This window comes from Mesorhizobium oxytropidicola, assembly GCF_056174625.1.
Window position 1 is genome coordinate 1,798,608 of record NZ_CM149692.1, and the last position, 54,872, is coordinate 1,853,479.

At 63.5% G+C, this 54,872-nt stretch carries 53 protein-coding genes, 1 tRNA gene and 6 pseudogenes (2 of these 60 cut by a window edge); 28 read left to right on the forward strand and 32 right to left on the reverse strand.

Annotated features, from left to right (window positions below; genetic code table 11):
• On the reverse strand, nucleotides 1–890 hold the 5' portion of the coding sequence (locus AC0V8S_RS09015) for a threonine/serine dehydratase (protein ID WP_475437460.1). Its footprint begins 52 nt before the window's first position; the window shows 890 of its 942 coding nt (coding positions 1–890); the start codon lies at nucleotides 888–890; the stop codon falls past the left edge of the window.
• A 50-nt stretch (nucleotides 891–940) separates the two neighbouring features.
• Between AC0V8S_RS09015 and AC0V8S_RS09020 the strand changes: the two genes are divergently transcribed.
• Nucleotides 941–1,243 carry an ArsR/SmtB family transcription factor gene (locus AC0V8S_RS09020; RefSeq protein WP_096450709.1) on the forward strand — a complete coding sequence of 101 codons (303 nt, stop codon included), beginning with the start codon at nucleotides 941–943 and terminating at the stop codon, nucleotides 1,241–1,243.
• An 18-nt stretch (nucleotides 1,244–1,261) separates the two neighbouring features.
• Here the strand turns inward: AC0V8S_RS09020 and lysA are convergent.
• From lysA to argH, 3 genes and pseudogenes are all read right to left on the reverse strand, one after another.
• Nucleotides 1,262–2,531: pseudogene (gene lysA, locus AC0V8S_RS09025) on the reverse strand (diaminopimelate decarboxylase).
• Between the two features lie 69 nt (nucleotides 2,532–2,600).
• Nucleotides 2,601–2,807, reverse strand: coding sequence for a hypothetical protein (locus AC0V8S_RS09030; protein WP_095199694.1), 207 nt, complete (start codon nucleotides 2,805–2,807; stop codon nucleotides 2,601–2,603).
• A 118-nt stretch (nucleotides 2,808–2,925) separates the two neighbouring features.
• Complete coding sequence (argH, locus tag AC0V8S_RS09035) at nucleotides 2,926–4,326, reverse strand: argininosuccinate lyase (RefSeq protein ID WP_475437461.1); 1,401 nt, start codon at nucleotides 4,324–4,326, stop codon at nucleotides 2,926–2,928.
• A gap of 37 nt (nucleotides 4,327–4,363) precedes the next feature.
• Here argH and tlpA point away from each other — a divergent pair, with 37 nt between their 5' ends.
• Nucleotides 4,364–5,044: a thiol:disulfide interchange protein TlpA gene (tlpA, locus tag AC0V8S_RS09040; RefSeq protein ID WP_475437462.1), complete on the forward strand. Its 681-nt coding sequence runs from the start codon at nucleotides 4,364–4,366 to the stop codon at nucleotides 5,042–5,044.
• 62 nt (nucleotides 5,045–5,106) lie between these two features.
• Here the strand turns inward: tlpA and AC0V8S_RS09045 are convergent, their stop codons facing one another.
• Together AC0V8S_RS09045 and AC0V8S_RS09050 are read right to left on the reverse strand one after the other, a co-directional pair.
• Entirely contained in the window at nucleotides 5,107–7,557 is a 2,451-nt protein-coding gene (locus AC0V8S_RS09045) for a putative bifunctional diguanylate cyclase/phosphodiesterase (RefSeq protein WP_475437463.1), read from the reverse strand.
• Between the two features lie 152 nt (nucleotides 7,558–7,709).
• Nucleotides 7,710–8,336, reverse strand: a complete 627-nt coding sequence (locus AC0V8S_RS09050) for an endonuclease/exonuclease/phosphatase family protein (RefSeq protein ID WP_475437464.1) — start codon at nucleotides 8,334–8,336, stop codon at nucleotides 7,710–7,712.
• A 79-nt stretch (nucleotides 8,337–8,415) separates the two neighbouring features.
• Between AC0V8S_RS09050 and AC0V8S_RS09055 the strand changes: the two genes are divergently transcribed.
• The 5 genes from AC0V8S_RS09055 (at nucleotide 8,416) to AC0V8S_RS09075 (ending at nucleotide 13,369) form a co-directional block, all read left to right on the forward strand.
• Entirely contained in the window at nucleotides 8,416–8,769 is a 354-nt protein-coding gene (locus AC0V8S_RS09055) for a hypothetical protein (protein WP_475437465.1), read from the forward strand.
• A 218-nt stretch (nucleotides 8,770–8,987) separates the two neighbouring features.
• Nucleotides 8,988–10,340 (forward strand): extracellular solute-binding protein, encoded by a 1,353-nt coding sequence (locus tag AC0V8S_RS09060; RefSeq protein ID WP_475437466.1) that lies wholly within the window; start codon nucleotides 8,988–8,990, stop codon nucleotides 10,338–10,340.
• A gap of 108 nt (nucleotides 10,341–10,448) precedes the next feature.
• Nucleotides 10,449–11,333: a carbohydrate ABC transporter permease gene (locus tag AC0V8S_RS09065; RefSeq protein ID WP_183463478.1), complete on the forward strand. Its 885-nt coding sequence runs from the start codon at nucleotides 10,449–10,451 to the stop codon at nucleotides 11,331–11,333.
• A 7-nt stretch (nucleotides 11,334–11,340) separates the two neighbouring features.
• Nucleotides 11,341–12,255 carry an ABC transporter permease subunit gene (locus AC0V8S_RS09070; protein WP_475437467.1) on the forward strand — a complete coding sequence of 305 codons (915 nt, stop codon included), beginning with the start codon at nucleotides 11,341–11,343 and terminating at the stop codon, nucleotides 12,253–12,255.
• A gap of 13 nt (nucleotides 12,256–12,268) precedes the next feature.
• Nucleotides 12,269–13,369, forward strand: coding sequence for a sn-glycerol-3-phosphate import ATP-binding protein UgpC (locus tag AC0V8S_RS09075; protein WP_183463473.1), 1,101 nt, complete (start codon nucleotides 12,269–12,271; stop codon nucleotides 13,367–13,369).
• A gap of 104 nt (nucleotides 13,370–13,473) precedes the next feature.
• On the opposite strand, the gene AC0V8S_RS09080 is transcribed toward AC0V8S_RS09075, so the two are convergent.
• The 5 genes and pseudogenes from AC0V8S_RS09080 to AC0V8S_RS09100 form a co-directional block, all read right to left on the reverse strand.
• Nucleotides 13,474–14,127: an ATP-binding cassette domain-containing protein gene (locus tag AC0V8S_RS09080; protein ID WP_475438773.1), complete on the reverse strand. Its 654-nt coding sequence runs from the start codon at nucleotides 14,125–14,127 to the stop codon at nucleotides 13,474–13,476.
• Nucleotides 14,128–14,259 (reverse strand): annotated as a pseudogene (locus AC0V8S_RS09085) (ABC transporter ATP-binding protein); the annotation flags it as partial.
• A gap of 1 nt (nucleotide 14,260) precedes the next feature.
• Nucleotides 14,261–14,557: pseudogene (locus tag AC0V8S_RS09090) on the reverse strand (ATP-binding cassette domain-containing protein); the annotation flags it as partial.
• Nucleotides 14,554–16,134: an ABC transporter permease gene (locus AC0V8S_RS09095; protein ID WP_475438593.1), complete on the reverse strand. Its 1,581-nt coding sequence runs from the start codon at nucleotides 16,132–16,134 to the stop codon at nucleotides 14,554–14,556. The gene AC0V8S_RS09095 and the pseudogene AC0V8S_RS09090, both read right to left, overlap by 4 nt.
• 167 nt (nucleotides 16,135–16,301) lie before the next feature.
• Nucleotides 16,302–17,309, reverse strand: coding sequence for an iron ABC transporter substrate-binding protein (locus AC0V8S_RS09100; protein ID WP_475437468.1), 1,008 nt, complete (start codon nucleotides 17,307–17,309; stop codon nucleotides 16,302–16,304).
• Between the two features lie 320 nt (nucleotides 17,310–17,629).
• Between AC0V8S_RS09100 and AC0V8S_RS09105 the strand changes: the two genes are divergently transcribed.
• From AC0V8S_RS09105 to AC0V8S_RS09120, 4 genes are all read left to right on the forward strand, one after another.
• Nucleotides 17,630–18,181: a sigma-70 family RNA polymerase sigma factor gene (locus AC0V8S_RS09105; RefSeq protein ID WP_095199684.1), complete on the forward strand. Its 552-nt coding sequence runs from the start codon at nucleotides 17,630–17,632 to the stop codon at nucleotides 18,179–18,181.
• Between the two features lies 1 nt (nucleotide 18,182).
• Nucleotides 18,183–18,821 carry an NrsF family protein gene (locus tag AC0V8S_RS09110; protein ID WP_183463465.1) on the forward strand — a complete coding sequence of 213 codons (639 nt, stop codon included), beginning with the start codon at nucleotides 18,183–18,185 and terminating at the stop codon, nucleotides 18,819–18,821.
• Nucleotides 18,822–19,038: 217 nt separating this feature from the next.
• Nucleotides 19,039–20,172 carry a PAS domain S-box protein gene (locus tag AC0V8S_RS09115; RefSeq protein ID WP_475437469.1) on the forward strand — a complete coding sequence of 378 codons (1,134 nt, stop codon included), beginning with the start codon at nucleotides 19,039–19,041 and terminating at the stop codon, nucleotides 20,170–20,172.
• Complete coding sequence (locus tag AC0V8S_RS09120; RefSeq protein WP_475437470.1) at nucleotides 20,153–20,959, forward strand: diguanylate cyclase domain-containing protein; 807 nt, start codon at nucleotides 20,153–20,155, stop codon at nucleotides 20,957–20,959. Before AC0V8S_RS09115 ends, AC0V8S_RS09120 begins: the two co-directional genes overlap by 20 nt.
• Nucleotides 20,960–20,985: 26 nt before the next feature.
• On the opposite strand, the gene AC0V8S_RS09125 is transcribed toward AC0V8S_RS09120, so the two are convergent.
• The 7 genes from AC0V8S_RS09125 to AC0V8S_RS09155 all read right to left on the reverse strand — a co-directional run bounded on the left by AC0V8S_RS09125 (nucleotide 20,986) and on the right by AC0V8S_RS09155 (nucleotide 26,440).
• A complete protein-coding gene (locus tag AC0V8S_RS09125; protein WP_013892834.1) occupies nucleotides 20,986–21,864 on the reverse strand; it encodes a 3-hydroxybutyryl-CoA dehydrogenase in 879 nt (292 codons plus the stop codon).
• Between the two features lie 116 nt (nucleotides 21,865–21,980).
• Nucleotides 21,981–22,910 (reverse strand): electron transfer flavoprotein subunit alpha/FixB family protein, encoded by a 930-nt coding sequence (locus AC0V8S_RS09130; RefSeq protein WP_258589155.1) that lies wholly within the window; start codon nucleotides 22,908–22,910, stop codon nucleotides 21,981–21,983.
• A gap of 20 nt (nucleotides 22,911–22,930) precedes the next feature.
• The gene (locus AC0V8S_RS09135; protein ID WP_183459547.1) at nucleotides 22,931–23,680 is read right to left on the reverse strand and encodes an electron transfer flavoprotein subunit beta/FixA family protein; all 750 of its coding nucleotides are present in this window, start codon (nucleotides 23,678–23,680) and stop codon (nucleotides 22,931–22,933) included.
• A gap of 235 nt (nucleotides 23,681–23,915) precedes the next feature.
• Nucleotides 23,916–24,716, reverse strand: a complete 801-nt coding sequence (locus AC0V8S_RS09140) for a rhomboid family intramembrane serine protease (protein ID WP_475437471.1) — start codon at nucleotides 24,714–24,716, stop codon at nucleotides 23,916–23,918.
• Between the two features lie 33 nt (nucleotides 24,717–24,749).
• The gene (locus AC0V8S_RS09145) at nucleotides 24,750–25,331 is read right to left on the reverse strand and encodes a cob(I)yrinic acid a,c-diamide adenosyltransferase (RefSeq protein ID WP_183463459.1); all 582 of its coding nucleotides are present in this window, start codon (nucleotides 25,329–25,331) and stop codon (nucleotides 24,750–24,752) included.
• A 25-nt stretch (nucleotides 25,332–25,356) separates the two neighbouring features.
• Complete coding sequence (locus AC0V8S_RS09150; protein WP_027031242.1) at nucleotides 25,357–25,548, reverse strand: twin transmembrane helix small protein; 192 nt, start codon at nucleotides 25,546–25,548, stop codon at nucleotides 25,357–25,359.
• 25 nt (nucleotides 25,549–25,573) lie between these two features.
• Nucleotides 25,574–26,440: an SDR family oxidoreductase gene (locus AC0V8S_RS09155; protein ID WP_475437472.1), complete on the reverse strand. Its 867-nt coding sequence runs from the start codon at nucleotides 26,438–26,440 to the stop codon at nucleotides 25,574–25,576.
• 58 nt (nucleotides 26,441–26,498) lie between these two features.
• Between AC0V8S_RS09155 and AC0V8S_RS09160 the strand changes: the two genes are divergently transcribed.
• Complete coding sequence (locus AC0V8S_RS09160; protein ID WP_095199676.1) at nucleotides 26,499–27,350, forward strand: YihY/virulence factor BrkB family protein; 852 nt, start codon at nucleotides 26,499–26,501, stop codon at nucleotides 27,348–27,350.
• A 221-nt stretch (nucleotides 27,351–27,571) separates the two neighbouring features.
• Here the strand turns inward: AC0V8S_RS09160 and AC0V8S_RS09165 are convergent, their stop codons facing one another.
• Nucleotides 27,572–28,486: a DMT family transporter gene (locus AC0V8S_RS09165; RefSeq protein WP_475437473.1), complete on the reverse strand. Its 915-nt coding sequence runs from the start codon at nucleotides 28,484–28,486 to the stop codon at nucleotides 27,572–27,574.
• A 150-nt stretch (nucleotides 28,487–28,636) separates the two neighbouring features.
• Nucleotides 28,637–29,512 carry a tRNA glutamyl-Q(34) synthetase GluQRS gene (gluQRS, locus tag AC0V8S_RS09170; RefSeq protein ID WP_183463453.1) on the reverse strand — a complete coding sequence of 292 codons (876 nt, stop codon included), beginning with the start codon at nucleotides 29,510–29,512 and terminating at the stop codon, nucleotides 28,637–28,639.
• A gap of 75 nt (nucleotides 29,513–29,587) precedes the next feature.
• Between gluQRS and AC0V8S_RS09175 the strand changes: the two genes are divergently transcribed.
• Together AC0V8S_RS09175 and AC0V8S_RS09180 are read left to right on the forward strand one after the other, a co-directional pair.
• Nucleotides 29,588–30,229, forward strand: coding sequence for a DNA-3-methyladenine glycosylase family protein (locus AC0V8S_RS09175; protein ID WP_475437474.1), 642 nt, complete (start codon nucleotides 29,588–29,590; stop codon nucleotides 30,227–30,229).
• 129 nt (nucleotides 30,230–30,358) lie between these two features.
• Nucleotides 30,359–30,916 (forward strand): HNH endonuclease, encoded by a 558-nt coding sequence (locus AC0V8S_RS09180; RefSeq protein ID WP_010911702.1) that lies wholly within the window; start codon nucleotides 30,359–30,361, stop codon nucleotides 30,914–30,916.
• Between the two features lie 186 nt (nucleotides 30,917–31,102).
• Here AC0V8S_RS09180 and AC0V8S_RS09185 read toward each other — a convergent pair whose 3' ends face one another.
• Together AC0V8S_RS09185 and AC0V8S_RS09190 are read right to left on the reverse strand one after the other, a co-directional pair.
• Nucleotides 31,103–31,621, reverse strand: a complete 519-nt coding sequence (locus AC0V8S_RS09185; RefSeq protein WP_475437475.1) for a disulfide bond formation protein B — start codon at nucleotides 31,619–31,621, stop codon at nucleotides 31,103–31,105.
• 80 nt (nucleotides 31,622–31,701) lie between these two features.
• Nucleotides 31,702–32,286: a YqaA family protein gene (locus AC0V8S_RS09190; RefSeq protein ID WP_095199671.1), complete on the reverse strand. Its 585-nt coding sequence runs from the start codon at nucleotides 32,284–32,286 to the stop codon at nucleotides 31,702–31,704.
• A gap of 271 nt (nucleotides 32,287–32,557) precedes the next feature.
• Here AC0V8S_RS09190 and AC0V8S_RS09195 point away from each other — a divergent pair.
• Nucleotides 32,558–32,642, forward strand: a tRNA-Leu gene (locus tag AC0V8S_RS09195).
• A gap of 26 nt (nucleotides 32,643–32,668) precedes the next feature.
• Here AC0V8S_RS09195 and AC0V8S_RS09200 read toward each other — a convergent pair.
• Nucleotides 32,669–32,827 carry a hypothetical protein gene (locus AC0V8S_RS09200; RefSeq protein ID WP_475437476.1) on the reverse strand — a complete coding sequence of 53 codons (159 nt, stop codon included), beginning with the start codon at nucleotides 32,825–32,827 and terminating at the stop codon, nucleotides 32,669–32,671.
• Between the two features lie 77 nt (nucleotides 32,828–32,904).
• Between AC0V8S_RS09200 and AC0V8S_RS09205 the strand changes: the two genes are divergently transcribed.
• The gene (locus tag AC0V8S_RS09205) at nucleotides 32,905–33,105 is read left to right on the forward strand and encodes a hypothetical protein (protein ID WP_096450659.1); all 201 of its coding nucleotides are present in this window, start codon (nucleotides 32,905–32,907) and stop codon (nucleotides 33,103–33,105) included.
• A 472-nt stretch (nucleotides 33,106–33,577) separates the two neighbouring features.
• Here AC0V8S_RS09205 and AC0V8S_RS09210 read toward each other — a convergent pair whose 3' ends face one another.
• The 5 genes from AC0V8S_RS09210 to AC0V8S_RS09230 all read right to left on the reverse strand — a co-directional run bounded on the left by AC0V8S_RS09210 (nucleotide 33,578) and on the right by AC0V8S_RS09230 (nucleotide 39,323).
• A complete protein-coding gene (locus AC0V8S_RS09210; protein WP_475437477.1) occupies nucleotides 33,578–34,213 on the reverse strand; it encodes a hypothetical protein in 636 nt (211 codons plus the stop codon).
• 315 nt (nucleotides 34,214–34,528) lie between these two features.
• Complete coding sequence (locus AC0V8S_RS09215) at nucleotides 34,529–35,692, reverse strand: YVTN family beta-propeller repeat protein (protein WP_475437478.1); 1,164 nt, start codon at nucleotides 35,690–35,692, stop codon at nucleotides 34,529–34,531.
• Nucleotides 35,689–36,525 carry a creatininase family protein gene (locus AC0V8S_RS09220; protein ID WP_475437479.1) on the reverse strand — a complete coding sequence of 279 codons (837 nt, stop codon included), beginning with the start codon at nucleotides 36,523–36,525 and terminating at the stop codon, nucleotides 35,689–35,691. Before AC0V8S_RS09220 ends, AC0V8S_RS09215 begins: the two co-directional genes overlap by 4 nt.
• A 117-nt stretch (nucleotides 36,526–36,642) precedes the next feature.
• Nucleotides 36,643–37,923: a GNAT family N-acetyltransferase gene (locus AC0V8S_RS09225; protein WP_475437480.1), complete on the reverse strand. Its 1,281-nt coding sequence runs from the start codon at nucleotides 37,921–37,923 to the stop codon at nucleotides 36,643–36,645.
• Nucleotides 37,923–39,323, reverse strand: a complete 1,401-nt coding sequence (locus AC0V8S_RS09230) for an oligosaccharide flippase family protein (protein WP_475437481.1) — start codon at nucleotides 39,321–39,323, stop codon at nucleotides 37,923–37,925. Before AC0V8S_RS09230 ends, AC0V8S_RS09225 begins: the two co-directional genes overlap by 1 nt.
• 1,035 nt (nucleotides 39,324–40,358) lie before the next feature.
• On the opposite strand from AC0V8S_RS09230, the gene AC0V8S_RS09235 reads away from it, so the two are divergent.
• Nucleotides 40,359–40,850 (forward strand): hypothetical protein, encoded by a 492-nt coding sequence (locus AC0V8S_RS09235; RefSeq protein WP_475437482.1) that lies wholly within the window; start codon nucleotides 40,359–40,361, stop codon nucleotides 40,848–40,850.
• 14 nt (nucleotides 40,851–40,864) lie between these two features.
• Here AC0V8S_RS09235 and secA read toward each other — a convergent pair whose 3' ends face one another.
• The gene (secA, locus tag AC0V8S_RS09240; RefSeq protein WP_475437483.1) at nucleotides 40,865–43,597 is read right to left on the reverse strand and encodes a preprotein translocase subunit SecA; all 2,733 of its coding nucleotides are present in this window, start codon (nucleotides 43,595–43,597) and stop codon (nucleotides 40,865–40,867) included.
• 262 nt (nucleotides 43,598–43,859) lie between these two features.
• Between secA and AC0V8S_RS09245 the strand changes: the two genes are divergently transcribed.
• Nucleotides 43,860–44,783, forward strand: coding sequence for a peptidylprolyl isomerase (locus AC0V8S_RS09245; RefSeq protein ID WP_475437484.1), 924 nt, complete (start codon nucleotides 43,860–43,862; stop codon nucleotides 44,781–44,783).
• A 65-nt stretch (nucleotides 44,784–44,848) separates the two neighbouring features.
• On the opposite strand, the gene AC0V8S_RS09250 is transcribed toward AC0V8S_RS09245, so the two are convergent.
• Nucleotides 44,849–45,448 carry a TetR/AcrR family transcriptional regulator gene (locus AC0V8S_RS09250; protein ID WP_183463423.1) on the reverse strand — a complete coding sequence of 200 codons (600 nt, stop codon included), beginning with the start codon at nucleotides 45,446–45,448 and terminating at the stop codon, nucleotides 44,849–44,851.
• A gap of 262 nt (nucleotides 45,449–45,710) precedes the next feature.
• Here AC0V8S_RS09250 and AC0V8S_RS09255 point away from each other — a divergent pair, with 262 nt between their 5' ends.
• Entirely contained in the window at nucleotides 45,711–46,928 is a 1,218-nt protein-coding gene (locus AC0V8S_RS09255) for an MFS transporter (protein ID WP_475437485.1), read from the forward strand.
• Between the two features lie 21 nt (nucleotides 46,929–46,949).
• On the opposite strand, the gene AC0V8S_RS09260 is transcribed toward AC0V8S_RS09255, so the two are convergent.
• The gene (locus tag AC0V8S_RS09260; protein ID WP_475437486.1) at nucleotides 46,950–48,179 is read right to left on the reverse strand and encodes a caspase family protein; all 1,230 of its coding nucleotides are present in this window, start codon (nucleotides 48,177–48,179) and stop codon (nucleotides 46,950–46,952) included.
• Between the two features lie 166 nt (nucleotides 48,180–48,345).
• On the opposite strand from AC0V8S_RS09260, the pseudogene argJ reads away from it, so the two are divergent.
• The 5 genes and pseudogenes from argJ to AC0V8S_RS09285 all read left to right on the forward strand — a co-directional run bounded on the left by argJ (nucleotide 48,346) and on the right by AC0V8S_RS09285 (nucleotide 51,533).
• Nucleotides 48,346–49,586, forward strand: a pseudogene (gene argJ / locus AC0V8S_RS09265) (bifunctional glutamate N-acetyltransferase/amino-acid acetyltransferase ArgJ).
• A gap of 29 nt (nucleotides 49,587–49,615) precedes the next feature.
• Nucleotides 49,616–50,367: pseudogene (locus AC0V8S_RS09270) on the forward strand (GNAT family N-acetyltransferase).
• Nucleotides 50,368–50,375: 8 nt separating this feature from the next.
• Nucleotides 50,376–50,798, forward strand: a complete 423-nt coding sequence (locus tag AC0V8S_RS09275; RefSeq protein ID WP_475437487.1) for a (deoxy)nucleoside triphosphate pyrophosphohydrolase — start codon at nucleotides 50,376–50,378, stop codon at nucleotides 50,796–50,798.
• A 127-nt stretch (nucleotides 50,799–50,925) separates the two neighbouring features.
• Complete coding sequence (locus AC0V8S_RS09280) at nucleotides 50,926–51,240, forward strand: hypothetical protein (protein ID WP_475437488.1); 315 nt, start codon at nucleotides 50,926–50,928, stop codon at nucleotides 51,238–51,240.
• A 110-nt stretch (nucleotides 51,241–51,350) separates the two neighbouring features.
• A complete protein-coding gene (locus AC0V8S_RS09285) occupies nucleotides 51,351–51,533 on the forward strand; it encodes a Flp family type IVb pilin (protein WP_183463408.1) in 183 nt (60 codons plus the stop codon).
• 20 nt (nucleotides 51,534–51,553) lie between these two features.
• On the opposite strand, the gene AC0V8S_RS09290 is transcribed toward AC0V8S_RS09285, so the two are convergent.
• On the reverse strand, nucleotides 51,554–52,426 hold the full coding sequence (locus AC0V8S_RS09290; protein ID WP_475437489.1) for a methyltransferase domain-containing protein: 873 nt from the start codon (nucleotides 52,424–52,426) through the stop codon (nucleotides 51,554–51,556).
• A gap of 77 nt (nucleotides 52,427–52,503) precedes the next feature.
• On the opposite strand from AC0V8S_RS09290, the pseudogene AC0V8S_RS09295 reads away from it, so the two are divergent.
• The 4 genes and pseudogenes from AC0V8S_RS09295 to AC0V8S_RS09310 all read left to right on the forward strand — a co-directional run.
• Nucleotides 52,504–53,291 (forward strand): annotated as a pseudogene (locus AC0V8S_RS09295) (ComF family protein).
• A gap of 25 nt (nucleotides 53,292–53,316) precedes the next feature.
• On the forward strand, nucleotides 53,317–53,586 hold the full coding sequence (grxC, locus tag AC0V8S_RS09300) for a glutaredoxin 3 (protein WP_348524698.1): 270 nt from the start codon (nucleotides 53,317–53,319) through the stop codon (nucleotides 53,584–53,586).
• 10 nt (nucleotides 53,587–53,596) lie between these two features.
• Nucleotides 53,597–54,463 carry a carbon-nitrogen hydrolase family protein gene (locus AC0V8S_RS09305; RefSeq protein WP_475437490.1) on the forward strand — a complete coding sequence of 289 codons (867 nt, stop codon included), beginning with the start codon at nucleotides 53,597–53,599 and terminating at the stop codon, nucleotides 54,461–54,463.
• Nucleotides 54,460–54,872: the 5' portion of a DUF1178 family protein gene (locus AC0V8S_RS09310; RefSeq protein ID WP_183463400.1), read on the forward strand. The gene runs 13 nt beyond the window's last position; 413 of the gene's 426 nt are visible here — the first part of the coding sequence; the start codon lies at nucleotides 54,460–54,462; its stop codon lies off the right edge, out of view. The genes AC0V8S_RS09305 and AC0V8S_RS09310 overlap by 4 nt, the downstream gene beginning before the upstream one ends.

Here is a 54,872-nt window from a genome sequence, read left to right on the forward strand (position 1 = left end):
TCACCCGGTGCCGGCGTGTAGCGGCCGGACAGGATCGCGGCGAAGGCCGCCGCACCGCCCGGCTCGGAGATGATGCGCACCCGGTTCCACAGCGCCTTCTGGGCGGCGATGATGTCGTCGTCGCTGACCAGGATGGAGCGTTCGACGAAGGCTTCGGCGATCGGGAACATCATTTCGCCGACGCGCTTTGGCGCCAGCGAATCGGCGGCGATGCCTTCCGCCGGCGCGTCGACGGGACGGCCGGCCTCGAAGGCGCGATGCAGCGTCGGCGCGCCCTCCGGCTCGATGGCGATGATGCGGATGCGGCCGGCATACCAGGCGGCGATGCCGCCAATCAGGCCGCCACCGCCGACGGCGACCAGCAGCGTGTCGATCTCAGGCAAGTCATTCTCGATCTCGAGCCCGAGCGTGCCCTGGCCGACCAGCGTCTCCTCCTGGTTGAAGGCGTGGATCTGCAAGGCGCCGGTTTCCTGCGCGAAGCGCTCGCTGGCGGCCAGCGCCTCGGCATAGCGAGCACCACCGACCACCAGGTCGGCGCCATAGAAGCGAATGCGGTCCAGCTTGGCCTGTGGGCTCACTTCGGGAACGAAGATGGTCGCCTTGTGGCCGAGCCGCATCGCGGCATAGGCGACGGCGGCGCCATGATTGCCGCCCGAGGCGGCGACGACACCGGCCGCAGGGACTGGCCTTTCCAGCAGATTGGTGAAGGCGCCGCGCGCCTTGAACGAGCCGGAATGCTGCAGGCATTCGAGCTTCAGGTCGACCGCCAGCGACGGCCGGTCGAAGTCGGCCATGTCGACGCGCAGCACTGGCGTGTGCCTGATATAGGGTCGGATGCGCGGTTCCATCGCGGCAATGCGTTCGCGTGTGACGGTGCTGCCCTGCGACATGGCGATCTCCTCGGGATTGACAGTAATTAGTAACTTGGCAAAATGGCTAAATGCAAGAGGTTGATGTCTTCAAGGCGATCGCCAACGAGCGCAGGCTGCAGATACTCGACTGGCTGAAGGATCCGCGCGCGCATTTCCCGGCCCAGGCGGACGGCGATCTGGTCGAGGACGGCGTTTGCGCGCTGCTGATCGCCGAGAAGCTCGGCATCACGCAGGCGACGCTCTCCGAGCATATGCGCGTGCTCACCCAGGCCGGCCTGCTGCGGCCCAAGCGCATCAAGCAATGGACGTTCTACCGCCGCGACGAAGACAGGATCGCCGACACAAGGGCGCTCCTCCAGAACCGGCTGTAGCGCCGCCGACGGACGCTTCTACGCAAGCCAGTCGGGCACCGAATCCAACCCGATCAGATCGTCGTAGGTCAGGCGCGGACGCACGACATGGAAGCGGTCACCGTCGACCAGCACCTCGGGCACCAGCAGGCGGGTGTTGTAGGTGCCGGCCTGCACCGCGCCATAGGCACCGGCCGTGGAAACGGCGACGAGATCGCCGGCCTTCAGCCTGGGCAAGTCACGATCGAGGCCGAGATAGTCGCCGGTCTCGCAGACCTGGCCGACCACGTCGACCATCATGCGCGGCGTGTCGGCCGGCGGCTGCACGACCGGCTTGATGTCGTGGAAGGCATCGTAGAGCGTCGGCCGGATCAGATCGTTCATGGCGGCGTCGACGACCAGGAAATTCTTGGCGTCGCCTTCCTTCACGAAGATCACTTCCGAGACGAGGATGCCGGCATTGCCAACGATCAGCCGGCCCGGCTCGAACATCACCTTCAGGCCGAGCTTGGTGACATGCTTCCTGACGATCTGGGCATAGGCATCGGGCAAAGGCGGCGGGTTGTTGTCGACGCGGTAGGGAATGCCCAGCCCACCGCCGAGATCGACATGCTCGATGGCATGGCCGTCGGCGCGTAGCGTGCCGACCAGATCGACCAGCAAAGCGAAGGCGTCGTCGAAGGGCTGCAACTCGGTGATCTGGCTACCGATATGGGTGTCGATGCCGGTGATCTTGATGCCCGGAAGCGTCGCCGCCCGGGCATAGACCTGCCGCGCCCGCTGCCACGCAATACCGAACTTGTTCTCGGCCTTGCCGGTCGAGATCTTCTTGTGAGTTTTGGCGTCGACATCGGGATTGATGCGCAGCGAGATCGGCGCCACCTTGCCGAGCGCCACGGCTCGGGCCGACAGGAGCTCGAGTTCCGGCTCGGATTCGACGTTGAAGCAAAGGATGCCGGCTTCCAGCGCAAAGTCCATTTCGCGCGCGGTCTTGCCGACACCGGAGAACAGGATCTTGCCGGCCGGGACGCCGGCGGCCAGCGCCCGGCGCAATTCGCCTTCCGAGACCACGTCGGCGCCGGCGCCGAGCTTGGCCAGGGTGCGCAGCACGGCCTGGTTGGAATTGGCCTTCATGGCGTAGCAGACCAGCGTGTCGAGGCCGGCAAAGGCCTGGGCGAACACACGGTAATGCCTGGTCAGCGTGGCTGTGGAATAGCAATAGAACGGCGTGCCGACCTGAGCGGCGATATCGGGGATTGCCCACGTCCTCGGCATGCAGCACGCCGTCGCGGTAGTCGAAATGGTTCACGAGAGTGGTTCCGGAAAGTTGGAGCACGAAGAGATCGGGTTTAGAAGACCAAACCCGGTCTGATCGGTTCTAGATCAGCGGGTCGAGGATGAACTTCTTGTCCTTGACCGGTTTTTCCGGCTCTGGCGGCAGCGGCTGCTTGGCCCTTTCGGCATCCTTGCGCGCCTGTTCGGCCGCTTCATAGGGCGTGTCGAGACCAGCCTTGCGGCCGCAGGCGGTCACGGCGGCCATCGCCACCAGCAGCGTCAGCGTCACCAAAATCCTGCTTCCGGTCATCGATCCATCCGTCCGAAACGTTTTGTCAGCCGCCGCTTTTAGCCGAGTTCTCGGCGTATTGCACCCCGGATATTGCCGGTTGCAATATCCCGGATATTGCCGGTTGCAATATCGGGCATCACGCCTTTGCGATGCGCTTTTTCCAGTAGCGGATCTGCTTCCTCACTTCCGACGGCGCGGTACCGCCGAAGCTGGTGCGGCTCTTGACCGAGTTCTGCACTGCCAGCACCGAGAAAATATCCGATGTGATGCCGGGGTTGATCGACTGCAGATCCTCCAGCGAAAGCTTTTCCAGGCTCACCTTCTTCTCCTCGGCCAGCGCCACGGCGCGGCCGGTGACATGATGCGCCTCGCGGAACGGCAGGCCGAGCGTGCGCACCAGCCAGTCGGCGAGGTCGGTCGCGGTGGCGTGGCCGGAGCCGGCGGCCTTCTTCATCGCGGCGGCGTTGATCGTCATGTCCGAGACCATGCCGGTCATCGCCGCCAGCATCAGGTCGAGCGTCTCGGCGGCGTCGAAGACCGATTCCTTGTCTTCCTGCATGTCCTTGCCATAGGTCAAAGGCATGCCCTTCATCACTGTCAGCAGGCCGACCAGATGGCCGTTGACGCGGCCGGTCTTGCCGCGCACCAGTTCGGCGGCGTCGGGGTTCTTCTTCTGCGGCATGATCGAGGAGCCGGTGGAAAACGAGTCCGAGAGCCTGATGAAGCCGAATTGCGGCGTCGACCAGATGATGATCTCCTCGGCGAGCCGCGACAGATGCGTGGCGCAGATCGCCGCCATGGCGAGGAAGTCCAGCGCGAAATCGCGATCGGAAACGCTATCCAGCGAATTGCGCATCGGCTCGCGGAAGCCGAGCGCCTTGGCGGTCTGGTGGCGGTCGATGGGGAAGCTGGTGCCGGCGAGGGCGGCGGCACCCAGCGGGCTCTCATCCATGCGTTCGATGGCGTCACGCACGCGCGACAGGTCACGCGCAAACATCTCGACATAGGCCATGCAGTGATGGCCGAAGGTCACCGGCTGCGCCGCCTGCATATGGGTAAAGCCCGGCATCACGGTCGCCGCGTGCTCATCGGCCCGCTCGAGCAGCGCCGTGATCAGGCCTTTCAACGCCTCGGCGACGCGGAAACATTCGTCCTTGACCCAGAGCCTCAAATCGACCGCCACCTGGTCGTTGCGCGAACGCGCGGTGTGCAGGCGGCCGGCGGCCGGGCCGATCAGGTCGGCGAGGCGGGCCTCGACATTCATGTGGATGTCTTCGAGCTTGGTCGAAAACTCGAAGCTGCCGGCCTCGATCTCTTTCAGGATCGTGTTCAGGCCGTGAGCGATTTTTTCTTGATCGGCCGCCGAAATAATGCCCGTTTGCGCCAGCATCTCGCTATGGGCGATCGAGCCGCGGATGTCCTGCGCGTAGAGTTTGCGGTCGAACGAGATCGACGCGTTGATCGCTTCCATGATCGCGGCCGGACCCGAGGCAAATCGTCCGCCCCACATCTGGTTGCTGGTCTTCTTGTCGCTCATCGCTATAAAACCCGTGCTTCGGAGCAGTTTTGAGAAAATGGCAGACGGAAACAGATTTTTCCCGGCCCCGCGCCTGATCCTCGCCGCTTTGGTGGCGGGAGCGCTGGCCGGCGCGGTCGCGGTATATGTCAGCGAGAGCCGGTCTGGCAACAATGCACCGGCCCAGGTGGCGGCCGGCGACAGCAAGGATGATGTCGCCTGTGCCGCCAAGAGCGACCGCGCCAAGAAGATCGCGGCCGCGGCCACCGGCGAAGTCGCCGCCCTTTTGCCCGCCGATCCGCCGCAGTCGATGAAGAGCCTTGCCTTCAATGGTCCGGACGGCAAGCCGATGACGATCGCCGACCACGCCGGCAAGACGGTGCTGCTCAACCTCTGGGCAACATGGTGCGCGCCGTGCCGCGCCGAAATGCCGGCGCTCGATGCGCTGCAGAAGGAGAAAGGCAGCGATACCTTTCAGGTCGTTGCCGTCAATGTCGATGCCGGCGACGATGTGAAGCCGAAGAAGTTTCTCAAGGACACAGGCGTCAGTGCGCTCGGCTACTACCGGGATTCGACGGTGGCACTGTTCAACGACCTCAAGGCGCGCGGCCTGGCGCTCGGCCTTCCCGTCACCATGCTGATCGACGGCGAAGGTTGCCTGATCGCGCATATGAACGGTCCGGCCGAATGGTCGGGACCTGACGCCAAGCGGCTGGTCGAGACAGCACTCGGTTCGTGAACCTCATGCCTGTATTCGGCAGCCTGTCGCCCAAAACCGAATTCGGTATTGGGCTGCTGACATCAGGCTGAGCGCACGCTTGGCTTGAGCAATACGAGACTGCCATCCCGACGGTCGACGCGCGCCGGAGTGCGCTTGCCGTTGCCGGTCAGGTCGTCGAACGCCTCGATCGGCGCCGGCTTGCCCAGATAGTAGCCCTGGCCGATCTCGCAGGCTTCGGCGTCCAGGAACTTCAGCTCGCCAAGTGTCTCGACACCTTCGGCAAGAACCGGCAAGCCAAGGCCGCGCCCCAACCCCAGCACGGCGCGCACGATCGCGGCGACCTGGCCGTTGGTGTCGACTGCCTTGATGAAGGAGGAGTCGATCTTAATCTTGTCGAAGGGGAAGGCGCGCAGGTTGGAGAGCGAGGAATAGCCGGTTCCGAAATCGTCCATGGCCACGCGCACGCCGAGCGACTTGACCTGCCGCAGGGTTGCCAGCGCACGCGGCATGTCCTTCACCAGCGCGGTTTCGGTGATCTCGAGTTCCAGCCTTGTCGGAGCAAGACCTGTTCTTAGCAAGGTCTCGTGGACCTTGCGGCTGAAATTGGGATTGTGAAGCTGGACGGCGGAGACGTTGACGGCGACCGTCAGCGGATTTTCCCAGCGGGCGGCTTCCTCGCAGGCCGCGTCGAGCACCCAGTCGCCGATCTGCCCAATGGCGCCGCTGTCTTCGGCCACCGGGATGAATATTGCCGGGGAGACGTCGCCGCGTTCGGGATGGCGCCAGCGGATCAGGGCTTCGAAGCCGACCATCCTGCCGCTGCTGATCTCCTTCTGCGGCTGGTAGACGAGGTAGAATTCGCCGCGGACGACGGCCTGGCGCAATTCGTGCTCCATAATGCGCTTGTCGCGGGCTTCGGCACCCATCGACGCCTCGAAATACCGATAGGTGTCCCGGCCTTCGGTCTTGGCGCGGTAGAGCGCCGTATCGGCATGGCTGATCAGGCTGGTCTGGTCCTCGGCATCGAGCGGATAGACCGCGATGCCGATACTGGCCGAGACCAGCCCGCCGCCAGCCGCGGCCCGGTTCTCTTCACGCATGGCGGCGAGCAGCGCCCCCGCGATGCGGCCCGCTGCCTGCGGGTCGGGCAGGTTGGGGGCAATGATGGCGAATTCGTCGCCGCCGAGGCGCGCAAGCATCTGGCCGTGGCGCAGAACGCCGGCAGCGCAGGTCGCCACCTTCTGCAGCATCGCGTCGCCGGCGCCATGTCCGTAAAGGTCGTTGACCTCCTTGAAACGGTCGAGGTCGAACAAAAGAAGCGCAAGATGCCGGGATTTGGCGCCCTTGTCGGGGTTGGCGTTCCGGTTCATCGACGCGATTTCCGCGTCGAGACGGCTGGAAAAGGAGCGGCGGTTTGCAAGTCCCGTCAGCGGGTCGAAATGGGCGAGGCGCAGGATCTCCTCTTCCGCCTTCTTGCGTTCACGGATGTCGCGGACGGCGATGACGTTGTGGGGCTTGCCGCAATAGTCGATGCTTCGGGCGATCAGCTCGACGGGAATTCGCGTTCCGTCGCGGTTCCTCAACTCCGACTCCCACGGCTGGCCTTCCAGGCTGGCCGCGTCGCTTGCGGTGCGTTCGTCGAAGAGTTCGCCCAGTTCCATGCCGTTCAGTGTCGCGGCCAGCGTGCCGGTCAGCTTGCCCATGCTGTCATTGGCGCTGACGACGCGGTCGCCGTCGCAGACGATCAGGCCCTCAACGGCGGCATTGGCCAGGCCGTGCATGCGGTCGACTTCGAGCTTCTGGCGCCGGAAGCGCAAATCGATCCACAGCGCCGATGCCGACAGCACCAGGATCACCAGCGTGGCGGCGGCCGCCGCGAAGGCCTGCGAGGTCGGCTCGATCGTGTATTCGGATATGACGATCGAGGAATCGGGAAAGATCGAGACGGCCCCCATGGCGATGAAATGCAAGGTGCAGATCGCCAGCGTCAGCAGCACCGCGCCGACGGATGTTGCCACCAAGGAGGGACGGTGCAGAACGACATGCAGCGCCAGCGCCGCAAGCACTACGCCCGCCAGCAAGGAAACGGCGACAAGCAACAGGTTCCATTCGATCCGGCCCTGGACCTCGAATGCCGCCATGCCGATGTAGTGCATGGCCGCGATACCGCCGCCCAGAACGGCGCCGCCGACGAGACGATACTCGAGCTCGTCCCGCAAGGTGGCGATCCACATGCCGGCCGCCGTCAGCGCGACCGAGGCGGCGAGCGACAGCACGGAAAGCCACGGATCGTAGGCACTGGGTATGCCCGGCGTGAACGCAAGCATGGCGATGAAATGCGTTGCCCAGATGCCGAAACCGGTCGAAGTCGCCGCGATCATCAGCCAGGCCAGCCGGTTCCGGTCTGTCGAGCGGCTGATGTGGCGAAGCAGGCTGACAGCAGAGAAACAAGAAATCCCGCAGATCAGCGCGGCAAGTGCGACCAGTCTCAGATCGTGCTGGTTCACGATGCAATTGTAGACGGTCAACATCTTATTTCCCCAAGCCCATTGGAAATAAAAAACGAAATATGACTGAATAATGCTTGGCTGTTGAAGGATCGATGAAGTCGGCTGCAACCATAGCGTGTTTTCCCGGCGCATCATGGCTGCCGGGAAGACGGGCTTTTTCGGGTCGAGGCCAGCTATTTCAGGCGAATGGTCACCGCCAGGGCTTCATGATCCGAACTCGGACTGCCGTCCGGCGATATGGCGGCGATAACGGCGGGCGCGCTGGCGAGGAGGTCGCGGGTGAAGAACCAGTCGATGCGGCCGACCGGCGTCCCGGGCTCACGCCGTTGGGTGGGCAGGTCGAGGTTGTTGGCGGCCTGCCAGTCAAAGCCGCTCCCGGCGAGGACCGCGAACAGCGGCTCGTGGCGTTCAACATCGATCAGCCGGCCCGGTTCGGCCGCGACCCGCGCCAGCCAGGCCGCCGGATCGCCATGGCGCTCCTCATGGCTTGCGGTCAGCGTATTGAAGTCGCCGCCAAGCAGCACCGGCGCTTCCGGATCATATTTGTCGATGGCGTCGAGGAGGTGGCGCGTCTGGATGGCCCTGCCGGCCGGATCGGTACGGTTTTCCAGATGCACCGAGACGACCGTCACCCTGCGGTTGCCGATCTGCACCTGGCCACCGATCGCCATGCGCCCGCCGATGCGCGGCTGGCCGCGTTCCGGCCGGAACCAGCCGCCGGCGGCATCGAGACGCACCAGGAAGGGACGGAGCAGCGGGACGGCACTGGTCACGGCATTGCCGTGAAAAGCCTTCCGCATTGGCCGCCTCGCCGGTGGCCGAACGCTCGGCCTCATTGCCGCCGCCGAGTTCGACGAACTCGACGCCATAGGCAAAGGCATGGCCGAGCCGGTCGGCCAGGGTGCGCAGCGGATGGCCATTGCCGGAGCGCGCCATGCCCTGGTCGACTTCGGACAACAGCACGATGTCGGGGGCCTGCGCGGCAAGCGTTGCCGCGATGGCATCGACATGACGCAGCCGCTCGACGTTCCAGGTCACCACCTTCAGGGCCTCGCCAGCGCTCCCGCGCGATGCCGTACCGCCGATTTCGATCTGGCCGAGGGCCGGAATGGCGGCGGCATGGCGCAAATGGGTGGCGCTGTCGCGCGGGCCCTCGCGCATCGCCTGTCTGTCGGCGATGGACACATGCGTCAGCTGCTGCACCAGCATTTGGTAATTCCTTTAGCCGGATAATCATAGCGGCCGATCATGGTCTTTACGTCACCGACGCTCGCCCTAGCTACCTAGGACGCCGGTGTGACGTTTTGATGCCGGCCAAGCCGCCGAGGGAGAGGAGCGAGCAGCTGTGCAAAGGCCGAAGGCCCACAACAGAACTGTCACATACCTTCTCTAAGAGAGCGGGCAAGGACTTGCGCAAGACCCTTGTCACCAGCCACTCAAGAGGGAAAACCATGACCATGATCAAGCGGGGCTTTGCTGCCCTTGCCGCTGGCGCGCTCAGCACCGCGCTGGCGATGCCTGCCTTTGCAGAGCCGGTAAAATTCGATTTCTGGTTCGGCCTTTCGGGCGATCTCGCCCGCGTCGTCGACACGCTGTGCAAGAACTTCAACGCCTCGCAGACCGACTATGAAGTCGTCTGCACCAGCCAGGGCAACTACGACGCCACGCTGCAGAACACGATCGCCGCCTTCCGCGCCGGCAAGCAGCCTGCCGTCGTCCAGGTCTATGATGTCGGCACCGCCACCATGATGCTGTCGGGCGCCTACAAGCCCGCCGACAAGCTGATGGAAGAAAACGGCTACAAGATCGACTACGCCGACTATTTCCCCGGTATCGCGCGCTACTACGCGACGTCGAAGGGCGAAATGCTGTCCTTCCCGTTCAATTCCTCGACCGCGCTGCTGTACTGGAACAAGGACGCCTTCGCCAAGATCGGCAAAACCGAAGCGCCGAAGACCTGGGAAGATGTCGGCGCCGATCTCAAGGCGATGGAGGATGCCGGCTATGAATGCCCGATGGCCATCAATATCTCGGCCAACGAGAGCTGGCAGCTGATGGAGCAGTTCTCGGCCATCCACAATCAGCCGATCGCCACCAAGAACAACGGCTATGACGGCCTCGACGCGCGCCTGGAAGTCAACAAGACCAAATTCGTGCAGTACGTCACCGATCTCAAGAAATGGTATGATGCCGGCCTGATCAAGATCAAATCCAAGGACCTCGGCCAGGACATGGTCCAGGCCTTCGCCTCGGGCACCTGCCAGGTCATCATGACCTCGGTCGGCGACCACGGCACCGTCGGCAAGACGCATAAGGAAGGCATGAACTGGGATGTCGCCGAACTGCCGGTCTATGCCGGCACCGAGCGCAAGAATTCGCTCGTCGGCGGCGCTTCGCTTTGGGTTCTCTCCGGCAAGTCGGATGCGGAATACAAGGGCGCCGCGGCGTTCCTCAACTTCATCCACGATCCCAAGACCGCATTGTTCTGGTCGACCAACACCGGCTACATCCCGGTGACCAAGTCGGGCTTCGACTATATGAAGTCCAACGGCTTCTACGACAAGGCGCCCTACAAGGGACGTGAAACCGCCATCGCCAGCCTGACCGCTTCCGAGCCGACCGAAATCACCCGCGGTGTGCGCCTGGGCAACTTCACCCAGATCCGCGCCGAGTTCGGCACGCAGATGCAGGCGATCTTCGCCAACAAGGTCAGCGTCCAGGAAGGCCTCGACACGCTGGTCAAGAATGGCGACGCCATCCTCGACCGCTTCCAGCAGACCTATCCGGGCAAGACCCTGCCCTGATCGCTTGAATTTTCAGGCTGCCCGTCGACTCATGCTTCGGGTCGACGGGCAGTTGTTTCGCGTATTTAATGCAAACGTGACTGGCCGTTCAGCGGCATCGGCGGACCGATGGAAAAACGCGTCACCTTCAGCAGTTGGACAATCGGCATCCTTTTCGCGGTGCCGCAGCTCCTCCTGATCTTCACGTTCTTCTACTGGCCGGCCGGCCAGGCCGTGTACTGGTCGCTGACGCTGCAGCAGCCCTGGGGCGGCGGCAACATCTGGGTCGGGCTCGACAATTTCCGCTCGATCCTGGCCAACGCCGACTACTGGAATTCGATTACCGCCAGTCTTGTCTTTGCCGGCATCAGCACCGGGCTTGCGATGTTCATCGCGCTGGTGCTCGCCGCCCTGACCGATCGGCAGCTCGCCGGCTCGCGTCTCTATCGCGTGGTGCTGATCTGGCCCTACGGCATCGCCGCACCGGCGCTGGCGCTGGCGTTCCGCTTCATCCTGGCGCCGGAGGCGGGGTTCCTTTCCGCCATCAACCGGATGTGGCCGGGGATCTGGGATCCGGGTCTCGATGGCGCGGATGCCATGGCGTCGATTATCGTCGCCTTCTCCTGGAAATATGTCGGCTACAACTTCATCTTCTTCCTGGCCGCGTTCCAAGCCATACCCCGCTCGCTGATCGAGGCCGCCGCAATGGACGGTTCGGGCGTCATCAGGCGTTTCTGGGACATCCAGTTCCCGCTGATCACGCCGACGATCTTCTTCCTTTTGGTCATCAACATCACCGAAAGCTTCCAGGATTCCTTCGGCATCGTCGACATCATGACATCAGGCGGCCCGGCGAACGCGACCAATCTGATGGTCTACAAGATCTATTCCGACGGCTTCAAAGGTTTGGATTATTCGGGTGCCGCCGCGCAGAGCATCATCCTGATGCTGCTCATCATCGTGCTCACCATCTTCCAGTTCCGCTTCATCGAGCGGCGCGTGCATTACGGGTGAGGATGACATGGTAGAGCGCACCCCATTCCTCAATTTCTTCACGCATCTGATCCTGTTCGTCGGTTTTGTCTTCTGCGTCGCGCCGTTCGTGGTCGTCGCCATCGCCGCGTCGCACAATTTGAGGGATGTCAACGATGTGCCGATGTCGCTGCTGCCGGGCAGCGACTTCTGGGTCAACATCAAGACTGCGTGGGTGACGGCCGGTCTCGGCCCCAAGCTGCTCAACAGCTTCATCGTCGCCGGCGGCGTGGCGGCGGGCAAAGTGATCATTTCGGCGCTCACCGCCTTCTCGATCGTCTATTTCCGCTTTCCCGGCCGGATGTTCATCTTCTGGCTGATCTTCGTCACCCTGATGCTGCCGCTGGAAGTGCGCATCGTGCCGACCTACGCGGTCGTCGCCAATGTGCTGTCGCCCTATCAGGCCATTCTCGACGTGACAGGCTTGAGCTGGCTGATCGAGAAGCTGTCGGGCGTGCAGGTCTCGCTCAGCTTCGGGCTGCTCAATTCCTACCCCGGCCTGATACTGCCATTGGTCGCCACTGCCACCGGCACGTTCCTATACCGGCAGTTCTTCCTCACCGTGCCGGATGAACTGACCGAGGCCGCACGCATGGACGGTGCAGGGCCACTGCGTTTCTTCATCGATGTGCTTTTGCCGCTCTCACGCAACAACATGGCGGCGCTCGGCACCATCATGTTCCTGTGGGCCTGGAACCAGTATCTGTGGCCGCTGCTCATCACCACCGACCAGTCGCATGCGATGGCGGTCACCGAGCTCAAACAGCTGATCCCCAATGTCGGCGGCACTCCCGAATGGCACATTGCCATGGCCGGCACGCTGATCGTCATGCTGCCGCCACTGCTTGTCGTGGTGCTCATGCAACGCTGGATCGTGCGTGGCCTGATCGCCACCGAGAAATAACAGGAGACAAAAAATGGCCTCCATCACCATTCGCGGCGTCAAGAAGAATTACGCCAAGACGCAGGTCGTGCACGGCGTCGACCTCGACTTCGCCTCGGGCGAATTCGTCGTCATCCTGGGACCGTCGGGCTGCGGCAAGTCCACGCTGCTGCGCATGATCGCCGGGCTTGAGGACATTTCCGGCGGCACGATCGCCATCGACGGCACGGTAGTCAACAAGCTGGAACCACGCGAGCGCGGCTGCGCCATGGTGTTCCAGAACTACGCGCTTTACCCGCATATGAGCGTGGCACAGAACATCGGCTATTCGCTCAAGGTCGCCGGCGTTCCCTCGGCCGAGCGCACCCAGCGCATCCAGGCGGTCGCGCGTACGCTTGAGCTCGAACACCTGCTCGACCGCAAGCCGATGGCGCTTTCCGGCGGGCAAAGACAGCGCGTCGCCATGGGCCGCGCCATGATCCGCGAGCCGAAGGTGTTCCTGTTCGACGAGCCGCTGTCCAACCTCGATGCCAAACTGCGCGTGCAGATGCGCTCGGAAATCCGCAAGCTGCACCGCCGGCTGAACGCCACGTCCGTCTTCGTCACCCACGACCAGGTCGAGGCGATGACGCTCGCCGACCGGCTGGTGGTGATGAATGGCGGCCGGGTCGAGCAGGTTGGCACACCAGGTGAGATCTATACCCGGCCTGCCAGCCGCTTCGTCGCCACCTTCGTCGGCGCGCCGGCCATGAACATTCTCGAAGGCACGGTCGAACTCGACGGGCTGTCGCTGCTCGGCGGCAGCCGGCGCCTGGCCATGACACGCGCCGGCCTGCCGGTCGGCACCAAGGTCGCGATGGGCATCCGGCCGGAAGCCGTCCGCCTGGTGGCGCCGAACACGGCGGGCGCGCTCAATGCGACTGTCGACCTGGTCGAGGAACTGGGCGCGGGCCGGGTCATCTATGTCGATCTCGACGGCGCACCGTTTTCGGTGATGACGTCGGAGGCCATCCACGCCGAGCCCGGCAGCCCGGTCGGCCTGAAGTTTTCGCCGCAGGACATGCATTTCTTCTCGTCGGAAACGGGAAGCCGCCTCGATGTCTTCAAGGCGTCCGTACCCGAGCCGGCGCTCTGATTCTCAAGCCTCGCTGAGCAGTGGCCGATCTACTCGGCCGAATCCGAAAAACGCATCATCGCGTGATCTCGCCACTGCATGCCGGGCGCAGCGCCGTCGGGCCTTCAAGCGAACACATGCGCCTTGCCCGACACGGTGAGCCGCACGATCTCGCCGACCGCCGGCGCATCCATGCCGGATTTGCGCAGGATCAGCGGCGTGTTGCCGATCGCGGCCGCGTCCGGCGGATCGGCATTGTTCAGGAGCCGCACCGCGACCGTGCATGTCGCGCCGGCGAATTCCGATTCCGTCACCTCGCCGAACAGCATGTCGGGGGTGCCCGACATGCCCTCGCGCGATGTCCGTTTCAGCCCGATCTGCTCCGGCCGCAGCATGATGCGGGCGATATCGCGGCTGTCATTGGTGTCGACGGCGATGCGGCCGAGCGGCGAACTGGCGAAGCCGCCAGAGATGCTCGCCGGCAGGATGATGGCATCACCGAGGAACTCGGCGATCATCCTGTCCTTCGGCTTGAGGTAGAGATCGCGCGGCGTGCCGACCTGCGAGAATATGCCGTCGCGCATCACCGCCACCTGGGCAGCGAAGGACAGCGCCTCGGCCTGGTCATGCGTCACCAGGATGGTGGTGATGCCGGCCGCCTCCAGAAGTTCGGCAACCGCCTTGCGCATCGAGGCGCGCAGGCCGGTATCCAAGGCCGAGAACGGCTCGTCGAGCAGCATCAGCCTCGGCTTCATCGCCATGGCGCGGGCGAGCGCCACGCGCTGCTGCTGGCCGCCGGAGAGTTCGTGCGGGCGGCGCTTGAGGATCGCCTTGTCCAGCCCGACGATATAGGCGAGTTCGACGATACGCTCGGTGCGCTTGTCCTCGCTGCGGCCCAGGCCGAAACCGATATCTGTCCGCGATGGTCAGATGCGGGAACAGCGCGCCGTCCTGCGCCACCACACCGATGCCGCGGCGATGCGCCGGGACAGCGGCGCCGCCATTGGCCAGCACCTCACCGTCGAGCACGATGCGGCCCTGGTCAGGTGCCTCGAAGCCGGCGATCAGCCGCAGTAAGGTCGTCTTGCCGCAGCCGGAGGGGCCAACAATTGCGGTCCGGCTGCCGCTGGCGACATTGAGGTCGACGCCGGCCAGGGCTGCGACCGGGCCGTAATGCTTGTGCAGGCCGCTGATTTCGAGAAAGCTCATCGTCCAGCCATCCGTTTCGACTGGATATAGAGCAGCCAGGTCAGCGGCAGCGACATCGCCACCATGATGAAGGCGTAAGGCGCCGCCGAGGCGTAGTCGATCTCGCCGCTGTACGACCAGAACGCCATCGCCAGCGTGCGGGTGCCGTTCGGCGCCAGCATCTGGGTCGCGGTCAGTTCGTTCATGATGCCGAGCGCCACCAGCGCCATGCCGGCCGCGGCACCCGGCGCCGACAGGCGGATGGTCGTCGACCACAGCGCGTTGAGCGGACGCCGGCCAAGGCTGGACGCGGCGCGCTCAAGTTCGACCGGGGCCTGGGCGATCGAGGCGCGCAGGCTGACCAGGGCTCGCGGCAGGAACATGAGTGCATAGGCGACCAGGATGGTGAACAGCGTCTGATAGAGCGGCAGGGCAATGCGCACGGTGATGGTGACCAGCGCCAGTGCGATGACGACACCCGGTAGCGAGCCGACGATGTAGTTGCAACCCTCCAGCAGGCGCTGCAACGGTCCCGGCGCGCGGATCGAGATCCACGCCATCGGCATGGCGGCGACAGTGGCGAGCAGTGCTCCGGCGAGCGCCAGGAACAGCGTCTGGCCGAGCGCAAGGCCGATCTCGTCGAGACGCCAGACCTCGGCGCCGCCGGCGACGAGCCAGCGGCCGATGGTCGCGAATGGCACGCCAAGCGCCAGCAGCGTGGTGACGACAAGCAAGGCCAGGCTCGGAACGGTGGCGCGGCCGAGGTTTGTGCGTTGCTGGTAGCGCGCCGCGCCGGAGCCGACACGGGCATAACGCTCCTCGCCGCGCACCAGCACTTCGAGGCCCAGAAGGACGAAGCAGCAGGTCACCAGCACGCCGGCCAACATGTTGGCTGCCGGTCCGTTGAAGGTCGACTGGAACTGGTCGACGATCGCGGTGGTAAAGGTGTCGAAGCGGATGAAGACGTAGAGGCCGTATTCGGCGAGCAGATGCAGTCCGACCAGCAGCGAGCCGCCGCAGATGGCGAGCCTGAGCTGCGGCACCACGACACGCCAGAACACGCGCCAAGGCCCAAGGCCAAGGGCGGCGGCCGCGTCCTCCAGGGCCGGATCGAGACGGCGCAGCGCCGCCGATATGGGCAGATAGAGGAAGGGGAAATAGGCGATCACGGACACCAGCACGCCGGCCCACAGTCCGTGCAGCCCCGGCACCATGGTGATCCAGGCATAGGAGTGGACGAAGGCGGGAATGGCGAGCGGCGCCACGCACAGCCAGGCCCACAGCCTGGCGCCGGGCAGGTCGCTGCGCTCGGTCAGCCAGGCCAGTGCGACCGACAGCACGATGGCGATCGGCACGGCCAGCAGCTCCAGCAAGGTGGTGTTGACCAGCAGCTCGCCGACGCGCGGCCGGAAGACCAGTGCGGAGACAGTCTCCCAACCGGTCTGCACCGCGATCCAGATGATGAAGGCGAGCGGCACAAGGGCGAGCAGCGAGACGAGAACAGCGGCAGTGACAAGCCAGGGCGCCGCGCGCCGCTGCGGCCTTCTGCGCATCTTCGGCGGCAGGCCCGAGCGCGTGAGATCGACGGCGGACTGCATCAGGTCAGACGCCGTGCCGCTGCCGTCCAGCGGCAGCAATTGAAGAACCGCGATCGCGGTCAGGAACGCAGCGTGTCGTCATCGACGAATGCCATCTCGAAAACAAAACGCTCCCGCGGAAGTCCCGCGGGAGCACGGTCTGACGTCCTTATCAGGACGAACAGCAACTAAAGCAAGCCGGCTGCCGTCATCAGGTCGGTGACCTTCTTGGAGTTCAGCGTCGTGGGGTCGACCTTCGGTGCCTGCAGATCGACCAGCGGCACCAGCTTCGGGTTGGACCCGGCACCCTTGCCGACGGCGTATTCGAAGGAGTTTCCGTTCTTCAGCACGTCCTGGCCGCCCTTGCCGGTCACCCACTTCAGGAAGGCCTGGGCCTCCTTCGGATGCTTGCTCGAGGCGAGCACGCCGCCACCCGAGACCGAGACGAATGCGCCCGGATCCTGGTTCTTGAAATAGTGCAGCGCAACGTGCTTGCTGTTCTCGCCGGTCTTGGCCTGATCGCCAAAGTAGTAATAGTGGTAGATCACCCCGCCTTCGATCTCGCCGGCGTTGACCGCCTTCATCACGGTACTGTTGCCCTTGTAGGCGGTGAAGTTTGTCTTCATGGCCTTCAGCCAGTCCGCCGTGGCGGCCTCACCCTTGAGCTGCAGCAACGCGCTGACGATGGCCTGGAAATCGGCGCCCGAGGGCGAGGCCGCCCAACGGCCCTTCCAGCTCGGATCGGCGAGGTCGAGCAGCGACTTGGGCAACTGGTCGGCCTTGAGCTTGGTCGTGTTGTAGACAAAGACGGTGCTGCGCGCGGCCACGCCCACCCATTTGCCGCTGGCGGCCTGGTAGTCCTGCGGTACCTGGGCCAGCGTGTCTGCATCGACCGGCGCGAACAGGCCGGCATTCTCGACCAGCACCATGGCTGGCGAGTTTTCGGTCAGGAACACGTCGGCGGGCGAGGCGGCTCCTTCGGCGACGATCTGGTTGGAGAAGTCGCTGTCGCCGCCATTGCGCAGCGTGACCTTGATGCCGGTTTCCTTGGTGAAGCCTTCGGCCCATTCCTTGGCCAAGCTTTCGTGCTGGGCGTTGTAGACGATGATGCCGGCGTCCTCGGCCATCGCCGGACCGGCAGCCAGGCTGATTGCAAGTGCGGCGGCACCAGCAAGGGCGGAAAGGGTGAATTTCATGGCGTCATCCTCGATATCGTTGGTCTTTGCACGTTGCACCTATCGATACCTGACAGGCATAGTCAACATTGTTGGTCTGCTTCAATCGGTCGCTGAGGCGCAAAGGTCAACGCAAAGCGGACAATTCCATGTGATGGCGGTCTGAACCGACGGTTTCTCGCGAAACGGGATCGCAAGGCCTGTAAGGTGACCCGATATGCGGCGGCGCCTTCAGGAACCCGCAAACTTTCGTGACTTGCCCGTAGTTTGGCTTGGACATTATTTCGACGGCCACGTAACAAATCAGTGCCGAGACACGAAAATCGGGGGAGTGAACTCTTGTGAGCGGCAAGGACGAGGCCGAGCTTTCCCGGCTGTTGCGGGCCGCGATCGCGGGAGATGAAAGGGCCTACGCCGACTTTCTGCACCGGATTGCCGCGCTGGTGCGCGGTTTTGTCCGGCGCAAGATCGTGCAGGGCGGGGTCGATCCCGAGGATGTCGTGCAGGAAACCTTGCTGGCCATTCATGTGAAACGGCATACTTGGCGCCAGGACGCGCCGGTGCTGCCGTGGATCTATGCCATTGCCCGCTTCAAGCTGATCGATGCGTTCCGGCGGCGTGGACGACGCATCGAAATCGATGTCGACGATATCGCCGAGACCTTCGCCGAGCCGGAGACCGAAACCGTCAGCGAGCGCGACATCAACCGGGCCCTGGACGGGTTGCCGCCGGCGCAGCGCTCGGTGGTGTCGGCCGTATCGGTGGAAGGCCGCTCGATCGGCGAAACGGCAGCGAAGTTCGGCATCAGCGAGACGGCGGTGCGTGTGTCGCTGCATCGTGGGCTTGCCGCCATAGCCAAGCGATTCGGGCAGGGCCGATTTGGGCGGGAATGACATGAGGACCGAGGATCTCATCAAGGCGCTCGACGCCGATGCAAGCAGCAAGGCGATGCCATTGCGCTCGGCCTGGTGGCTGGCTGCCGGCGCGGCCATTGTCATCGCGGCAGTCGTTTTCCTGCTGACGATCGGCCCGCGCCCGGACTTCATGGTGGCCGCGCACACGATGCGCTTCCTCTCCAAGTTCGTTTTCACCATCGTGCTGGCCGTCAGCGCCTTCGCCCTGATCCGCGCTTTGTCAACGCCGGGGGCTTCGACACGTTGGGCGATGGCAGGGATGCTGGCCGCGCCCGTGCTGGTGGCCGTGGCGGTGGTGCTGGAACTCTTCATGGTGCCGGAGGCGTTGTGGGGCACGCGCATGGTCGGTTCCAACATGATGATCTGCATGGGCTTCATCCCGCTGATCGGCATCGGCCCGCTGGCCGTCTTCCTGTGGATGCTGCGCTATGGCGCGCCGACGCGGCCGGTGCTTGCCGGCGCGGTCGCGGGCCTGCTCGCCGGCGGGCTGGCGGCGACCTTCTATGCCGCGCATTGTTTCGACGATTCGCCGCTTTTCGTCGCCACCTGGTACACGATCGCGATCGCAGCGCTTGCCTTGCTTGGTGCGCTGGGCGGGCGGTTGTTCGTGCGCTGGTAGCAGGATACCGGCGGCTACACCCGCGAATACCGATCCTTAATCATGCCGGCAATTGTTTGCCGGTTGTCCATGTCACCAGTACCCCAGACGCAACCTTTCCTTAAAATCGATCCTTCAAGGTTTTAACGGGAAAAAGCGATTGCCCACGGGGGTGGCACGGATCGTGAGATTACCAGGACCCATCAGGCTCCACAAACATGCAGCGCCGGCGTTGCTTGTGGCTGGCCTCGCTGTTGCGGTGGCCTCGGTCATGCTGTCGCGGCTGGACCTTGGCGCCGAGGCACTCAGGCTCTGTCTTCAGATATCGGTCGCCATTGCGGGCGGCGCGCTTTTCCTCGCCGGGCTGTTTGTCGTTCGCATCTCCGCCGACCGGCGGCAGATCGCGCAAAGCGAGCAGCGCTTTCGCCGGGCCATGCAGGATTCGGCTATCGGCATCGCCATTGTCGGGCTGAACGGGCGTATACTCGAAACCAATCCGGCCTTCGCCTCGATGCTTGGCTACAGCAGCGAAGAGATCGAGGCGCTGACCTTTTTCCAGATCACCCATCCTGACGACCAGCATATCGGGCGGGAAACCATGGAGGGCATCAAAGCGGGCACGGTCAACGCCTTCCAGTTCGAAAAGCGTTACCTCAAGAAGGACGGCACAGCTGTCTGGGCGCATCTCGCCGGCTCCGTCATTCGCGACGAGAAAAACGGGCGCCCGCTCTATCTCGTCTCACAGATCGAGGACATCGACGCGCGCAAGCTGGCCGAGGCGCGCATTGCCGAAGCCGAAACGCGCTGGAATTTCGCGCTGGCCGGCGCCGGCCAGGGCGTCTGGGATCTTGACGTGCGCAAGGGCGGCACGACTTACTCGTCGACCTGGGTTAAGATGCTGGGTTATGCGGATGGCGAACTCGACGGCGATCCGGACCGCTGGCTGACCATGATCCATCCCGACGACCGCGAGACTGTCGCCGATGCGGATCGCGAGCATCTTGCCGGCAAGACGGAGTTTTTCGAGGCCGAGTTCAGGATGCGCCACAAGGATGGCCGCTGGGTCTGGATCCTCGACCGCGGCAAGGCCATCGAGCGCGACGGTGACGGGCGCCTGATCAGGGCCATCGGCAGCCTGACCGACATCACCCGGCGCAAGGAGGCCGAAGAGCGCCTGACCCTGTCGGCGGCAATGCTGGCCGACGAGAAGGAGCGGCTGAGGGTGACGCTGCAGTCGATCGGTGATGCCGTCATCTGCACCGATGCGGCCAACCGCGTCACCTTCATGAACCCGGTTGCCGAGAAGCTGACCGGCGTTTCCGGCGAGGCGGCGCTCGGCAAGACGCTCGGCCATGTCTATCTGGGCGGTTGACGAGGAGACAGGTCACAGGATCGGGGTGACGCGGCCGGCGATCGGCGCGGAGGCGCCCTCCGACCAGAACAGCCGCGCCGTGCTGATCCGCCGCGACGACACACGCTGCAGCATCCGCCAGGTCGTGTCGCCGATCATGAATGAGCGCCACGAATTCTGCGGGCTGGTCATCGTCTTCCAGGACTTCACCGACGCGCGCGCCCTGCAGCGCCAGCTTGCCCACGCCGCGGCGCATGATGCGCTGACCGGCCTTGCCAATCGCTCGAGCTTCATCCGCACCATGGAGGGATTGGTCGATCAGGCGCGCAAGGACGGCACGACGGCCGGGAGCGGCCATCAGTTCATGTTCATCGACCTCGACCATTTCAAACTGGTCAATGACACCGGTGGTCACGCCGCCGGCGACGCCTTGCTGAAGCGGGTCGCCGAGGCCGTGCGCGAAGTGCTTGGGCCCGAGGACATTGTCGCGCGGCTGGGTGGCGACGAATTCGCTGTCATCCTGAAATCGGGTTCGACCGCCGGTGCCAGGATCGCGGCGCGCTCCATCATCGATGCGATAGCCGGGCTGAACTTCACCTGGGACGGCCGGCCGCATGCGATCGGCGCCAGCATCGGCCTGGCGGCAATCTGCGCCAATTGCGGTGAAGTCGACGAGATCATCGCAAAGGCCGACGCCGCCTGCTATGCGGCCAAGGCCGCCGGCCGTGGGTGCGTTTCGGTGGCGCCGGATGACAGGATCACCGACGACAGGTCAGAACCGCCCGCGCCGCTTGCCGCCGCGTCCTAAGGGAAGGCCGGGCAGGGTCGTCCGGTTCAGCGCGTCGGAACGGGGTGCTCGCCGCGATAGTCGTAGAAACCGCGCCCGGTCTTGCGGCCGAGCCAGCCGGCCTCGACATACTTCACCAGCAACGGGCAGGGGCGGTACTTCGAATCCGACAGCCCGTCATGCAGCACCTGCATGATCGACAGGCAGGTGTCGAGGCCGATGAAGTCGGCCAGCTGCAGCGGTCCCATCGGATGGTTGGCGCCGAGCCGCATGGCGGTGTCGATGGCATCGACCGAGCCGACACCCTCATAGAGCGTGTAGATCGCCTCGTTGATCATCGGCAGCAGGATGCGGTTGACGATGAAGGCCGGGAAATCCTCCGAGACCGTGATCGTCTTGTCGAGCTGCTTCACATAGGTCTTCGCCGCTTCGAAGGTCTGGTCCTCGGTGGCGATGCCGCGCACCAGCTCGACCAGCTTCATCAGCGGTACCGGGTTCATGAAATGTATGCCGATGAAGCGCTCCGGCCGGTCGGTCTGCGCGGCAAGCCGGGTGATCGAGATCGACGAGGTGTTGGTCGCCAGTATGGCTTCGGGGTTGAGCTGCGGACAGAGCTGGGCGTAGATTTTGCGCTTGACCGTCTCGTCCTCGGTCGCTGCCTCGATCACCAGATCGGCGCCGGCAAGATCTGCCATCGCCGGTGCCGAGGCAATGCGCGCCATCGCCTGGTTGCGCAGCTTCTCGTCAAGCTTGCCGGAGCCCACCTGGCGGGCCATGTTGCCGCTGATGGTGGCGATGCCCTTCTCGATGCGGTCGGGCGATATGTCGTAGATCAGCACCTTGTAGCCCGAAAGCGCGGAGACATGGGCGATACCCCCGCCCATCTGGCCTGCGCCGATGATGCCGATCGTCTCGATCTTGCTCATTACACCGATCCCGTCCAAAGGCTTTTGCAGCCTGCTTTTTGTGCGGTGCAAACTAAAAGGGCGGGGCGACTTCGTCTACCCCACCCCAAGCATTTAATACGCTTTGGCAGAGAGCGTCAAAGCGCCTTCTGCAACTCCGGCAGAATGACGAAGAGATCGCCGACAAGACCATAGTCGGCGACCTGGAAGATCGGCGCCTCTTCGTCCTTGTTGATGGCGACGATAACCTTGGAATCCTTCATGCCGGCAAGGTGCTGAATGGCACCGGAGATGCCGACAGCGATGTAAAGATCGGGAGCGACGACCTTGCCGGTCTGGCCGACCTGCCAGTCGTTCGGCGCATAGCCGGCATCGACCGCCGCGCGGGACGCGCCAACGGCGGCACCGAGCTTGTCGGCGACCGGCAGGATGACCTCCTGGAATTTTTCCGAGGAGCCGAGGGCGCGGCCACCCGAAATGATGATCTTGGCCGAGGTCAGTTCCGGACGGTCAGTGTCCGACAGCTTGTTCTCGACGAAGGTGGAGAGGCCGGGATTGGCCGCCGCCTTGACGGTCTCGACAGCGGCCGAGCCGCCCTCGGGCGCTGCCTGGAAAGAGGCGGTGCGCACGGTGATGACCTTCTTGGCGTCGGTCGACTGCACGGTCTGGATGGCGTTGCCGGCATAGATCGGCCGCTTGAACGTGTCCGGCGAAACCACTTCGATGATCTCGGACACCTGCGCGACATCGAGCAGGGCCGCCACGCGCGGTGCGACGTTCTTGCCCGACGAGGTCGCCGGGGCGATGATGGTGTCGTAGCCGCCGGCGAGCGACACGACCAGTGCGGCCGTCGGTTCGGCGAGGCGCTCGGCGAGTTCGTCGGCTTCGGCCAGCAGCACCTTGCTGACGCCCTTGAGCTTGGCCGCGGCGTCGGCCGCACCCTTGGCGCCCTTGCCGGCCACCAGCACATGCACGTCCGAGCCTATCTGCAGGGCCGCCGAGAGCGCCTTGGCGGTCTGGTCGGAAAGGGTGGCGTTGTCGTGTTCTGCGATGAGGAGAATGGTCATTTTATCTGTTCCTTCCGATCTCAGAGCACGCCGGCTTCGTTCTTGAGCTTGTCGACCAGTTCGGCGACGCTCTTGACCTTGACGCCTGCCTTGCGGCCGCTTGGCTCTTCGGTCTTGATGACCTTGAGGCGCGGCTTGACGTCGGCGCCGTAGTCCGCCGGGGTCTTTTCGTCGAGCTGCTTCTTCTTGGCCTTCATGATGTTGGGCAGGGAGGCATAGCGCGGCTGGTTGAGGCGAAGATCGGCGGTGATGATCGCCGGCATCTTCAGCTCAACCGTCTGCAGGCCGCCGTCGACTTCGCGGGTTACCTTGGCCTTGTCGCCGTCGAGCACCACCTTGGAGGCAAACGTGCCTTGCGCCCAGCCGAGCAGGGCCGCCAGCATCTGGCCGGTTTGGTTCGAGTCGTCATCGATCGCCTGCTTGCCGAGGATGACGAGGCCGGGCTGTTCGGCATCGACGACACCCTTCAGTACCTTGGCAACACCGAGCGGCTCGGTCTGCTCGTCGGTCTTGACCAGGATGGCGCGGTCGGCGCCCATGGCGAGCGCGGTGCGCAAGGTTTCCTGCGCCTGCTGCGGGCCGATCGAGACGACGATGATTTCTTCGGCCTTGCCGGCTTCCTTCAGCCGGATCGCCTCTTCCACCGCGATCTCGTCGAACGGGTTCATCGCCATCTTGACGTTGGCGAGTTCCACCGCCGAACCATCAGCCTTCACGCGAACCTTGACGTTCGCATCCACAACCCGCTTCACGGGCACAAGGATCTTCATTTGCCTGTCACCTCTTCACGCTAGTTGGGCGCGCTATAACAGCTTGCGCCCCTTCTGAGTTGTCGAAAGCCGACATTCCTGACTGAATTCCGGCCAGACGGAATTCTGGCCGGATGGAAATTCTGGTCTTTGCCCGTCTTGGACTGCTCCTTAACAGCCTTGGGGCTCAGACGGAGACGTTTCCGTAGTTTGGCCAACCCCCGCCGTCAATACGCTGAAAGCGGCTCAAATCGGTTCAGTTTGTGCCAGAAGGGTTTCCCCGGCCCCAGCGCGTCGTGGTCGCCGGCGGTTCACGCGCCGCGGGTTCGGCAGCACCTGGCGGCTGGTCGGGAGCGGGAGCCTCGGTATCCTCGTCCGCGCCGGCAAAAAGCGGCACGCCGCGGCTGCGCAGGACCAGCACCAGCACGGCGCCGGCGATGATGCCGCCGATGTGGCACGCCCAGGAAATCTGGTCCTCGCCACCGGCGGCGAACATGAAGACCTGGAACAGCACCCACAGGATGAGCGGGATGAAGGCTGGAATACGCAAGGGGATGCGGGCAAAGGCCAGCACCCAGACCTTCACCCTGGGATAGAGGATCAGATAAGCAACGACCACGCCGGCGATGGCACCGGAGGCGCCGATCAGCGGCACCTGCGAATTCCACGCGACGAGGCCCTGGAAGGCGGCGCCGGCGATGGCGCACAGGAGATAGAAGATCAGGTAGCGGATGTGGCCGAGCGCGTCCTCGACATTGTCGCCGAACACCCACAGGAACAGCATGTTGCCGCCAAGGTGGAAGATATCGGCGTGCAGGAAGGAATAGGTGAGGTAGCTCAGGCTTTCCGGGATGATGACAAAGCGCGGGTCGAGTTCGGCCGTGTCGTGAACGACGGACGGAATGAAACCAAGGCCAAGCACCGCCGCATTGGTGAAGTTCTCGCCGCCGAGTGCCGTGGCGCAATAGACCAGCGCGTTGGCCACGATCAGGCCGATCGTCACATATTGCAGCCGGATATGACGCAGCCTGTTGGTGTCGTAAAGCGGGATGAACATGCGTGCCTGGCCCCCTCCCGCTTTATGGTCCGTTCAGCGGTTCTTGCCGGGAACCCATAGCACGTCGGCATTTCCATTGTCATTGACCGCCCGGGCGGCGACAAACAGGAAATCCGAGACGCGGTTGATGTATTTCAGCCCGTCGCGGTTGACGTGCTCGCCAGGGTCTTGCGCCAGCGCCACCATCAGCCGTTCGGCCCGCCGCGCCACGGTGCGGGCGAGATGAAGCGCCGCCGCAGCCGGCGTGCCGCCGTTGAGCACGAAGGATTTGAGCGGCTGCAGATCCTTGTTGAGAAGATCGATGTCCTTTTCGACGCGGTCGGTCTGCGTCGCCACGATGCGCAGCGGCTCGTAGCCAAGCGGCTTGCCGTCGTCGGGTACGGCAAGGTCGGCGCCGAGGTCGAAGAGATCGTTCTGGATACGCGACAGCATGGCATCGATCGCCGGGTGGCTAGCTACTGTGTGAACCCGCGCGATGCCGATGCAGGCATTGGCTTCGTCGACCGTGCCGTAGGCCTCCACCCGCAGATCGGATTTCAGCCGCCGCTCACCGGTGCCGAGACCCGTCGTGCCGTCATCGCCGGTGCGGGTGTAGATCTTGTTGAGCTTGACCACGTCGTCTCCCCCGCTGCCGATACCCTCACTTGCGGGTGAAATACACCGCCAGCAGAATCAGCACCAGCGCCACGGCCTGCAGCATGACGCGCGCCTGCATCAGCTTGTTCGAGGTGACGCCGGAACCGCCGCGCATCATGTTGATGAGGCCACGGATCAGCACGATCACCACGGCGGCCATGACCAGAATGGCGAGGATGTTGAAGACGGTTGCCATTGTTGCGTTTCCAGTTGTTTCGCGCTCAGGCGCGTTTGGCCATCAGGCGGTAGAGTGTCGATGCCGGCAGGACGCGTTTGAGGGCGGCGCCGATCTTAGCCGGCACTGTTACCACATAGTGCGGGCGCGGGCGCCGCGACAGAAGTGCATGGCGCAGAACCTTGTGGACCACTTCCGGCCCAGGCTTCAGCGCCGACTGGCTGCCGCCGGCGCGCAGTCGCTCTAATTGCGCCGCATAGTCCGCGCTGTGCACGGAATTCTCGATGTCGATGTTTTTCAGGAACCAGGGCAGGCCATTGCTGGCGATCTTCGATTTCACCGGCCCTGGTTCGATCAGCGAAACATGGACGCCGCTGCCTTGCAGTTCCTGGCGCTGGCAGAGCATCAGGGCCTCGAGCGCATGTTTGGATGCCGAATAGGCGCCGCGAAAGCGCACCGGCACGAGACCGAGGATCGACGAGCAATGGACGATACGGCCACAGCCCTGGCGGCGCATCACCGGCACGAGACGGCTGGTCAGGTTGTGCCAGCCGAAGAAATTGACCTCGAACTGTTCCTTCAGCGCGGCCGCCGACAGGTCCTCGACCGCGCCGGCCTGGGCGTAGGCGCCGTTGTTGAAGAGCGCGTCCAGCCGGCCGCCGGTGCGGTCGAGCACTGAAGTCACCAAGGCAGCGATCGAGTCCGGTTCGCTGTAATCGAGGTAGAAGGCCTCGATGCCGTCGCTTTCGAGGGCGGCGATGTCCTCCGGCTTGCGCGCCGTGGCGAACACCCGCCAGCCTTCCGCCTTGAGTGCCCGGGCGCAATATGCACCTATGCCGGACGAGGCGCCGGTGACGATGATGGTGCGCAATTCCTGCGCTGTCGGACTCGTGGTTTCGCCAAGGGTTGCCATTTGCCGCATTCACTTCCCATATTCGCGGCGTCGAGACAATCGAAGGGGACGCGGGTTCTTGTTGCGGAATATTGTCGCCCTGCGCCGCGTGCTCTACGACGCGCTCGGCCATTTCAACACCGATGACGGCTGGGCGATGGCCAGCCATCTGGCGATCACCTCGCTGATGGCGCTGTTTCCGTTCCTGATCTTCGCCACGACACTGGGCAGCTTCCTCGGCGCGCAGGCCTTTGCCGACACGGCCGTGCATCTGGTCTTCGACACCTGGCCGGATCAGATCGCCAAGCCGATCGCGCATGAAGTGCTGAACGTGCTGACCGTCAGGCGTACCGACCTGTTGACCTACGGCGTGCTGCTTGCCGCCTACTTTGCCTCGAACGGCATCGAGGCGCTGCGCACGTCGCTCAACCGCGCCTATCGCGTCACCGAGACGCGTGGGATCATCTATCGCCGCGTGCAGAGCCTGTTCTTCGTGCTGATCGCGACGGCCGGGTTCCTGGCGATCAGCGTGCTTCTGGTGTTCGCGCCTCTGCTGGCGCGACTGGCGGAAGCCCATTTCGAGTGGATAAAGCCCTATACCGGCACGATCACGCTGTGGCGCTACGTCATCGCCTCAGCCGTCATCATCGGTGGGCTGTTTTCGGTGCACTACTGGCTGCCGGCCGGCAAGCGCCGCTTCGTCTCGCTGGTGCCGGGCATCGTCTTCACGCTGGCGGCATGGCTCATCGGCTCGACGATGTTCGCCACCTATCTCGATCATTTCTCGTCATATGTGACGACCTATGCAGGGCTGGCCTCGATCATGATCGCGGTGGTCTTCCTCTACATCGTCTCGGCGATCTTCATCCTCGGCGGCGAGCTCAATGCCGCCATCAGCCGTTATCTGGAGGCGCGGGCGCGGGTTGGATGAGTCGATACCGGCCGGAATGAGGAATTAGGAACTGGAGAATTGAAGAATTGAAGAATTGAAGATTGGCCATATCTGGCACTGTGTGCTTCTTCCTCAATTCCTCAATTCCTCAATTCCTCAATTCCTCAATTCCTCAATTCCTCAATTCCTCAATTCCTCAATTCCTCAATTCCTCAATTCCTCAATTCCTCAATTCCTCAATTCCTCAATTCCTCAATTCCTCAATTCCTCAATTCTCCAGTTCTCTTCAATCCCTCAGTTCTTCCCTTGGCCGGCCGCGCCGTCGCCAGGCCAACACCGAAGGTGGTGATCGCGATGCCGACAATCTGCAGCGCGTTGAGCTGTTCGTTGAACAGAGCCCAGGCGATGATCGCCGTTACCGCCGGCACCAGGTAGAACAGCGAGGCAACTTTCGACATTTCGCCGTCGCGGATCATCACCATCAACAGGAAGATGGCGCCGAGCGACAGCACCAGCACCAGCCAGGCCATGGCGAAGATCAGTTCGCCGTTGATGACGACCGTGTGTGTCTCGAAGGCAAGCGCGGCCAGGATCATCAGCGAGGCGCCGCCGACATATTGCCACATGGTCGCCGCCACGAGGTCGCCGCCGGAAGCAAAGCGCTTCTGCCAGATGGTGCCGGCGCTCATGCCGAGCACCGAGACCAGCGAGGCGGTCAGCGTCGCCGCCGTCACGCCGCCACCGAGCGCGCCGAGTTTTGGCCACAGCACGATGACGATGCCGATCAGGCCGATGCCAAGGCCAAGCCAATGGCGCGGCAAGATCGCCTCGCCAAGGAACTTGCCGGCAAGCACCGCGGTGATCAGCGGCTGCAGGCCGACGATCAGGGCCGAAAACCCGGCCGGCATGCCCCTGTGGATGGCCCAGAAGACGGCGCCGAGATAGACGCCATGCATCAGCACGCCGGCGCCGGTGGCGTGCAGCGCCTCCTTGCGGGTGGCACGTTTCGAACCCAACAGGGGCATCAGGGCAGCCAGCAGGATCGCCGCTATGACGAAGCGCGCGGCGAGGAAGGTGAACGGCTCCGCCCACGGCATGGCGTAGCGGGCGCCGATAAAGCCGGTCGCCCACAGGACGACGAAGGTGGCGGGGATGAACCGCTTGATGCTCTGCATTTTCCGGAGACCGTACGCTGGTGAGAAACTGACCGTGGCGCTGCTCTAGTCCCGTTCAACCCGGCGTGCAAAACGAAACGATTGATCCATGCATCACGGAATTTCAATTGGCGGTGCGCCCGACGTCCGGTTCTCCCGACCTCGCAGAGGTCAAAGTCCAATCATCCGCCTGATGTCGTCAACTGTCGCGGCGGCCCCGCGCAGCTTGGCAAGGCCGGTGTCGCCAAGGCTCTTCGACAGTTTTCGCCCGTCCGGCCCAAGGATGAGCCGATGGTGGAAATAGGCGGGTTGTGGCAGCCCAAGCAAGTCCTGCAGCAGGCGCTGCACACCGGTTGCGGAAAACAGATCCTGTCCGCGCACGACATGGCTGATGCCTTGCAGCGCGTCATCCATGACGACGGCCAGGTGATAGCTCGTCGGGATGTCGCGGCGCGCCACGATCACGTCGCCCCAGTCCTGCGGTCGGGCTTCGACCGAACGGGTCGCCGATAGCGTCTCATCGCTGAATTCTGCCCATGCGAGGTCCTTGCCGACACGCGCTGTGGCGGCATCGACATCCAGCCGCCAGGCGAAGGGCTCGTTTTCAGCGATCCGCCGCTTGCGTTCCTTCACGGTCAGCGTCTTGTCGGCGGGGGGATAGAGCGGCACGCCGTCAGGATCGCGCGGCCAGTCACGCCCGCGCTTTTCGCTGTCGGCGATGAAGGCCCTGATCTCGCCACGGCTCATGAAGGCGGGATAGACGAGCTCCTCGCGGATCAGCCGGTCGAGCACCGCCTGATACTCGGCGAAATGCTCGGACTGGCGGCGCACCGGCTCTTCCCAGCCAAGGCCCAGCCATTTCAAATCGGCAAGCACGCCGGCCTCGAATTGCGGCGTGCAGCGTGTGGTGTCGATATCCTCGATGCGCAGCAGCAGGCGACCGCTGCTGGCCTCTGCGAGCTTCTGGTTGAGCAGCGCCGAATAGGCGTGGCCGAGATGCAGGTCGCCATTGGGGCTGGGCGCGAAGCGGAATGTCAGGAGCGTCATGTCTCAAGCGGCAATCGGGTTGTGCGGCGGTTTCGGCCGTTGCTACTTTGCTGCACATTGGCGGACAAGGATACCATGCAGCGCATCGCGACACTGGACGACATTGTGCGCGGGCTCGATGCGCTTTGCATCATCGACCCGCGCCTGGAAAAGGTGCGCGGCATGGCCGGAGAGGTGCCGCTGCGGCTCTCCGAACCGGGCTTCAGGAGCCTGGCCTCGATCATCGTCTCGCAGCAAGTGTCGCGGGCGAGCGCCGACGCCATCTTCGGCCGGCTGACGAAGCTCGTCGATCCGCTGACGCCGCAGGCGATCCTGGCTGCCGGAGAGGATATGTTTCGCGAGGCCGGCCTGTCGCGGCCCAAGCAGCGCGGCCTGATCGCGGTTGCGCAGGCCGTGGCGGACGGGCTCGACCTCAATCACCTCTGTTCGCTCGACGCTCAGGAGGCGATCACAACGATGACGGCGGTGCCCGGCATCGGTCCGTGGACGGCGGAAGTGTACCTTCTGTTTGCCGCCGGGCACCCCGACATCTTTCCCGCGCGTGACGTTGCTTTGCAGAGCGCGGTTGGCCATGCGCTCGGCATCGACCCGCGTCCGCCGGAGAAAACGCTGATCGCATTGGCCGAATCATGGCGCCCGTGGCGAGGTGTCGCATCGCGGCTTTTCTGGTCCTATTATCGCGAAACCAGGGGCAGGGACGCCGCACCGCCCGCCTGAATCCGCAAAAAAGCATAAAAATCATGCTTTTTTGGCACGTCGCGCGAACCACAATCCGCTTCACATCCCTGTCATGTCGGGCTTACAGTATCCGCGCCGTTCGGGTCTAGAACCAAGGAGGTAAACAAGGTGACGGTTGCCGTATCTCCGGATGGGCTTCCAGCGCTGGTGCTGAATGCGGATTACCGTCCGCTCAGCTATTACCCCTTGTCGCTCTGGTCCTGGCAGGACGCGATCAAGGCGGTATTCCTCGACCGGGTGAACATCGTCGCTGAATACGAGCACGCGGTGTCCTCGCCGACCTTCTCGATGAAGCTGCCGAGCGTGGTCAGCCTGAAGGCCTATGTGAAGCCGTCCAGGCATCCGGCCTTCACCCGCTTCAACGTTTTCCTGCGCGACCGCTTCCAGTGCCAGTATTGCGGCACGCCTGACGACCTGACCTTCGACCACGTCATTCCCCGCCATCGTGGTGGTGCGACGACCTGGGAGAATGTCGTCGCCGCATGCTCGCCCTGCAATCTCAGGAAGGGCGGCATGATGCCGGCGCATGCCAAGATGTGGCCGCTGCAGAAGCCTTATCAGCCGACGGTGCATGATTTGCACAACAATGGCCGCCTGTTCCCGCCCAACCATCTGCATGAAAGCTGGATGGATTATCTCTACTGGGATGTCGAACTGGAACCATAGAGTTCGGCAGAAATCCGCCATGCTGGCCGCCTGACGCAGCTTTCTGCGCTTCCCCGTTCTACTGCGTCGCAGTAGAACGGTGCTCACGTACTTAAGTACGCTCCGCTCGTCGACTGCGTCGACCCCGAAAGCCGCGCCATCCGACTCAGCCTGCCGAATTTCTGGACGAACTCTGCGTCGCGCTGGTTAATCGCGGGAAAGCGCGCCGCGGAAGGCGACGGCGGCCAGGACAAGGCTGGCGATGGCGTTCCAGCCGGCCAGCGACAGGCCGAGGATGCGCAGTGCGGCCTTGTCGCAGGAGGGCGGCACGAATTTGTCGAGCGCGTCGAGCACGCCCTTGCCGCCGGTGTCGACCGGGCCGGCGCCCGCCGTGCAATCGGTCGGGCCGGCCCACCACTGCCATTCGACGCCGGAATGGTAGACGCCGAGATAGAGGCCGTAGAGCATCAGCAGGCCGCCGACGCCGAGCAGACCGCGTGTCAGCCAGGCCGGTGCGCGCAGCATCGATGCAATCACCGCCAGCACCATCAGCGGCGCGCCGATATAGTAGGGGGTGCGCTGTTCCAGGCAGAGGTGGCAGGGGATATAGCCGCCAATGTATTGGAAGCCGAGCGCCGAGCCGACGGTCGCGGCCATGGCGACGGCGAGAAACAGGGCGGTCCGCGTGCGCTGGCGTCCGATATCGGCATTCATGGTCGCTGTCATGGGTCTTTCGTCCGTTGAGTTCGCTGCCCGCCAGGTCCGCTTGCCCCGTTCAAAACCGTTACCCGGTTTTGAACGGGGCCTCAGAAGGCGTATTTGACGACGATATAGAGCAAAATCAGGGCAGCCGCGGCGGCGCCGACGATCAGGCCAAGGCGCTTTTCGATGAACTCGCGGATCGACTCGCCGTAGCGGCGCAAAAGCCACGCCAGCAACAGGAAACGGGCGCCGCGCGCCAAGATCGCCGAGACGATGAAGACAACAAGATTGATGTGAAGCGCCCCGGCCAGAATAGTGACCACCTTGATCGGCGGCAGGTGCGCAACGCCGGATGTGACGAGCAGCATCAGCATTAGCCCGGTGCCGGACGACTGCCACTTCTCGAACGTGGCAAGGCCGCCGAAGTGTTCCAGGATCGGCCGTGCTATCGTGTCATAGGCATAGTAGCCGATCAGCCAGCCGGCAATGCCGCCCAGCACGGACGCAACGGTGGCGGTCAGCGCGTAGCGATAGGCGCGTTCGGGCCGCGCCAACGCCATGGGCAGGAAAAGTACGTCGGCCGGAATGAAGAACACCGAGCTTTCGACGAAGGCGATGAAGGCCAGCCACCATTCGGCGGATTTGCGTGCCGCGAGAGACAAGGTCCAGTCGTACAGTCCGCGAAGCATCGGCTCTCCTATGCGTGTCGCCCAAAAGTGCTGGATGCTTGGGGCAAAGGCAGGGATGAAACAAGACCCAAAGCGTGCGCGGCCATCCCTTCAGATGCGCCACGCTGCATGCGCCGCCTGTCTAGAAAGATTTTCCGCGCTGCACAATGGCAGCACGGCCACGAAATCAAAAGGCGAAGATTGGTCGCATCCCGGTGATCTCGAGAATTGGCCAGTTGACGAACAGGCCTCCGACCGTATAGTCCGCGCCCATCCAGGCCGCCCGGCCTGAGCCCCTATGGCGGAATTGGTAGACGCGCTCGACTCAAAATCGAGTTCCGCAAGGAGTGCTGGTTCGATCCCGGCTAGGGGCACCACCCTATTTTTCAGGCACTGATTTTGTTCAGTTTTTCGCCTGTTTTGCCCCATTTTTTTCAAGTCCTGAATCCGGTGGGACAACTTCACCGGCGACGACGCGCCGTTCATTCGATGGAATGGGACTGGTCCAGCGCGGGATCATCAATGAGCCCGCCTCATCCAATTGATGGATGAAGCCCAACATGCGTCAGTGCTATTTGGACGCATGGCTCGCGACTTACCTCCCGGTCTGCGGAGGCGCGCTGGCTTGGGTGGCCAAATATGAGCAAGACGACACTCGTTGCTATCGCTGTCCTAGCTATCAGCATCGGCTATGCCGAAGCCAAGGACAAAGACCGACCGGTTTGCGCTGCGTCGAGCCCGCTTTTCAAAGTTCTCGGCAACAAATGCATTCTCGTGAAAGGTTCGATGATCTATGGCGACATTGCGGACCTTTCCCAGATAGTCCGCTTTGGCTGGTAGCTAGGTGGCGGCACAGGACCGGTGCCTTGACTCGGAGGATGGCGCGACAGGGGTAAGCGCGCAAGCCCACTTTGTTCTCAGCCGCGCCGGATGCGCCTCAATTTTGTGGGAATGGCGGGAGAAAAAACACAACAAATCATGGCCACGTGGACTTGCCCAACTTTTTTGCAAGTTGTTGATTTCGGCCAAATCTGGCGGCCCGGCTAGGGGCACCATCCTTCGCTCTTCGAGTTTCGGATGGCAGGCCATCCAAGGCTTGTTAGACGAAGGATTGTCCTCTGACGCCTTGGCGAAGGAGGACTGCTGTAGATTCGATTCAGAGGCTGTCAGGCGCACCATTCCATGTTTTGGGAACCGGTCTACGCTTGCCTGCTCATGATCCAGGGCAAGTTTGATGAGGCCACGGATGGATCCGAGAGGATTCAGACGCAGGCCGCCGCCTGAGCAACGGCCTGCGTCCATGCACATCCGCTCAAAGCGAGTGCTTATAGCCGATCCCGATGTTCCATTTGTCGCCGGCGAGATCGTTGTAGGGCGCTGAGGTCGTGTCGGTCTTCTTCCAGGAATAACCGACGCTGGCATAGACCGCGTTGGTGGAGTCGATGTTGTAGGTCACGCCGGTGGCCAGTTTCGGCGTCTCCCAGGTGGTGCTGAAGGCATTTCGGTAGCGGAAGTTGAAGACGTTCCAGGTCCACTGCTTGGACAGCTTCCAATCGCCCGCGAGATACAGGGCGTAGTAGGGAACATTCGCGTTGGCATCGGTATCCTTGATGATGCCTGTATCGTGCCAGGTGTAGCCGAGCCCCAGGCTGGGGGTCAGGGTGAAGGCATCCGAGATCTTGATTTTGTAGCCGAGGCTCGCTTCGGCGTAGTACTGCGACTTTCCACCGGTCTTGAAGGTCGGCTGGATAAAGATGCCGCCGACGAAATTATTGTCGAAATTGTGCGAGACGCTGAGTTTGGAGTAGGTGTCGGCAAGCGACCGGGCGGTGTTGCTGCCATTGTCGATGGCATAGAATTCCGGGTCGCCTTCGATTGCAATCGTCCAGGTCGGCGCTGCCGGTGGCGGGGCTTCGACCAGGTCGGCTGCAAGGGCCGATGTGGCCATGGACAAGCAAACGCCCAATGGGGCGATGATGGTGCGCAAAAGCATGGTCTTTCCTCGAGATGTGGCGGCGCATCGAGCGGCGCGTTGGGGTGTGGCGGCGATTTAGCTAGGCGCGCGCTATTAAAGTTATGTGACGATGTGCCATTCGTGCGGGCCGCTTTGTCCGAACGGCTCGCGGCCGGAAATCGGCGGTGCAGTCTGGCCACACCCGCGAGGCTGCGGCGGCAAGAACCTCTTCGATGAGAACGGTTTTATTGCCTTGGACGACGGAGCGGCATCAGGCGGTTGTGTCGCGCGTCTTCGCGGTCGAGATGCCTATCGCATGTTACCGGTGTGGCCCTGCGAGTATCTGCCGGGCTGCGGCCAGACCGTCAGGCCGTGAGGCTCGACGCCGACCCGGATTTTCGTCACGGCCCCCGAGGTGGTGTCGATCATGTAGACCTCGCTGTCGAAGCGGCCGGACAGCCGCAATTGCCTGCCGTCGGCGCTGACATTGCCCATGTCGGGGCTGCCGCCACCTGGTATAGGCCATTGCGCGACGACCGATCGGGTGGCGAAATCGATGACGGTCACGCTGCCCGGCCCCTTTGCACGGCCTTGCTCCATCTTGTGCGAGCCGCGGTTTGAGACGTAGAGCTTTGTCCCGTCGCGGCTGACGACAAATCCGTGCGTTCCGATGCCAGTGGCGATGAAGCCGATCTCGGAAAAGCTGTCTCCGTCGATCAGGAACACGCCGTCGTTCATCATGTCGGCGACGTAGAAGACCTTGCCGTCGGGGGAGAGCCTGACGTCCTGCGGCATGCCCATTTTCGACAGAGCGAGGTGGCCGAGCACCTTCTGGTTTTTCAGGTCCACCTTCAACAGGCCGCCATCACCATATTCGCAGGTGAAGATGGCGTAGGCATTGTCGGCGGAAAAATCGGCGTGGTTGATACCGGGGCAGGTTGGTGTCGGTATCGTCGATTTCAGCGCCATGGTCTGCGGATCGCGCAGGTCGAGCCGCTGGTAGGCTTCATCAACGATGACGGCCGAACTTCCGTCCGGCATGAAATACATGTTGTAGGGGTCATCGACCGAAATATCGTGGCCCGGCTTGGCGGTCTTGGGGTCGATGGGCGTCACGCTGCCCTTGCTGGTGCCGCTGGCGTTGTTGGCGACCCAGAGCGTCTTCAAATCCCAGGACGGAACGACGTGCTGCGGCTTGCTCCCGACAGGGAACCTGTCGACCTCCTTGAGGGTCACGGGGTCGATGACCGATACGCTGTTGGACGAGCGGTTCGGAACATAGACACGCGGCAGCGCGCCTGCCGTCGCCGGGCTCAAATGGTCAGAGCTTGTCTGGCTGTAGATATTGATCGGAGCGCGGGGCGGCGGCTCGCTGCAATCTTCCGGGCACGAGCCGGCTGAAGCCGATGCCGAGGCGAACAACAACACGAGCGGCGCGCACAGGCTCGTGAACCACCAATATGCCTTGATCATTTGGGCTGCTGCTTTTCGATGAAGCTGCGGATCGCTTCGGTCGTTCCGTTGACGATCAGGTCTACGCCGAGCTGGCCAAACGCGGCTGACGATCGTGTCGGATCGCCACCATAGACGCCGTCGCCGGCATCAAGCTTCGGCGAGGCCACAAGGCGATCCTTGCGCACCATGGAAGGATCGATGGCGAGCATGAGCGATGTGTCGGCCAGTCCCGCGTGGGTTCCGATCTCCGGCTGCGTCGCGCCGGCCGACAGGAGCTTGTCGACATAGGCGCCCTGGGTGATCTGATAGTATTCGAGCGCCGCAAACACCCGGACCGGGGTTTTGCGCCATTCGGCATTCAGGCGATCGGCGACATGGCGCTCGTCGGCCTGATAGCCGCCGTGGTCGCCGATCAGCACGATGGTCTTGAAGCCATGCAGCTTGAAGCTGCGGGCAGCGGATTCGAGCAGTTCCTCGAAAGTCTTGTCGCTGATGGTGATCGTGCCGGGAAACCGCATATGGGCGGTCGGCGGATCGATGGTTCCTTCCGGAACATAGGAGATCACGGGCGCGACCAACGCGTTGCCAAGTTGGCCGGCTATCTCCGCGGCCAGGAACTTGACCCGCACATTGTGCTTGCCCAGCGCCATGGCGGGGCCGCTTTGCTCAGTGCCACCTATCGGGACAATGATCGTCGTCGTCCCGGCGTCGATCCGATCGCGCAGTTCGGTCCAGGTCTGGTCCTCGAGGAAGACCGACGCATTGGCGGCGTTGGCCGCCGAGGCAAGACCCGACAGAAACCAAAGGCCGACGACGATGCTCGCGAACGAGAAACCGTGCCGTGCGATCATTCCAGCTTCTGGGCGATGCGTTGCACCGGACCGGATGTCCGCCGATTTTTCGCAATTTGTCTGGGGGGCAGAGGTTTCGGCAAGGCGCCTGCAGCCGCAAAAATTCGGGATCATGGTCTACCGCCGTCGCAACAAGCTCTTCATGCGGTTGCGCAACAGGCGGGCCATGTTGCGGGTCTCGCGGTAGAGATGCAGCTGCGAGGCGGCCTGGCGGGCGAGACGGTCGGCATCCGGTGTCAACCCGATCACCAGCGTGCCGATCGGCTTGCGCTCGGTCCACAGCCTGCTCATCACCGGATGGTCCGGCACCGCGCAGGAATCGGTCATCATGATGTTGGGATCGTCGAGATGCTGCCTGGTGACCTCGATCATCAGCAGCGTGCCGGGCGAATAGGCTGATAGCGTCTCGTCATAGGCCGTCTTCCAGGTGTAGGCGACGCCGGCCTCGACGAAGACGATCAGGCAGGCGATGGTCCGGCCGTCGAGTGTCAGCGAATGGATGCGGCACATGTCCTGTTCGGCGAGCCGGTGGACGGCCTCGCGGGCAAAGGCGGCGCGGAAGCGGTCGATCGCCATGGCGGTGCGCTCGCGGCCCTTCCAGCCGGACGCTTCCAACGTCAGAAAACTTTCGATGGCGTGGCGGATTTCTTCGGGGCCGCGCGCCACGACATGCTCCAGCCCGCCGAGGTCGGCAAGGCGCCGCTTCAGGCGGCGGAACTCGCGATAATGGTGCGAACGCAACGATGCCTTCAGATAGTCGTCGCCGTCGAGTTCGCTCTGCAGCACGGGTCGCGAGGTCTGACCGGTGGTGACCAGCGTCAGGCCGCGCGTCTCGGCAACGGAGTCAAGCAGGCTTGCCACCGGACCGTCGAGCCTGATGTCGGGTAGCACGAGGACTTTCGGCAGCTTGAGATGCGGGCGCGACAGCATCGAGAAGAAATCCTCGACGACGCCGATCGGATCGTCGCGGTCGATCAGCGGCGTGCCGAGCGGACCGAACGGGCTCGACCAGGTGCGCATCACCGGAACGCCGAGCGGCACCACCGGCCGTTCCACCGAGAGCGGCACCAGAAGGCGCAGCCGGTTGCGGTATTCGTCGCCGTCGCGGATCACCGCCAGCCGCACCTCGCGATCCTCCAGCCGGGGCATGGCCGGCGCCAGGAAACGCGGATTGAAGAAGACGTTCGGCTCGATCGTGCGGGCGCAGAGATAATCCAGCTCCTCGACCAGGTCGAAGCCGGCGGACGCCGGATAGATGGCAAGCTTGCGCTCCGGACGGTTGTTGGCGAGGATTTCGATATGGGCGGGGTCGGGGTCGCGCGCCAGCCCGGCAAGGCCCGACACCATGGCGCCAGCGGTGCCGCCGCTGGTTTCCTCGAGCAACGGGATGGCGGCCATCAGGCGGCTCCTTTGGCAGGCACGAAGATCGCCATGACGATGCCGAGCTTGCGCCAGACCGTGAAGGACAGCGCGCTGGCCTCGAAGATCATGGCAAAGGCGGTGGCCATGGCCGCGCCCCACAGGCCGAAATGCGGGATCAGCACCACGTTGAGGCCGATGTTGAAGGCGAGCGTCATGGCATAGACGGCGGCACAGATATTCTGGTTCCCGCTCATGGTGAGCAGGCTTTCGCAAGGCCCCACGGCGGCGCGCGCCACGACGCCGAAGACGAGCAGGAACAGCAGCGGATAGCCCGATGTGAATTCGGGGCCGAACAGCACCAGCATGGGTTCGCCCAGCGCCAGCACCAGCAGCGCCATCAAGAGCGACGGCCAGAAGGTCCACGACACCGTCTCGCGGGCGAAGGCGGCGAGCTTGTCCGGCTCGCCATGGGTGAACTGCGCATAGCGCTGGGCAACACCGGCCTTGACGGCGAAATAGACGAAATGCACCAGCGCCAGCGTCTTGACCGTGGCGAAATAGACGGCGACGTCGTTGGGGTTCATATAGGCGCCGACCATCAGCACATCGGCATTGGTGAGCAGGAAGAAGAAGCTTTCGACCAGGAAGATCGGCAGCGAGACGATGAACCATTGCGCGAAATGCACCTTCATCGGTCCGGCCGGGATCTGCCTTTCCATGCGGTGCGTGACGCCGATCAGCTGGGCGAGCGTGGTGACATAGGTGGCGGCGATCGAGGCGAAGATCGCCGTCCTGGCGTCGGCGGCGTAGCCGGCGAAGAGCATCAGCGCCATGAACAGCAGGATCAGCACCGGCCGTATCAGATAGGTCGGCGACAAAGCGAAAAGCGCCCAGCTGTTGGCCCTGGCCTGGCCCTGCAACAGATCCGACACCGCGATCATCGGCAGGCAGATGACGCCAAGGATGAACGGGATGACGTAGTAGTTCTCGATCCAGGGTGCCGCCAGCCAGACGCCGAGCGCGCCGAGCCCGGCGATGATGGTGGAGGCGATCAGCACGAACAGGCGGCTGGCCACGACGATGCCGCGCAGTTCGTCCATCATGCCTCGCTCGCGGTATTCGGGAATGAAGCGGATCACCGAGGTGTGGAAGCCGAGGCAGGCGAGGTTGCCTACGATGACCATCGTCACCCAGACAAGCACGAAGATGCCGTATTCGAACGAGCCCATCCAGCGTGCCATCAGCACCTGGCTGATGAAGGCGATGACGGCGCTGACGATGCGGATGGAGAAGGCGATCACCGACATGCGGCCGGCCTCGCCGCGCTCATCGGCGGTGAACAGCACGGCGTCGATGCGGCCAAGCAACGGTTCGACGCGCAGCGCCAAACGCTGCGGCAAGAACCGCCCGGCAGTCGTGGCCGCGGAAAAGCGCACCCCGATCTCTCTCCGTTTTCCGCCTCTTTTTCAGGCTTTGGTGTAGCGGAGACACATTAAGAAACGGTTGGGTGAGGAGCGGTCCGCGCAGCGGACGAAAAGCCAACGATTTGGCTTTTCGAACGACGAACGCCCAAAGTCGCAGTGGAGGGCCGGCAGAGCCCCCGACGCGAGGCACGCGCCTTGTCATGCCGATGGCACTACAAGGCAAGTGAACGCCCTGGGAGGTTACCCGAAGTGACGAGCCTCCAGTCGCGGAAGCTGTCCGTGCCGTGGTGAAGCTAAGGATCCGGTTTTCGAGATCCGCAGTGTTGCGGAATACGAACGACGACACGGCCCGAGGAATTGCCGAGGGCGGTTGGATTTCGACTCGCGATCAAGTCTGCGGAATTGAGGGGACTAGCTCACTGTCTAGTTCTTGGAGACGAAGCCATGAACAAAGAAAGAACATATGAATTGTTGTGTGAGAGTTCCCATCCAAAAAATCCAATTGTTAGCATGGGTTTAGCGAGATTTATCCCCAGTTTGCCCCCATTGTGGGCGACCGGCAGGGACAAGTGACTGTCAAGCAAATTATTTCAGAAAATTTCGCGCCGAGCCGGCTTTTTCATATTCGCCGGAAAAGGTTTTGAATCACAATGGCTTTGTCAAAATATGCCGCTGCAGCAGTTTGCTCCGAACCGCCTCACCCGCTCAGATTCGTTAAAAATCCGTTAGTTAGCAAGTTGACGAGTGTCACAAACTCAATATGTAGTTTGCACAGAACGACGCGCTTCTAATCCTAGTGATTGGCAAAATGAACAGGTTCGCTTTCTAGAAGGGGGCGGAAATGGATTGGCTCACCTTTATTTCAAATATTGTGTCGAGTTGGCCGTTAGGCCTAATTCTTGTTCTATTGATCGCCCCTCGATCGATAGAACGCGTGGGAAGGCATATTAGAAACGTACGTGGACCAAATAATTTTAGCGTTGAGTTTGAGCGTTCACCCGAAAATGGATCGGTTTCAAAAGAAGGCGAATAGAGGGATCACGTAAAATGAGCATCGGACCTGATTTGATCAACGCACTAGCAGCCCTAGGTGCTGGTTTTACGAGTCAACTTGGAAAAGTTTTGCTCTCTTACCTGCGCGATCTCGGTTTTCCGACTAAGATCGGTAAGTTTGATTTGGCTAAGATATTAGACGACAGCGAATCGTCAGTTGACGAGCGGTTATTAAAAATTGATCAGGCTCGCCAAAATCTCACAGACGCGCTCAGTGCGATCGAAGAGCTTGGAAGTCAAGCAAGTCGTCAAAAAGCTGAGTTGGAGGTTCTGACAGCAGCGGTAGCTCACGCTGCAAGTGAGAAAGCAGCCGTAACCAACGAATTAACAACCATACGAACCTTGGCGAACTTAGATACGCGCTCTGTGCAAAGAGCCTTTGCGGTTCCGACGCGATCCCAAAGATGGTTCGAGAGAGGTTTCTCGTTCTGCCTAGGTATCTTAGCCTCGCTGATAGCCTCTTTCATTTTTGATTGGTGGCGATAGCCGCGTTACTTCGATTACGCGAATGCCCCGTGGCAGTGCTTGTACTTCTTGCCGGAGCCGCAGGGGCAGGCTTCGTTGCGGCCGACCTTGCCCCAGGTTGCCTGGTTGTTCGGGTCGCGGTTTTCGGGGGCGACGATGGCGTTCTGCTCCTGGCGCACCAGGAGGGCGGTTTCGCCGCCTTCGAAATCGTTCTCGCCGGTGGTGCCGTCAATATGGGTGCCGAACATGTCGGGGGCTTCCGGGGGCGGGGCTTCGGCGGCCTGGCGGACCAGCTCGACGCGCATCAGCTGCGCGGTGACGGCCTGGCGCAGATTGCCCAGCATCGCCTGGAACAGCTCGAAGGCTTCGCCTTTGTATTCCTGCAGCGGATCGCGCTGGGCGTAGCCGCGGAAGCCGACGACCGAACGCAGATGGTCGAGGTTGACGATGTGCTCGCGCCACAGATGGTCGAGCGTTTGCAGCACCACGGAGCGCTCGACATAGGTCATTACTTCGGGGCCGAAGCGCTCGGAGCGCTCCTTGGCGGCGGCGTCGGCGGCGGCAGTGATGCGCTCGCGGATGTCGTCCTCGGCGATGCCTTCTTCCTTGGCCCACTCGTCGACCGGCAGGTCGAGATTGAGGAATTCGGCGACCTCGGCCTTCAGCCCGGCAACATCCCACTGCTCGGCATAGGCGTTTTCGGGAATGGCCTTGGCGACGATCTCGTCGATGACGCCCTCGCGCATCTCGGCGATGATCTCGGTCAGGCCTTCGCCTTCCATCAGCTCGATGCGCTGTTCGAACACCACCTTGCGCTGGTCGTTGGAGACGTCGTCATATTTCAACAGGTTCTTGCGGATGTCGAAGTTGCGCGCCTCGACCTTCTTCTGCGCCTTTTCCAGCGCCTTGTTGATCCAGGGATGAATGATCGCCTCGTCTTCCTTGAGGCCGAGCTTCTGCAGCATGCCGTCCATGCGCTCGGAACCGAAGATGCGCATCAGATCGTCCTGCAGCGACAGGAAGAATTTCGAACGGCCGGGGTCGCCCTGGCGGCCCGAACGGCCGCGCAACTGGTTGTCGATGCGGCGCGATTCATGGCGCTCGGTGGCGAGAACGTAGAGGCCGCCGGCGGCCAGCGCCTTTTCCTTCAGGCGCTCGACGTCGGCGTTGATCGCCTTTTCGCGCGCCTCGCGCTCGGGGCCTTCCGGCATGTCGCCGAGTTCGTCGGCGATGCGCATCTCGGCATTGCCGCCGAGCTTGATGTCGGTGCCGCGGCCGGCCATGTTGGTGGCGATGGTGATGGCGCCGGGCTTGCCGGCCTGGGCGACGATCGCCGCCTCGCGCTCGTGATGGCGGGCGTTCAGCACCTCGAAATCCTTGAAACCTTCCTTGCGCAGGCGGTCCGCCAACTGCTCGGACTTCTCGATCGAGGTCGTGCCGACCAGCGTCGGCTGGCCCTTGGCGCTGGCCTCGCGGATCTCCTTGACGATCGCCTTGTATTTTTCCTCGACCGTGCGGTAGACCTCGTCGTCCTCGTCCTTGCGGATGACCGGCAGATTGGTCGGGATCTCGGTGACTTCGAGGCCGTAAATGTTGCCGAATTCCTCGGCCTCGGTCAGCGCTGTGCCGGTCATGCCGGACAGCTTCTTGTAGAGGCGGAAGTAGTTCTGGAAGGTGACGGAGGCGAGCGTCTGGTTCTCCGGCTGGATCGCCACATGCTCCTTGGCTTCCAGCGCCTGGTGCAGGCCTTCCGAATAGCGGCGGCCGGGCATCATGCGGCCGGTGAACTCGTCGATGATGACGATCTCGTCGTTGCGAACGATATAGTCCTTGTCGCGCTGGAACAGCCGGTGCGCCTTCAGCGCGTTGTTAACATGGTGGACGATGGCGACGTTCTCGACGTCGTAGAGCGACTCGCCCTTCAACAGGTCGGCATCGCGCAGCATGTTCTCCAGCTTCTCGGTGCCTTCCTCGGTGAAGATCGAGGTCTTCTGCTTCTCGTCGATCTCATAATCCTGCGGCTGCAGCTGGATGATGAAGGTGTCGATGGTGTTGTACATTTCCGAACGGTCCTCGAGCGGACCGGAAATGATCAGCGGCGTGCGCGCCTCGTCGACCAGGATGGAATCGACTTCGTCGACGATCGCGTAATTGTGGCCGCGCTGCACCATCTGGGCGCGCTCATACTTCATGTTGTCGCGCAGATAGTCGAAGCCGAGCTCGTTGTTGGTGGCGTAGGTGACGTCGGACGCGTAGGCGACGCGGCGTTCCTCGTCGGAGAGGCCATGGACGATGACGCCGACCGAGAGGCCGAGGAATTTGTAGACGCGGCCCATCCATTCGGAGTCGCGGGTGGCGAGATAGTCGTTGACGGTGACGACATGGACGCCGTTGCCGGCGAGCGCGTTGAGATAGACCGGCAGCGTCGCGACCAGTGTCTTGCCCTCGCCGGTGCGCATCTCGGCGATGCCGCCATTGTGCAGCACCATGCCGCCGATCAGCTGGACGTCGAAGGGGCGCATGCCGAGCACGCGGCGCGCCGCCTCGCGGGCGGTGGCGAAGGCCGGGACCAGAAGGTCGTCAAGGCTGGCGCCGTTGGCGATATCCTGGCGGAATTTTTCCGTGCGCCCGGCGAGTTCGGCGTCGGAAAGCGCCCGCATCTCGTTTTCCATGGCGTTGATCGCCTCGACACGGGGCCGGGTCGATTTGACCCGACGGTCGTTGGAGGAACCGAAAACCTTACGGGCGAGACCGCCGAGACTGACCATCCAATGGTCCTTTCGATAGAATTCTCAATCTTCAGACGAGCGCCGGCCGGCCCCATCACATCCGCGTGAACGCACCGCCTGAATACGGGCAAACACAAAAAGCGCCCGGAAAACGGTTCTGGACGCAAAGTCGTTGGACAGATAAGAGGGGGCTCAACTGATGTCAACGCCGCGCCGGCCCTGCCGGTCGCGCCAAATTCCGCCACAATCTGGCTGATCTGGAAGCCACCCCTCCTTACAATCCTTCCCCGGAGTCATCCTTATGCCCTTGTTGTTCCGCCGTGCGTCGCTTGCCAGCCTTGGTCTGGCCTTCGGCCTGTCGGCTCTTTGCCTGTCGCCTGTCATGGCACAGGAGGCCGCTCCCGCTGCTCCGGCCGATGCCGCCGCGGCACCGGCGGCTGCACCGGTCGATCCGAACGCCGTCGTCGCCACGGTCAACGGCCAGCCGCTAACCGAAGCCGATCTGGTGCTTGCCGAGGGCGAGCTGTCGCAGCAATTCGCGCAGCTGCCGCCCGAACAGCGCCGCGCCGCGGCCCTTTCGGCGGCCATCGAGATCCGCGTCATGGCCGCCAAGGCCGTGACCGACGGTCTCGACAAGGATCCCGACTTCCAGCGCCGCATGGCGTTCCTGCAGCAGCGCGCGCTGCATGGCGAAATGGTCGAGAAGGGCGTCGTCGACAAGGTCACCGATGCCGAGATCCGCGCCCGCTACGACCAGGAAATCGCCAACACGCCGCCGGTCAACGAGGTGCATGCCCGTCACATCCTCGTGAAGACGAAGGAAGAGGCCGAGGCCATCATCAAGCAGCTCGACGGCGGCGCCGATTTCCAGAAGCTCGCCAACGAGCACACGAGCGATCCCTCGGGCAAATCCAATGGCGGCGACCTCGGCTGGTTCGGACCTGGCCAGATGGTTCCGGAGTTCGACAAGGCGGCCTTCGCGCTCGAGGTCGGCAAATACACCGAGCAGCCGGTGCAGTCGCAGTTCGGCTGGCACGTCATCAAGCTCGAGGACAAGCGCGCCAAGCAGCCGCCGGCCTTCGACGAGGTCAAGGACCAGGCCAAGCAGGCGGTCATCCGCGACAAGTATTTCGCGCTGGTCAAGTCGCTGCGCGCCGGCGCCAAGGTCGAGATCCCCGACGCCAAGCTGAAGCAGGCTGTCGATACGATGGAAGCCGGCAAGTAAGCCTGAGCACTTTTAAAGAAGGGCGCGGCAGCCAAGGGTTGCCGCGCCCTTTTTTATTGGCGCCGTTATCTGCCGGGCGCTTCTATACCCTGCAGGAGATAGCGGACCATCTTGCGTATCGTCGCCTCAGGCTCGTCGAGCCGGTTGATCAGGAGATGCCGCCAGGCATAGGAGGCGACGAGATCGGCGACCACACCCGGATCGATATCCCCGGCGATCTCGCCGCGTGCCTTGGCGCGCTCGATGATCTGGCCGGTGTGGGTGCGGCGCCCTCCGGCATAGCCGGCAAGGGCCGCGGCCGCGGTTTCATCCGATTGGGCCTCGGCGATCAGCGACTTGAAGACACTGCCCGACGATGTCTCGCGCCAGTGCGTGAACAGATTGATCAGGAAGCCGACGAGGTCCTCCTCCAGGCTTCCGGTATCGGGAAGGTCGACGCGCTTCTGGCGCTGGTAGACTTCGAGCAGCAGGGCCGCCTTGCTCGGCCACCAGCGATAGATGGTCGGCTTGCCGGCGCGCGCACGCCGCGCCACCGCCTCGATCGAGAAACCGGCATAGCCGGCCTCGATCAGCACGGCTTCGGCAGCCTCCAAAATCGCTTCGGCGCTGTCGGGATTGCGCCTGGCGCCAATCGATTTGCGTGCCGGATCGGCGATTTCGCCCATGAGCCGTTCCTCCTGAAGCGGTTTCTCGTCTCGGCTGAAACAATAACCCGCCGGCAATCGCTTGCCTCGCCCGCGCCTTTGCCCAGATAGGAACCATCCGGGGTAAAAGCACTCGTTTTCCTTGCAGCGTTGCGGACGCCAAAAAATGAAGCCATCTGGCCGCAAAAAGCGCTGATGCCAAGAGATACCAATACATCATCGCTTGACGAAACGGAACGGTTCGTTCTATTCAACGAAACGTTTCGTTCCGATGGGGATCGTCATGACGGCTGTTATCTCACCCGGCTCTGCACCCGCCGAGACGACGATTTCGAACTGGATGACCTTTTTGCTGGCCGCCGCCTGCGGGCTGATTGTCGCCAATATCTATTATGCGCAGCCGCTGATCGGCCCGATCGGCGCCGAACTTGGCCTGCCGCCACATGCGGCGGGCCTGATCGTTACGATGGCGCAGATCGGCTATGGGGTGGGCCTGCTTTTTGTTGTGCCGCTTGGCGACCTCATCGAAAACCGCAGGCTGGTGCTTGGCATACTCGCCGTTGCAACGCTTGCTTTGCTGGGCGCGGCGATTTCAACACAGCCAGCGGCTTTTCTGGCCGCGATGCTGTTTGTCGGCCTGGGCTCGGTCGCGGTGCAGGCGCTTATCCCCTATGCGGCGCACCTGGCGCCGGAAGCCAGGCGTGGCCGCGTGGTCGGCAATGTCTCGGTGGGATTGCTGCTGGGCATCATGCTGTCGCGGCCGCTCTCCAGCTTCATCACCGCGCTGTCGTCCTGGCATGTGGTCTACTTCACCTCTTGCGCCGTCATGATCGTGCTGATCGCAGTGCTGCGGTTCGCGCTGCCCAGGCGCGTGCCGACGGCGCGTCTGAGCTACGGCGCGCTGTTGGCGTCCATGGTGCATACTGCGCGCACGACGCCGGTGCTGCGGCGGCGGGCTCTCTACCAGGCGTTCCTGTTCGCGGCTTTCAGCCTGTTCTGGACGACAACGCCGCTGCTGCTGGCCGGGCCTGATTTTGGGCTGACGCAGCGCGGCATCGGCCTGTTCGCGTTGGCCGGCGTCGCCGGCGCGATCGCCGCGCCGCTCGCCGGAAGAGTAGCCGACCGCGGCTGGAGCCGCCCGGCGACAGCCTTTGCCATGCTATGCGTCGCCGTCGCGTTTCTCGTAACCCACATCGCCCGCAGCGGCTCGACGCTTTCGTTGGCGCTGCTGGTCGCCGCGGCAATCGTGCTCGACTTCGGTGTGCAGACCAACCTGGTCCTCGGCTATCGGGACCTGTTCGCGCTCGGCGCCGCGCATCGCAGCCGTCTGAACGGGCTCTACATGGCGACGTTCTTCATCGCCGGTGCAATCGGCTCGGCCGTCGGCGGCTGGGCGTATGCGCAAGGCGGCTGGCCGCTGGTGTCCTGGATCGGCCTGGCGCTGCCGGTTGCGGCACTGCTCTGTTTCGCCACCGAATTCAGGTCGCGCCAACGAGCGTGAATTCGCACCCGGATCAGGCCATCATTGCATCGCTTGCGATGTCTCGGACTCGATGCGCCATCCACCTTCGGCCTTGACCAGCCCGAGCGTGACGCGCGCCTTGCCGGTCAGCCGCGCCGCCGCCTTGTCCTTCGGCACATAGTCGTAGCGCATGGCAAAGGCGGCGTCGGCGCGGCCCTCGCCATGCGGGGTAACTTCCAGGCTGCCGGGTTCCAGCCCGAGCGACCACGAGGCCCATTGCGCGAACCAGTCGGTCTTCACCTTGACGATGGCATCGGCGTCGTAGCGTGTGCCGAAAATGGTGACGGACGAGCCGTAGATCCGCTTGACCGTTTCAGCCATCGTCCTGGTGTCGGGCGCCAGATAATCTCGGCGCAGGAATTTTTCGATCGAGGCGTTGTCGTCGCCCACCGAGCGCTCCAGCGCCGCGACCTGCGAGGCGGGTGCGGGTTGTGCCGCCGGCTTGGGCTCCGGGGCGGGCCCATCACCCGGGACGAATTCGAAGCGTTCGAGCAGCGAGCCCTGTTCCCAGGGGCGCTGGCCCTCGCGGGTTTGCGAAACCACGTCGCGGCGCACCGCGATCATCATGTCGTTGATGCTCTGGCCGGGCTCGGCCATGTGCCGCAAAAGGGCTGATGCAAAGGGCGAGTTGCGCCCGGTGCCGTCCATGGCGACCGCGCCCGGCGCCGTCGAGAAGGCGATGAAGGAGCCGCGTGTCGAGTCGAACTGCGCCAGCCCCGCCAGTGCCGTCGCCGAGCGCGTGGTGGCGGTGCGGCTCAAGCTGCGGGCAAACGGGTTGTTGCGGCAGGCATCGAGAAACACCAGGCTGACCTTGGTCTGCTGTTCCATGATGTCGAGGACTTCGTCGATCGGCACCGCTTCGAGCTGCAGTTTCACCGGCATGTCGAGCCTGGCATCGACCGGTACGATGTAGTTGCGCCCGTCGACCTGCAGGCCGTGGCCGGCATAGTAGAAAAGCCCGACGCCGGCGCCCTCGAGCGCATCGGAGAATTCGCCGATGCTGCGCTCGAGCTCGCGCTTGCCGAGATCGTTGCCTTCGATGACCTCGAAACCGATGGAGCGCAGCTTGTCGGCGATGTCGAGGGCGTCGTTGACCGGATTGGCCAGCGTTCCGGCCTCGGCATAGGTGCCGTTGCCGATGACAAGCGCCACGCGCCGCGCCGGCTCAGCGTCGGCGCTCAGCAGCAACAGTCCCAGAAATGCCCAAGCGAGGATCGCAAGCCTGCCCATGGGGCGCGATCATAGCGCCACAGGCCCCGGCGACGCCAACAGATTTGAAATGCAGGCTTATCCGCGCGGTTCGCCGCCCTGGCAGGCGCGGCGAAAACGCCCTTGCGCCCGCGCGCCGTATCGGGCAAACCGGCCTTCCCTTGCGATTTTCCCGCCCGAGGTCCCCATGTCCACGACGATTTCGCCGCTCGCGCCGAAGAAATACCCCAAGATGCCTGTCATCGAAGGGGTACGCATCGCCACCGCCGAAGCGGGGATAAGTACAAGAACCGCACCGACCTGCTGGCCATGGTGTTCGACGCCGGCACCGCGGTCGCCGGTGTGTTCACCAAGTCGAAATGCCCCTCGGCGCCGGTCGATTTCTGCCGGCAGAACCTTGCCGCCGGCAAGGCCCGGGTGCTGGTCGTCAATTCCGGCAATGCCAACGCCTTCACCGGCCAGAAAGGCCGCGCATCCACCGCGCTGACCGGCGAGGCAGCGGCCAAAGCCGCAGGCTGCACGCCAAGTGAGGTTTTCCTGGCCTCGACCGGTGTGATCGGCGAGCCGCTCGACACGACCAAGTTCAGCCATCTGCTTGCCGGGCTGGTCAGCGACGGCAAGCCGGACCTGTGGACCGAGGCGGCAAAGGCCATCATGACCACGGACACCTATCCGAAAGTGGCGACGCAGACCGTCAAGCTTGGGGATACCGATGTCACCATCAACGGCATCTCCAAGGGCGCCGGCATGATCGCTCCCGACATGGCGACGATGCTGTCCTTCATCGCCACCGACGCGCCGATCGCTGCCCCCGTGCTGCAGGACCTGTTGTCGCGCGGCACGGCCAAGACCTTCAACGCGGTGACCGTCGACAGCGACACCTCGACCAGCGACACGCTGCTGATTTTTGCCACCGGCAAGGCCGCCAAACGTGGCGCGCCGGAAATAACCGACCCGAAAGACCCTCGGCTCGGCCAGTTCCGACGGGCGCTCGGAAAAGTGCTGAAGTCGCTGGCGCTGCAAGTGGTGCGCGACGGCGAGGGTGCCCGCAAGCAGGTCGAAGTCACCGTCACCGGCGCGAAATCGGCCCGCTCGGCCAAGCGCATCGCGCTGTCGATCGCCAATTCACCGCTGGTCAAGACGGCGGTCGCTGGCGAGGACGCCAATTGGGGCCGCGTCGTCATGGCCGTCGGCAAGGCCGGCGAGCCCGCCGACCGCGACCGGCTGTCGATCTGGTTCGGCGACAACCGGTTGGCGCATGAGGGCGAGCGCGACCCGGCTTATTCGGAGGAAAAGACCTCGGCCTACATGAAACGCGACGATATTCGCATCCGCGCCGATATCGGCATTGGCCGCGGTAAGGCGACGGTGTGGACCTGCGACCTCACCAAGGAATATGTCGCCATCAACGGCGACTATCGGAGCTGACGGTTTTGGCTTCCAGGCATCCGGCAAGCATGCTCGCGATCGTGCGCCGCTACGAGGCGGCCGGCTTTCGCGCCTGGCCCGCGGCCGCGGTCATTATGACGGCACCTGGGTGGTGCGGCTGACCGCCGGCCATCCGGCCAAACGGCTGAATTCGGTCAATCCGCTCGATCCCGGCGACACCCAGCACATCGCCGACCGCATCGGTCGGGCCAGCCGCCGTTTCGATGCCTATGGCAGGCCGCTGACGTTCCGCATGTCGCCGCTGTCGGGGCCTGATCTGGCCAGCCATCTCGACAAGGAGGGCTGGAGCCGGTTCGACGAATCGCTGGTCATGCGGCTGCCGCTGGCCGACGCGCAGCTCGATGCCGCCATGGACCAGATTCCGCTCAAGGACATCAGCCGCTTCATCGGCGCCTCGATCAAGGTTAGCGGCTCGGATGTTTCGCTGCGGCCCGGCCTGTCGGAGATCATCGGCGCCATCCAGCCCGAGGCCGGTCTGTTCGCGCTCGAGGATGGAACCGAACCGCTGGCGACGCTGATCTGCGTGCATGATGGCGATCTCGCCGGCCTGTTCGAGGTTGCGACCGACAGATCGGCGCGCAACAAGGGCCATGGCCGCAACCTGATCCTGTCGGCGCTGAAATGGGCGCGGCTGCGCGGCGCGCGGGAAGCCTGGCTGCAGGTCGAGGCCGGCAATGTGCCGGCGCTGGCGCTCTATCGGTCGCTCGGCTTCGAGGAAGTCTACCGCTACCACTATCGCCGGCCGCCTGGTCATGAGTGAAGTTGGGCATGAATAATCCAGCGAATAGCGGCAAGCGCCTGCTCCTGGTCGCCGCCTGCGCGCTGGTCGACGCCGACGGCCGCGTGCTCCTGGCGCAGCGGCCTGAAGGCAAGCAGCTTGCGGGCCTGTGGGAATTTCCCGGCGGCAAGGTCGAGCCCGGCGAGACACCGGAACAATGCATCATCCGCGAACTGCATGAGGAGATCGGCATCGAGACCGAGATCCCGTGCCTGGCGCCGCTCACCTTCGCCAGCCATTCCTACGACGATTTCCATCTGTTGATGCCGCTGTTCGTCTGTCGCCGCTTCCGCGGCATCGCCCAACCCCGGGAAGGGCAGGCGCTGAAATGGGTGCGGCCCAAGCAGATGCGCGACTATCCGATGCCGCCGGCTGACGCGCCGCTGATACCGTTCCTCATCGACCTGCTTTGAGAAGCGGGATGGATCGGGACCACGATCCATATCAGCCAGCGTTAATGGAAGATTTATCTGATCATGAAAAATTGATGCATGGCCGTGTCCTTGCGGCCGCGTCGCCATTTCGCTGGGGAGCGATAGTATGAGCCTGGACAGGGATTGGGATTCGATCCGGCCCGACCGCAGCTTTCGTGCCGCCGATGCCGGCATGGGCATCCTGCGCATCACGCTGCTGTTCGGGTCGGCCGCGGTGGCGCTGGCGCTAATCGCGACCCCTTTCCTCGACAACCAGACGCGCTCGCAATCGGCGCGCGATGATTTTCCCGGTCTCGACATGACGGCCACCGGCTCGATCAGCCATCGCAGCACCTATACGGTGCGCCGCAGCGTGCTGCAGCCGCAGCCCGAGTCAGTCTGCATCATCGGCTCCGACGGCAGGACCAGCGGCGACTGCTGATATGGTTAAGATATTTTCGAAAAGGGGGCGGTTTCACCGCCTGTTAAGCCTTTGACGTTAACCTTTCTTAACAGATCGGCGGTAAGGTCCAGGCAACGGGGATCGAGGTGATGAAAACAGTGCTGCTGCGTTTTCTGACGGATGAGACCGGCGCTACTGCCGTCGAATACGCCCTGATCGTCTGTGTGCTGTCATTGACCATCATCGGCGGCATCGGCCAGGTCTTCAACTCGATCACCTGGCTGTTCAGCGACAACACCAGCAGGCTTGCGAACGCCTTTGCATCGCCTTGACCGCAATCGCGACGGCCGCATCAGGATTCGCCGGAACCCTCCAGTATAGCTTTCAGCGAGACCTTGGCTGAGCCCGGCTTCAGTGGTTTTTGCTGCGACGCATCGGGCGCCCAACCTGACATCCAGACCATCGAGAAGCTTGCCCGGATCCGGCCGTCGGGGTCGGAAAACCGCTCGGCATAGATTTCCGCGGCACGGGCAAACAGCTGGCGCGTGCCCGGCCGCCGGCTGCGATCGGCAAGCGCGCTGGTTTCGCCCATGGCGCGCAGATCGGCCATCAGGGCAAACAGATTGGCGTAGCGCACCGTCACCGTTTCGACATCGGCGACCGGCAAAGCGAGACCGGCACGCTGCAAAAGCGCGCCGGCGTCGCGCACATCGGTGAAGGGGATGACGCGCGGGCTGGCGCCGCCGTAAAGCTCGGTCTCGGCCGCAAGCAGGCTCTCGCGCAACTCGCTGAGCGTGCCGGCGCCGGCAAAGGCGCCGAGGAAAAGCCCGTCCGGCCGCAGCGCGCGGCGGATCTGGATCAGCATGCCGGGAATGTCGTTCATCGCCTGCAGCGACAGAAGCGACACCGCCAGATCGAGGCTTGCCGGTTCGAACGGCACGGTTTCCAGCGGTGCGACCAGGCCGGCGGCACCATCCAGGAAAGCCGAGTCCGTCTCGACACGGGCGATCTCGGCCACCTTGCCGCTCGCGGCGAGCACAGCGGCCGCTGCCGGCGTTTGGCAAAACAGCACCGCCGCCTTGCCGAACCGGCGCTCGACGGCGCCCAGCCGGTCGGCAAGATCCTCGGCGGCGCGGTTCATGAGGAAATCGGCGCCGTCGACCGGATGGGTGAGCGCGCGCCGCTTGTGCGCCAGCCAGAGATCGGTATCCATTATCGGGTGCAACGGGCGGATCCTTGTTTGTCCACGCCCTGATACACTTGGTATACACGGTGCGCAGGACCAACCACGTGGCCGATCCCATGTCCAAGATCAAGTCCATCGGGATCAGGAACCTCACCCGATCGGCATTCGGCTGGCCGGCGCGCATGCTGTTTCCGCCGGTCTGCGCCGGTTGCCGCCGGCATGTCTCGCAGCCCGGCGTGCTGTGCGGCGCCTGCTGGCCGAAGCTGCGGCTCTTGGAACGCCCCTGGTGTCCGGTGATGGGCACGCCGTTCACCCACCATATGGGCGAGGGCTTTCTATCGGCCGAGGCGATCGCCGATCCGCCGCCCTTCGAACGGGCGCGGGCGGCCGTCGCCTATTCCGGCGTCGCCCGCCAGATGGTGCAAGGGCTGAAATACCAGGACCGCACCGATCTGGCCCCTTGGATGGCGCGCTGGATGGTGCGCGCCGGTGCCGATCTCATCGCCGAGGCCGATGTGGTGGTGCCGGTGCCGCTGCACTGGCGGCGTTTTTTAGGCGGCGGTTCAACCAGTCGGCGGAACTGGCGCGCGGGGTTTGCGAGCTCAGCGGCCTGTCTTTCGCGCCTTCCGCCATGCGGCGTGTGAAACTCACCCGCCAGCAGGTCGGGCTGGAGCGGCAGGAGCGCGAGGAGAATGTGCGGGCCGCCTTTCGTGTGCCGGCCGAGGCGGAAATCGAGATCGCCGGCCGCAGGGCGCTTCTGATCGACGATGTCTACACCACGGGCGCCACCGTGCGCGCGGCCACCAAGGCGCTGAAAAGGGGAGGTGCGGCCGCCGTCGACGTGCTGACCTTCGCGCGTGTGTTGCCGGGGGACTTCCGGGCGGACGAGTCCGCGACTATATAAGTCGGCAACAAAGCGGAAATTCGTCATGGTCGATGTCACGATCTATACACGCATGATGTGCGGCTATTGCACGGCGGCCAAGCGGCTGCTGGAGCGCAAGGGCGTCGCCTATACCGAGCATGACGCTTCGTTCTCGCCGGAATTGCGCCAGGAGATGATCTCGCGCGCTCACGGCCGCACGACCTTTCCGCAGATTTTCATCGGCGACACGCATGTCGGCGGCTGCGATGACCTCCACGAGCTGGAGGCCGAAGGCCGGCTGGACAGACTGCTCGCCAACGGCGCGACGATTTGAGGGTTTGATCATGGGTGTTTTCAAGGCTGCGGCGGTCCAGATGCGTTCAGGCGAAAGCCCTGAGCGCAATGCGGTCGATCTCGAACGGCTGGTGCGTGAGGCAGCCGGCCAGGGCGCGACCTACATCCAGACGCCGGAAATGACCGGGGCGCTGATCCGCGACAAGGAAGCGCGTGCAGCCTCCTTCACCTCCGAAGACAAGGACGTCATCGTCGCGACCGCGCGCAGACTGGCGCGCGAACTCGGCGTCTTCCTGCATATCGGCTCGACCGCCATCCTGCGCGCCGACGGCAAGCTCGCCAACCGGGCGCTGTTGTTCGGTCCGGATGGCGCGACGCTCGCCACCTATGACAAGATCCATATGTTCGACGTCGATCTCGACAATGGCGAAAGCTGGCGCGAATCCGCCGCCTACGAACCGGGCACCGAGGCCGTCGTGACCGGGGTTGCGGGCGCCAGGCTTGGCTTTGCGGTCTGCTACGACCTGCGGTTCCCGCAACTGTTCCGTGCCGAGGCGCTGGCCGGCGCCGATGTTTTGACCGTGCCTGCCGCCTTCACCCGCCAGACCGGCGAAGCGCACTGGCATGTGCTGCTCAGAGCCCGCGCCATCGAGAACGGCGCCTTTGTCGTCGCCGCCGCGCAAGGCGGCGTGCACGAGGACGGCCGCGAGACTTTTGGGCATTCGCTGATCGTCGATCCGTGGGGCCGCATCATCGCCGAAGCCGCGCATGACGAGCCGGCGGTGATCGTCGCCGAGATCGACCCGGCGCAGTCGCTTGCTGCGCGCAAGAAGATCCCCAATTTGAAGAATGCGCGGGATTTCACCATCAATGCCGGCGCGGTGGACGCGCCGCTTCTTAGGGGTGCAGCCTCTTGATCCGCTTTTCCCTGATCTGCGAGAACGAGCACCAGTTCGAGGGCTGGTTCCGCAGCAATGACGATTTCGACACCCAGAAGAAGCGCGGCTTTGTCGATTGCCCGAGCTGCGGCTCTCACAAGGTTGAGAAGGCCCTGATGGCGCCGGCTGTCTCCACGGCTCGCAAGCAGGAAACAATCGCGCTGGCCATGGGCGAGGCGCAGAAGCAGGCCTTGGCGCAACTGAAGGCGATGGCCGAGAAGGTGCGCGAGAACGCCGACTATGTCGGCGACAAGTTCGCCGAGGAAGCGCGCAAGATCCATTTCGGCGAAACCGATGCGCGCGGCATCTATGGCGAGGCGACGCTGGAAGAGGCCAAGGGCCTGGCGGACGACGGCGTCGATTTCATGCCGATCCCGGTGTTCCCGGA

Coding starts and splice junctions, on each gene's coding strand:
- tlpA (WP_475437462.1), top strand. CDS start 4,364: ATGGCAGACGGAAACAGATTTTTCCCGGCCCCGCGCCTGATCCTCGCC.
- AC0V8S_RS09235 (WP_475437482.1), top strand. CDS start 40,359: ATGAGCATCGGACCTGATTTGATCAACGCACTAGCAGCCCTAGGTGCT.
- AC0V8S_RS09225 (WP_475437480.1), bottom strand. CDS start 37,923: ATGGCCGCCATCCCGTTGCTCGAGGAAACCAGCGGCGGCACCGCTGGC.
- gluQRS (WP_183463453.1), bottom strand. CDS start 29,512: ATGACGCTCCTGACATTCCGCTTCGCGCCCAGCCCCAATGGCGACCTG.
- AC0V8S_RS09220 (WP_475437479.1), bottom strand. CDS start 36,525: ATGATCGCACGGCACGGTTTCTCGTTCGCGAGCATCGTCGTCGGCCTT.
- AC0V8S_RS09205 (WP_096450659.1), top strand. CDS start 32,905: ATGAGCAAGACGACACTCGTTGCTATCGCTGTCCTAGCTATCAGCATC.
- AC0V8S_RS09280 (WP_475437488.1), top strand. CDS start 50,926: ATGAGCCTGGACAGGGATTGGGATTCGATCCGGCCCGACCGCAGCTTT.
- AC0V8S_RS09130 (WP_258589155.1), bottom strand. CDS start 22,910: ATGACCATTCTCCTCATCGCAGAACACGACAACGCCACCCTTTCCGAC.
- AC0V8S_RS09100 (WP_475437468.1), bottom strand. CDS start 17,309: ATGAAATTCACCCTTTCCGCCCTTGCTGGTGCCGCCGCACTTGCAATC.
- AC0V8S_RS09255 (WP_475437485.1), top strand. CDS start 45,711: ATGACGGCTGTTATCTCACCCGGCTCTGCACCCGCCGAGACGACGATT.
- AC0V8S_RS09020 (WP_096450709.1), top strand. CDS start 941: ATGCAAGAGGTTGATGTCTTCAAGGCGATCGCCAACGAGCGCAGGCTG.
- AC0V8S_RS09120 (WP_475437470.1), top strand. CDS start 20,153: ATGTCTATCTGGGCGGTTGACGAGGAGACAGGTCACAGGATCGGGGTG.
- AC0V8S_RS09215 (WP_475437478.1), bottom strand. CDS start 35,692: ATGATCAAGGCATATTGGTGGTTCACGAGCCTGTGCGCGCCGCTCGTG.
- AC0V8S_RS09065 (WP_183463478.1), top strand. CDS start 10,449: ATGGAAAAACGCGTCACCTTCAGCAGTTGGACAATCGGCATCCTTTTC.
- AC0V8S_RS09250 (WP_183463423.1), bottom strand. CDS start 45,448: ATGGGCGAAATCGCCGATCCGGCACGCAAATCGATTGGCGCCAGGCGC.
- AC0V8S_RS09175 (WP_475437474.1), top strand. CDS start 29,588: ATGCAGCGCATCGCGACACTGGACGACATTGTGCGCGGGCTCGATGCG.
- AC0V8S_RS09095 (WP_475438593.1), bottom strand. CDS start 16,134: ATGCAGTCCGCCGTCGATCTCACGCGCTCGGGCCTGCCGCCGAAGATG.
- AC0V8S_RS09055 (WP_475437465.1), top strand. CDS start 8,416: ATGGCCGAGCCGGTCGGCCAGGGTGCGCAGCGGATGGCCATTGCCGGA.
- AC0V8S_RS09075 (WP_183463473.1), top strand. CDS start 12,269: ATGGCCTCCATCACCATTCGCGGCGTCAAGAAGAATTACGCCAAGACG.
- grxC (WP_348524698.1), top strand. CDS start 53,317: ATGGTCGATGTCACGATCTATACACGCATGATGTGCGGCTATTGCACG.
- argH (WP_475437461.1), bottom strand. CDS start 4,326: ATGAGCGACAAGAAGACCAGCAACCAGATGTGGGGCGGACGATTTGCC.
- secA (WP_475437483.1), bottom strand. CDS start 43,597: ATGGTCAGTCTCGGCGGTCTCGCCCGTAAGGTTTTCGGTTCCTCCAAC.
- AC0V8S_RS09125 (WP_013892834.1), bottom strand. CDS start 21,864: ATGAGCAAGATCGAGACGATCGGCATCATCGGCGCAGGCCAGATGGGC.
- AC0V8S_RS09165 (WP_475437473.1), bottom strand. CDS start 28,486: ATGCAGAGCATCAAGCGGTTCATCCCCGCCACCTTCGTCGTCCTGTGG.
- AC0V8S_RS09305 (WP_475437490.1), top strand. CDS start 53,597: ATGGGTGTTTTCAAGGCTGCGGCGGTCCAGATGCGTTCAGGCGAAAGC.
- AC0V8S_RS09275 (WP_475437487.1), top strand. CDS start 50,376: ATGAATAATCCAGCGAATAGCGGCAAGCGCCTGCTCCTGGTCGCCGCC.
- AC0V8S_RS09060 (WP_475437466.1), top strand. CDS start 8,988: ATGACCATGATCAAGCGGGGCTTTGCTGCCCTTGCCGCTGGCGCGCTC.
- AC0V8S_RS09285 (WP_183463408.1), top strand. CDS start 51,351: ATGAAAACAGTGCTGCTGCGTTTTCTGACGGATGAGACCGGCGCTACT.
- AC0V8S_RS09140 (WP_475437471.1), bottom strand. CDS start 24,716: ATGTTCATCCCGCTTTACGACACCAACAGGCTGCGTCATATCCGGCTG.
- AC0V8S_RS09135 (WP_183459547.1), bottom strand. CDS start 23,680: ATGAAGATCCTTGTGCCCGTGAAGCGGGTTGTGGATGCGAACGTCAAG.
- AC0V8S_RS09050 (WP_475437464.1), bottom strand. CDS start 8,336: ATGCGGAAGGCTTTTCACGGCAATGCCGTGACCAGTGCCGTCCCGCTG.
- AC0V8S_RS09045 (WP_475437463.1), bottom strand. CDS start 7,557: ATGTTGACCGTCTACAATTGCATCGTGAACCAGCACGATCTGAGACTG.
- AC0V8S_RS09070 (WP_475437467.1), top strand. CDS start 11,341: ATGGTAGAGCGCACCCCATTCCTCAATTTCTTCACGCATCTGATCCTG.
- AC0V8S_RS09260 (WP_475437486.1), bottom strand. CDS start 48,179: ATGGGCAGGCTTGCGATCCTCGCTTGGGCATTTCTGGGACTGTTGCTG.
- AC0V8S_RS09030 (WP_095199694.1), bottom strand. CDS start 2,807: ATGACCGGAAGCAGGATTTTGGTGACGCTGACGCTGCTGGTGGCGATG.
- AC0V8S_RS09185 (WP_475437475.1), bottom strand. CDS start 31,621: ATGACAGCGACCATGAATGCCGATATCGGACGCCAGCGCACGCGGACC.
- AC0V8S_RS09210 (WP_475437477.1), bottom strand. CDS start 34,213: ATGGCCACATCGGCCCTTGCAGCCGACCTGGTCGAAGCCCCGCCACCG.
- AC0V8S_RS09155 (WP_475437472.1), bottom strand. CDS start 26,440: ATGGCAACCCTTGGCGAAACCACGAGTCCGACAGCGCAGGAATTGCGC.
- AC0V8S_RS09245 (WP_475437484.1), top strand. CDS start 43,860: ATGCCCTTGTTGTTCCGCCGTGCGTCGCTTGCCAGCCTTGGTCTGGCC.
- AC0V8S_RS09190 (WP_095199671.1), bottom strand. CDS start 32,286: ATGCTTCGCGGACTGTACGACTGGACCTTGTCTCTCGCGGCACGCAAA.
- AC0V8S_RS09150 (WP_027031242.1), bottom strand. CDS start 25,548: ATGGCAACCGTCTTCAACATCCTCGCCATTCTGGTCATGGCCGCCGTG.
- AC0V8S_RS09200 (WP_475437476.1), bottom strand. CDS start 32,827: ATGTTGGGCTTCATCCATCAATTGGATGAGGCGGGCTCATTGATGATC.
- AC0V8S_RS09110 (WP_183463465.1), top strand. CDS start 18,183: ATGAGGACCGAGGATCTCATCAAGGCGCTCGACGCCGATGCAAGCAGC.